The following is a 57,671-nucleotide window of genomic DNA, read 5'->3' as shown; positions in this document are numbered from 1 at the left end:
GAACAGGCGGCGGTACTCGCCCAGTGCCTGCTCGATTTCCTGATCCTGCGGCAGCGAGGCATCGTCGTGGATGCCCAGTCGCCCAGCGGCCTTCAGCCGGGCCTGATGGATCTCGTGGATGCCGCCCTCGGCCATGAGTCGGGCAGCCTCGTGCGCCAGACGGTGGCGACGTTCTCGGGTGCGGGCCCCGGCATGCTGGCGTGCGCGATGCATGCATGTTCCCCCGTGTCGATCGACGTACCGACTCTACGCCTCCCTCCTGGGCGGTCAAGCCATCGCGCCAGGGGCCGGCGCGATGGATTCAGGGGTGGGCCGGTTCGATCAGAAAATGTCGAACGCTTCCTCGGCCGGCACGTCGTCGATCTGCAGATCGACCTCGGACGCCATCCGCTCCAGGTCCTCGGCCTTCACGTACTCCACGATGCCGCCACCCTCGGCGCCCACCGGCATCAACCGTCCGCTGGGGGTCACCGAGACGCGCACCATGCCTTCGGGCGGGTCGTTGCGCGCTTCGGGCACGCCGTCCAGAGCGACCCGCATGAAGTCGATCCAGATCGGCAGCGCGGAGCGTCCGCCGTACTCGCGGTAGCCGAGCGAGCGGTTGTCGTCGCGCCCGACCCAGACCGAGGTCACCAGGTTGCCGCCGAAGCCGGAGAACCAAGCGTCGCGATGCTCGTTGGTCGAACCGGTCTTGCCACCGACGTCCTCGCGTCCGAGCGCGCGCGCGGCGGTGCCGGTGCCGCGGCGGACGACGTCGCGCATCATCGAGATCATCTGGTAGGCCACGCGCTCGTCGATCGCGCGCTCGGCCATGACCGGTGCCTGTCCGTCCGCACGCGCCTCGGGTTCGGGGGGCGCTTCCGCCGGCTCCGGCGCTTCGGTGACGCTGCGCTGCGCCGACGCAGGTCCCAGGTCGAAGCCGTCGACGACATGCGAGGGTGCGGCCGACTGGCCGGGGCGGCCGTCGTTGCCGCAGCCACGGCAGGCCCGGGCCGGGTTCTCCTTGAACACCAGCGTGCCTTCGCGGTCGCGGACTTCGTCGATGAACCACGGGTTGATCCGGAAGCCGCCGTTGGCGAACACCGCATAGCCGCGAGTGACATCGAGCGGGCTCAGCGATGGCGTGCCGAGCGCGATCGACAGGTTGGGCGGCAGCTGCGACTCGTCGAAGCCGAAGTGGCTGATGTAGCGACGGGCGTAATCCACGCCGATCATGTCGAGCAGACGCACAGCGACCAGGTTGCGCGACTGCACCAGCGCTTCGCGCAAGCGCATCGGCCCGCGGAACTGGCCATCGGAATTCTGTGGCCGCCAGTCCTGCCCTCGGCGCATCCTGAACAACACCGGCGCGTCGGGCACGATCGACGCCGGGTTGAAGCCCTTCTCGAATGCCGCAGCGAAGATGAACGGCTTGAAGCTCGACCCGGGCTGGCGGAGCGACTGTGTGGCCCGGTTGAAATTGCTGCCGGCGAAGCTGAAGCCGCCGATCAGCGCGCGGACCGCGCCGTTGTCCGGCTCCAGCGAGACCAGCGTGGCCTGGCCGCGCGGCAACTGGTCGAGTTGCCAACTCACCGTGGGCGGCGGCGTGGGGGCGTCGGGATCGGCATTGGCGGCCACCTTGGCCGGAGTCTCGATCCGGCGCACCCGGGTGAGGTCGCCGCGCGCGAGCAGGGCGGACGGCGCGCGCCCCGTCCAGCGGCTGCTGGCCGCGTCCAGGGTGACGGTGCTGCCATCGGCCAGGACCACCTCCGCGGTGCCGTCGCCGCTGCGCAGCACCAGGGCCGGCAGCAGGCCGCCCTGCGGGGCGATGCCGCGCAGCCGGCGCGCGGCGGTCGCCGCGTCTTCATCGGCCGCCAGCTCGAAGGTCTCGCTCGGCTTGACCCAGCCGTGACGGTGGTCGTAGGTCATCAACCCGTTGCGCACCGCCAGTTCGGCGGCGGCCTGCATCGTCGGGTCGATCGTCGTGGTGACGTGGTAGCCGCGGGTGAGCACGTCGCCGCCGTAGCGGGCGACCATCTCCAGGCGCACCATTTCCGCGACATAGGGCGCGTACGCCTCGATCGGCCGCTCATGGGGGCTGGCGTGCATCTCGACCGCACGCGCGGCCGCCGACTCGGCCGGCGTGATGTAGCCCAGCTCCTGCATGCGCGCCAGCACATAGACGTCGCGACGCTCGCGCGCGCGCTCAGGATTGCTGATCGGGTTGCCGCTGGACGGGAATTTGGGGATCGCCGCCAGCGAGGCCATCTCGTCGAGGTCGAGCTCAGCGAGCGGCTTGCCGTAGTAGAACTCGGCCGCCGCGGCCACGCCGTAGGCGCGGTTGCCGAAGAAACTCTTGTTCAGGTACAGCTCGAAGATCTCGTCCTTGGTGAGGTTCTGCTCCATCTTGCGCGCCAGCAGCATCTCGGCGAACTTGCGGGTGAAGCTGTACTCCGAGCTCAGGAAGAACTGCCGGGCGACCTGCTGGGTGATCGTCGAGCCGCCGGGGACGCGGCGGTCGTCGGTGGTCGCCAGCAGCCACAGCGCGCGGGCCACGCCGCGGTAGTCGATGCCGCCGTGCTGGTAGAAGCGCGCGTCCTCGGTGGCCAGGAACGCCTGCTTCAGGCGCTCGGGCACCTGGTCGATCTTGACCGGGTAGCGCCGCGTCTCGCCGAACAGCGCGATCAGCTTGCCGTCCCGGGCATAGACGTACATCGGCTCCTGCATCTCGATGTCGCGCAAGGTCTCCACGTCCGGCAGCTTGGAGGCCACGGCCGTGTACAGGATGCCCGCGGCCACGGTGGCCAGGACGGCCAGCACCAGGCCCAGGATCAGGACCCAGCGCAGCAAACGGCGGAAACGGGAGGCGCGGGGGCGGGGGGGCGACGCGGAATCGGGTCTCATCCGCGCAGTATAGGGCGCCATCGCCGGCCGGTCGCTGAGCGGCTGCGAGGGCCTCCGACGCCCCCTGTGCAGCGTGCCCGACCTTGCCATTGCGGGGAAAGTCCGTTATCTAATGCGCCGGGACACGCGGCGTGCGGATGCGTCCGTGGCGAAGGGGAGCAATCTGTGGGGCTCATCGCAAAAAGCCACGTGCCGCTGGTCGGCATCGACATCAGTTCGACCGCGGTCAAGTTGCTCCAGCTGTCCAGGCAGGGCAACCGGTATCGCGTCGAACACTATGCGGTCGAGCCGTTGCCACCCAACGCCGTGGTCGAAAAAGCGATCGTGGAGGCCGAGGCGGTCGGTGACGCGATCCGGCGGGCCGTCGCCCGCTCGGGTACCCGTGCCAAGCACGCGGCCGCGGCCGTCGCCGGCTCGGCGGTGATCACCAAGACCATCCCGATGCCCGCCGATCTCGACGAGGACGAGCTCGAGTCGCAGATCGAGCTCGAGGCGGTCAACTACATTCCCTATCCGATCGAGGAAGTGAACCTCGATTTCGCGGTGCTCGGTCCCTCGCCCGGCAATCCCGATACCGTGCAGGTGCTGCTGGCGGCCTCCCGCTCGGAGAACGTCGAACTGCGCGCCTCGGCGCTGGAGCTGGGCGGGCTCATCGCCCGGGTCATCGATGTCGAGGCCTTCGCGATCGAAAGCGCGTTCGCACTGGTTGCCGATACGCTCGACATCGCCGCCGATGGTGTCGTGGCGTTGGTCGATGTCGGTGCGACGATGACCACCCTCAACGTGCTGCGCAACGGTCGCAGCCTGTATTCGCGCGAGCAGGTGTTCGGCGGCAAGCAGCTCACCGACGAGGTCATGCGCCGCTACGGGCTGAGCTACGAGGAGGCCGGCCTGGCCAAGCGCCAGGGCGGGCTGCCGGAAAGCTACGAGGTCGAGGTGCTCGAACCCTTCAAGGAGGCGATGGTCCAGCAGATCAGCCGCCTGCTGCAGTTCTTCTACGCCGGCAGCGACTTCAATCGGGTCGACCGGATCGTGCTGGCCGGCGGCTGCGCGTCGATCCCGGGCGCGGCGGCGATGGTGGAAGAACAACTCGGCGTGCCGAGCGTGCTGGCCAACCCGCTGGCGCAGATGACGCTCGGCCCGCGTGTCCAGGCGCAGGCGCTGGCCCAGGACGCACCGGCGCTGATGATCGCCTGCGGTCTTGCACTGCGGAGCTTCGACTGATGGCGCGGATCAACCTGCTGCCCTGGCGCGCCGAACGGCGCCGGCAGCGACAGAAGGAATTCGGGATCATGGCCGCGTTGGCGGCCGTGGCCGGTATCGTGCTGTGGCTGCTGGTGAACATGTACTACAACGCGCAGCTCGACGGGCAGCGCGCGCGCAATGCGTTTTTGCAGCAGCAGATCGCTGAGCTCGATCGTGAGATCGTCGAGATCGACAGCCTCGATCGTCAGCGCGCACGCCTGCTGGCACGCAAGGCGGTGATCGAGGAGCTGCAGGGCAATCGTTCGCAGATGGTGCACCTGTTCGACCAACTGGTGCGGACCATCCCCGACGGTGTGCTGCTGACCTCGCTCAAGCAGGAAGGGCAGATGCTGACGCTCGAAGGACGCTCGCAGTCGAACGCGCGCGTGAGCACGTACATGCGTGCACTCGAAGGCTCGGGCTGGATGACCAACCCGCAACTGGCGGTCATCGAGGCCCGCGACGGCGTGCCGGGGCTGCCGTACGCGTTCACGCTCAACGTCCAGCTCTCGACGCCGGCCGCCAAGGAGGCCGGCACAGCGACGCCTGCGCCCGCCGCACCCGCCCAGGAGGTCGCCCCGTGAGCCGCAAGAAGGTGTCGCTGCGCGAGCTCGACCTCAACAACGTCGGTGCCTGGCCGCGCGAGTACCGCATCGGGACCTGCGTGGTCGTGGGTCTGCTGATCTTCGCGCTGCTGTGGTGGGGTATCACCCGCGACAAGGGCAACGAACTGCGCACGCTGGAAGACCAGGAAGCCACGCTGCGCAGCGACTTCGAGACCAAGCAAGGCAAGGCCGCCAACCTCGAACCGCTCAAGCAGCAGCTCGCGCAGATGGAGCAGCAGTTGCAGCAGATGCTGCGCCAGTTGCCGAGCAAGACCGAGATGCCGGACCTGATCACCGACATCTCGCAGACCGCGATCGCCACCGGCATCCAGAACGACCTGTTCCGGCCCGGCACCGAGGTGCCGCGCGAGTTCTACGCCGAGCAGCCGATCGCGCTGCGCATGGTCGGCACCTACCACCAGTTCGGCGCGTTCGTCAGCGGAGTCGCTTCGCTGCCGCGCGTGGTCATCATGACGATGCACGACATCTCGCTCAAACCCCGCGGCGAGGACAGCGGCGGGCTGGCTGCGATCGGCCCCAACTCGGTGCTCGAACTCTCGGGCACGGTGAAGACCTACCGCTACCTCGACGAAGAGGAGACCGCGGCGCAGGAGCAGGCGGCCGCCGCCGCGACCGGGGAGACGCCCTGATGGCCGCGATCGCCACATCGATGGCCCGATGCGCGCTGGCGACCGCGCTGGCCGTGCTCGCGGTCGGCTGCGGGCGCGATATCACCAGCGAGCCGGGCGGCGCGCCCAATCTCGAGGTCTGGGTCGACGAGGTCAAGCAGCGGCCGGCGCCGCCGCTCGAGCCGCTGCCCGTCATGCAGCAGTTCGAGACCTTCGAATACTCCGCCCAGGGCATCCGCGACCCCTTCAGCAACGCGTTCACCGACGTCGACAACGGAAGCGGGCTGCGGCCCGATTCGAACCGTCGCAAAGAGATCACTGAGCAGTTCCCCCTCGACAGCATGGCGATGGTCGGCACCATGAACACCGGTGCCCGGATGCTCGGGCTGGTGCTGGCGCCCGACAAGGTGACCTACCGCATCGCGCCGGGGAACTACCTGGGGCAGAACGATGGCCGTGTCACATCGGTCACCGAGAATCGTATCGAGCTCGTCGAGCTGGTGCCCGACGGTGCCGGTGGCTGGCTGGAACGCCCGGCTTCGCTCGCGCTGAACGAAAAATGATGAGGAAAGCAAGATGACCGTGAGCAAAGCGGGAAGCCCGCGGGCCGCAAGGACGTCGGCACTTCACGCCGGCGCGTTCGGCCTCGCCCTTGGCATGTTGGCGGCGTTCGGCGGCGTGCAGGCCGCGCAGCCGGCCACACCGGCGTCGCTGCTGCCTGCGCTGCAGGCATCGGCGGGGGCGGCGCACACCGGCGTGTCGGTAACCGATCTCGATTTCAAGCGTGGAGACGGCGGCTCGGGCAAGCTGATCCTGCGCTTTGACGGCGAGGGCGCCGCGCCCGACCTGCGCACGCAGGACGGCAATGTCGTCATCAACCTGGGAGGTGCGACACTGCCGGCGCAATTGCAGCGCCCGCTCAACGTCGTCGACTTCGCCACCCCGGTGCAGCGCATCGACGCGCGCCAGGGCGGCAACGGCGCGCAGGTCGTGCTCAGCGCGCGCGGCGAGTTCGAGCCGATGGCCTACCAGAGCGGTCGCGACTACATCGTCGAGATCGTGCCACGCGCCGCCTCGAGCGATCGTGCGGTCGGGGCCTCCACCGCCGCCGCCGCGATGGGACAAGCGGCGACCACCGTGTCCGATGCGCGGGCCTACAGCGGCCGGCCGGTGACGTTCAACTTCCAGGACGTGCCGGTGCGTACGGTGCTGCAGCTGATCGCCGACGAATCCGACCTCAACATCGTCGCCAGCGACAGCGTGGCCGGCAACGTCACCCTGCGTCTGCAGAACGTGCCGTGGGACCAGGCGCTGGACATCGTGCTGCAGGCCAAGTCGCTCGACAAGCGCCGCAGCGGCAATGTGGTCTGGGTCGCCCCCCAGGCCGAGATCGCCGCGTTCGAGCAGGCCAAGGAAGATGCACGCCTGGCGATCGAAGAGCGCGCGGAGATGACCACCGAGTACATCCCGATCAGCTACGGCAATGCCGAGGACATCGCCAAGCTGCTGACCGAGGAAAGCAAGAACGGCACGGGCGCCAACGTCAACAACACCGGGGCCGGCACGTCGCAGCAACGCGGCTTCCTGTCGATGCGCGGCAGCCTGAGCTTCGACCGCCGCACCAACACGCTGCTGGTGATCGACATCCCCTCGCGCGTCAACGAGATCCGGCGCCTGGTGAATCTGCTCGACAAGCCGGTCGACCAGGTCGTGATCGAGGCGCGCATCGTGATCGCCAACGAGTCGTTCGCACGCGATCTCGGGGCGCGCTTTGGCGTATCCACGGCCAGGCGCGTCGACGATCGCGTCGATGTTGGCGGCAAGTTACCTATTGGCCAAGATGGCTCTGTCGGTGTCCCTGGCGGCCTGAATGTGAACCTGCCGGTGACCGGCAACGCCCCGTCGCTGGCCTTCACGATCCTGGGCAACACCATCAACTGGGCCGTCGAGTTGCAGGCGTTGCAGACCGAGCAGCGTGGCGAGGTGATCTCCAATCCCCGCGTCGTCACCAGCAACCAGCGCGAAGCCACGATCAGCCAGGGACAGGAGGTCGGCTACATCACCGTGACCGGCGGCCAGAGCAACAATGTCCCGACGGTGCAGTTCAAGGACGTGCTGCTGGAACTGAAGGTCACCCCCACCATCACCAACGACGGCCGCGTGTTCCTGGCGATGGACATCAAGAAGGATGAAATCATCGATTATGTCGAGTACCCGAACGTCGGCAAGGTGCCGCTGATCAGCAAGCGCAACGTGACCACCGCGGTACTGATCGACGACGGCCAGACGGTCGCGATCGGCGGCGTCTACGAATTCACCGATCGCGCGTCCTTGTCGAAGGTGCCGTTCCTTGGCGACCTGCCGATCCTGGGCAACCTGTTCAAGAGCCGCGGCCGCACCAAGGACAAGGCCGAACTGCTGATCTTCGTCACCCCGAAGGTCATGCGCGTCGCGCAGCGCCCGATCGGCTGATCGCCGCCGCCGCGCATGTCGCCACGGGGCCCGAAAGGGCCCCGTTTTCATGTCCGGCGGCTGACGCTCGTGGGTACACGGGTTGAACCCGGCCCCCCGGTTCGGGTCACACTGTCTGGCGGCGCAACCGGCGCCGGATACAGGGAACCCGATGGAGCATGCGGTCGAACAACCGGGGCAACTGCAGGCGCGGTTCGTCGCGCTGCGCGAGGCCCTGAGCGAGGAGATCGTCGGTCAGCCCGCGCTGGTCGACCGGTTGCTGGTGGCCTTGCTGGCCGATGGGCACCTGTTGGTGGAGGGCGCGCCGGGCCTGGCCAAGACCAGTGCGATCCGGGCGCTCGCGGCGCGGCTCGATGCTGATTTCGCGCGATTGCAGTTCACGCCCGACCTGCTGCCCGCCGACCTGACCGGGACCGAGATCTGGCGTCCACAGGAGGGCCGGTTCGAGTTCCAGGCCGGCCCGATCTTCCATCCGCTGCTGCTGGCCGACGAGATCAACCGCGCGCCGGCGAAAGTCCAGTCCGCGCTGCTCGAGGCCATGGGCGAGCGCCAGGTGACGGTCGGTGGCCGGACTTACCCGCTGCCCGATCCCTTCCTGGTCATGGCCACGCAGAATCCGATCGAGCAGGAGGGCACGTTCCCATTGCCTGAGGCGCAACTCGACCGGTTCCTGATGCATGTGCGCGTGGGCTATCCCGATGCTGGGGCCGAGGCGCGCATCCTGCAGTTGGCGCGCGACCGGGCGCTGGCCCGGCTCGATGCACGGCCCGAGGCGGTCGATCGGATGCCGCTCGCGGCGCTGTTTGCGGCGCGCCGGGCGGTGCTCGCGCTGCATGTGGCGCCGCCGGTGGAGCGGTATCTGGTCGAGCTGGTCCTGGCTTCGCGCGATGCCGCGCCCTATGACGCCGCCCTTGCCGCGCGCATTGCCTGGGGCGCCAGCCCCCGCGGCTCGATCGCACTCGAACGCTGCGCGCGGGCCGTGGCCTGGCTCGCCGGCCGCGACTTCGTCACGCCCGATGATGTCCGCGCCGTGGCCCCGGACGTGCTGCGGCATCGCATCCTGCCCAGCTACGAGGCGACCGCCGAGGGCTGGGACGGCGAGCGCCTGGTCCAGGCCTTGCTCGACCGCGTCCCGTTGCCCTGACGGCCGGGATCGGAAGGTCGTGATCGGGCATTCGGCAATGCGGGACGCGGACGGGGCCGTGGACACGGCGGCCGGCGTGCGCCCGGCGCTGGCCGAGCTCATTGCCCTGCGCGCGAGTGCCACGCGGCAGGGGGCGGCCCTGCGCGCGCATACGGGCCTGCGCCAGCAGGCGCCATCGCCGCTGCGTGGCCAGGGCATGGAATACGCCGAGTCGCGCGAGTACGTAGCCGGCGACGATGCGCGCCACATCGATTGGCGCGTGACCGCGCGCACCGGCCGGCCGCATACCAAGGCCTTCCAGACCGAGCGCGAACGGCTGACCTTGCTCGTGGCCGATACCGCGCCGACGCTATACGTGGGCAGCCGGGTGCGGTTCAAGTCGGTCCAGGCCGCGCGCGCGGCGGCGGTCGCCGCCTGGGCGGCCGTGGCCGACGGCGATCGCATCGCCGCCCTGCGCGGCACGCATGACGAGGCGCCGGTGCCGCCGGCATCGGGCAGTCGCGGTGCGCTGCGTGTGCTGCATGCGCTCGCGCGCTGGTATGCCGCGCCGCCTGCGGGCGATGCCGGGCTGGCGGTCGCGCTCGATCATGCCGGGCGGCTGCTGCGGCCTGGCGCGCGCCTGCTGGTGCTGGCCGATGCCGCCAGTATCGCGACCGTACCGGCGCAGCGCTGGCCGGCGCTGGCCGCGCACAACCAGGTGCTGGTGCTGCTGTTGACCGATCCACTGGAACAGGCGCCGCCGCGGGCACGGCTGCGCCTTGCCACCGCGTCGGGGCGAGTGGAACTCGATCTGCGCGACGGGGCGCAGCACGCGCGCTGGCAGGCGGCGTTCGCCGAGCCGATCGCCCGGGCCCAGGCCACGCTGCGTGCGGCGCGCGTGCGCTGCGTGCTGCTGTCGAGCGAGATGCCCAGCGATGTGTGGTTGCCGGCGTTCGGCCGGCCGAAGGCGGCCTGACATGGCGGTGCCCGATCTGGTTTTGCGCGACATCCACGTGACCGCCGCCCCGGGCTGGTGGCCGCCGGCGCCCGGCTGGTGGTGGCTCGCCGCGGCGGTCGTGGCGGTACTCGCCGTGGTGGCCGGCCTGCGTTGGCGGCGCGCGCGCCGGCGCCGCGCCTGGGCGCGGCTGTTCGATGCCCAGGTCGAGGCGGCGATCGACGCGCCTGCGAAGATCGCCGCGATGTCGGCGCTGCTGCGCCGGGCGGCGAGGCGCGTGCGTCCCGATGCCGACCGGTTGCAGGGCGATGCCTGGCTGGCGTTCCTGGACGAGGGCGAAGGCCCGCCGGTGTTCGTTGAAGGCGCGGGGCGCTTGCTGCACGACGGCGGTTTCCGGCGGGCGGTCGATGGCGACGTGCTCGATGCACTGCACGCCGCGGCCCGCCTGCGCTTCCTGGCGTTGATGGCGGCGGGACGATGAGCCTGCCTGCGGCTGCGGATGGACTGCTGTCGGCGTTCGCCTGGCCGTGGATGCTGCTGGCCTTGCCGTTGCCCTGGGCGCTGCGGCGCTGGTGGCCGCCGGTCCGCAGCGAAGGCGATGCGCTGCGGGTGCCGTATGTCGGGCTCGACGCGATCGCCGCACCGACCGCCGGCCGGGGTGGCGCGCGGGCGTCGTGGCTGTTGTGGGCGGCCTGGGCCTTGCTGTGCATTGCGGCGGCGCGTCCACAGGGCGTCGGCCCGCCTGAGCACCCGCCGCGGACGGCGCGCGACCTGATGTTGGCGGTCGACCTGTCGGGCAGCATGAGCGAAGAGGACATGGTGATCGGACGGCGCGCAGTCGACCGGCTCACGGCGGCCAAGGCGGTGATCGCCGACTTCCTCGAGCGCCGGGCAGGCGACCGGATCGGGCTGATCGTGTTCGGGCAGCGTGCCTACGCGGTGACGCCGATGACGTTCGATCGCGACAGCGTGCGCCAGCAGTTGGACCGGACCGTGGTCGGGCTGGCCGGGCGCGAGACCGCGATCGGCGATGCGATCGCGCTGGCGGTGCGACGACTGCAGGACGGCGAGGGCGACCGCGTGTTGGTACTGCTGACCGACGGCGTCAGCAACGCCGGTGCGCTGAGCCCGCAGAAGGCGGCCGAACTGGCGCGCGACGCTGGCTTGCGCGTGCACACCATTGCCTTCGGCAGCGACGAGGACGGCTTGCAGATGCTCGGCTTCCGTCTGCCCGGCGGCGGCGAGCCGGCGATCGACGAAGCGGCGCTGCAGGCGATCGCCGAGACGACCGGTGGCCGTGCGTTCCGGGCCCGCGACACCGAATCGCTGGCCGGCATCTATGCCGAGATCGACCGGCTCGAACCGGTCGAGACGCCCGGTCCGGCACTGCGTGCGCGGGTGGAACGCTATCCGTGGCCGCTTGCGGCCGGTTGCGTGCTCCTGCTGCTGGCGCTGGTGCCGCGCGCCTGGCGGTTGCCGATGCGGGGCGCGCGATGAGCGGCGGTTGGCCCGACGTGGTCTTTGCCCGGCCGGCCTGGCTGTGGGCCTTGCTGGTGCTGCCGCTGCTGGCCGGTGTCTGGTGGGCGCGTCGGCGCGGCGAGGATACCTGGCGGCAGACAGTCGATCCGCATCTGCTGCCGCATCTGCTCGAGCGCCGCCCCGGCCGGCGCGGGCTGCTGGCGCTGGCTGCCTGGCTGTGCGCGGGCCTGCTCGCGGTGCTGGCGCTGGCGGGCCCCGGCTGGCGCCAGGTCGACGTGCCGTTGGCGTCCGTCGCCGCGACGCCGCTCGTCGTCGCGCTGGACCTGTCGTCGGCGACGACGGCGACCGACCTGCCACCGTCGCGCCTGTTGCAGGCACGCGCCAAGCTCGCGCGGCTGCTCGCCCTGCGCCAGGGGCCGGTGGCGCTGCTGGTCTATGCGGACGATGCCTACATGGTGGCGCCGCTGACCGACGATGCCGCGAATGTCGCGCTGTATCTCGATGCGCTCGCGCCCGACATCATGCCGGTGGACGGCCAGCGCGCGGATCGCGCGATCGAGCAGGCGACGCGATTGTTGCGCCAGGGCGATGCGCAGCGCGGCGATATCGTGCTGCTGACCGACAGCGCCGACCGGGCCGCGGTGCGCGAGGCTGCGGCCGCGGTGCGAATGGGGTACCGGGTCTCGGTGCTGGGCCTGGGCAGCGCGGACGGCGCGGCCTATCGCGATCGCGATGGTGCGCTGGTCCATGCCCGTTTGGATGCCGACGCATTGCAGGCGTTGGCGACCGCCGGCGGTGGGCGCTGGCATCGCGTGACCGCCGACGACGGCGATCTCGACGCGCTCGGCCTGCGCGAGGCCCGCGCAGACGGGGCCGGCGCCGCAGCCGACGACGACACGCAGACCCGGCGCATCGCCGACCAGGGCTACTGGCTGTTGCTGCCGTTGCTGGCGCTGGTATTGCTGGCGTTCCGGCGCGGCGCCGCAGTCGCGGTGCTGGCGGTGACGCTGGTCTGGCCGATCCTGCCGGCGCATGCCGCGCAGACGGCGCAGGCGCCGGTCGGTACGCCCTGGCGGCGCGCCGACCAGATCGCCCACGCGCAGCTCGCGCAGGGCGCGGCGGCTTATCGCGACGGGCGGCACGAGGACGCACTGCGCGCCTGGGCCGGGCTGCCCGGCCCAGGCGCCGCCTACAACCGCGGCAATGCACTGGCGCGCCTGGGGCGGCTCGACGAAGCCATCGCCGCCTATGACGAGGCGCTGCGGTTGCAGCCGGACATGGCCGATGCGCAGGCCAATCGCGCCGCGGTCGAGGCGGCGCGTCGCCGTCAGCCGCCGCCCGGCGCGCGCGACGATCCGCGGTCGCCGCCACGCGACCAGCAGCGCCAGTCGGGGCGCCCGGATCCGGGCGACGGCCGGGCAGGCGATCGCGGCGCACCGCAGCCCGCACCGTCATCCGACGGCGCGCCACGCCCCGATACGCCGCCCTCGCCCCCCGACGCGACACCGCCTCCTGACGAGGCCGCGCAGCAGCGCACCGACCAGGCCATGCGAGAGCGCATGCAGCAGGCACTCGAAGACGCGGGCGAGGGTCGCCGGTCACCCGGCGACGCCATGCCTGCCGACCGGCAGGACGATGAAGCACAGCGTGAGCGCGAGCAGGCCAACCAGGCCTGGCTGCGGCGCGTGCCCGACGACCCGGGCGGGCTGTTGCGGGCGCAGTTCCGGATCGAACACGAGCGGCGCCACGGCGCGGAGGCACTGCGATGAGGACCGGAATGCGGACATGGCGTCAGGCCGCGGCGTTGGCGGTGCTGCTCGCTTGCATGGCCGGGAGCCTGCAGGCACAGACGCGTGCCTGGCTGGACCGCGACCGGATCGCGCTGGGCGAGACCACCACGCTCAATGTCGAGACCGACGAAGCCGTCGTCGTGCCCGATTGGAGCGGGCTGGCGCGCGACTTCGAGCTCAACGGGCACACCAGCCGACGCCAGGTCGAGATCCGCAACGGACGCCAGATCGAGCGTGCGCTGTTCGGCGTGGCGCTGCGCCCGCGGCGCGAAGGCCGATTGACGGTCCCGCCGCTGCAGGTCGGGGGGGCGCGCACCGATGCCTTGTCGCTGACGGTCGGTCCGGCGCCGGTGCGCTCGGCCCGCGACGGGGCGGCCGCGTTCGTCGAGGCCGAACTCGAGACCGACACGCCCTACGTGCAGCAGGCGGTCGGCTACACCCTGCGCCTGCACTATGCGGTGCCGCTGGTCTCGGGCCAGCTCGAACAGCCCGAGCCCGAGGGCGCGTCGCTGCAGCGGATCGGCAACGACATCACCTACAGCCGCGAGTTCGAGGGCCGCCGCTACAACGTGGTCGAACGGCGCTTTCTGCTCGTGCCCGAGCGCAGCGGGCCGCTGACGATTCCGGGCGCGCGTTTCGAAGGGCGCGGCGCGGGCGGCGGCTTCTTCGACGATCTGTTCGATCGCGGGCCGCGCCAACTGTCGGCCAATGGCCCGGCGAGCGCGCTGTCGGTGCGCGCGATGCCCGGTACGGCGTCGCAGCCGTGGCTGCCGCTGCGGAACCTGGAACTGCGCTGGCTTGAGCAGCCCGAGCGCGGCCGGGCCGGGGCTGCGACCACGTTGACGCTGGAGGCGACCTTCGATGGCGCGGTCGGCACGCAGTTGCCCGACATCACCTTGCCGGCGCCCGACGGCGCGCAGGTGTTCGCCGAACCCCCGCAGTACGACGAGCGTTTCGACGAGGGACGTCCGCGGGTGCGCATGACCCGCCGCTTTTCGATCGTGCCGCGGGCGGCCGGCCCCTTGCGCGTGGCCGGGCCCCGCGTGGGGTGGTGGGATGTCCGCGCAGGCGCCGCCCGGACCAGCGCGGCCCCGGATCTGCGCCTGGAGGTGGACCCCGGCGATGGCGACACCGCCGACGCGCAGGCGGTGCCGCCCGCGCCGGGTCTGCCGGCCGTCTCTGGGGCGGACGCGGACGGCAGTCGACTCTGGCCGTGGCTGGCCGGCCTGTTCGCGTTGCTGTGGTTGGCGACCAGTGTCGTGGCCTGGCACGGGCTGCGCCGCGCGCGTGTCGGCGCGTGGGGGCTGGTCGCCGCGGTACCCGGCGCGGCTGCGGTGCCGAGGTCGCGGATCGTTGGGCCGTCGTTGGCGACCGTGTTGCAGACCGGGGATCCGGCCGAGGTCGAAGCGGCACTGCGCGCGCTGATCGATCCGCCGGCGGCGGATCTCGACGCGTTGCGGCGTGCGCTCGGTGATGCCGGCCAGCGCGATGCGCTCGCGCAGTGGCAGCGGGCGCGTTGGGGCGATGGCGACCTGGTGGCGGCGCGCGCCGCGCTGCGCCAGGCCTTCCGCACCGGCGCGGTCGCGGCCGGCCCGGTGGCACCCGATGATGAGGCCGGCCTGCCGCCGCTGTATCCGCGGCGTTGAGGCCCGCTTCCTGCTAGCCTCCGCTGCTTTCCTGCAGCGATCACGCCATGTCCCGTCCGCGCGCATCCGCCCGTCCCCGTCTGCCGCTGCACTGGAAGATCGCGATCGGGTTTGCCGCCGGATTGCTGCTTGGCCTGATCGCCCACTACACCGGCCTGTCGGCCTGGGCGCCGGCCGATCCGGCCTCGGCCGCCTGCACGGTCGCCGAGCCGGGCTGGCAGTGCCGTCCGCTGGTGGCGACGTTCGTGGCCTGGGTCACCGAGCCGCTCGGCACCTTGTTCCTGAGCCTGATCTTCATGCTGATCGTGCCGCTGCTGTTCTCGGCGCTGGTGGTCGGCGTGTCGGAAATGGGCGATGTCGCCTCGCTGGGACGGATCGGCTGGCGCACGCTGGCCTGGACGATCGTGCTGTCGGGCCTGGCGGTGCTGCTGGGCCTGGTGATGGTCAACCTGTTCCGCCCGGGCGCAGGCGTCGACCCGGCGCTGGCGCAGCAACTGCTGGCCGAGAGCGCGCAGCGCACCGAGGCGATCGTCAGCGACAGCCGCAGTGGGGCCAAGGGCATGGAGATGCTGCTGTCGATCGTGCCGCAGAACGTGGTCGGCGCCGCGTCGGACAACGCCAACATCCTGGCGCTGATGTTCTTCGCGCTGATGTTCGGCATCGGCCTGGTGCTGACGAAGTCCGAGGCCGCGGCCGCGCTCAAGCGCGGCATCGAGGGGTTGTTCGAGGTCTCGATGACGCTGATCGGACTGGTGATCCGCTTGGCGCCGATCGCGGTGTTCTGCTTCATGTTCAACCTGGCGGTGCTGTTCGGCTGGGACCTGCTGGTCCGCCTGGGCGCCTATGTTGCTGTGGTGGCCGGCGCGCTGGCGCTGCACATGCTGGTGACCTATTCGCTGGCGTTGCGCTTGTTCGGCGGTTGGTCGCCGCTGGCGTTTTTCCGGGGGGCGCAGGAAGCGATGCTGATGTCGTTCTCGACCGCATCGAGCAACGCCACGCTGCCCACGGCGCTGCGCGTGGCCGACGAGAATCTCAAGCTGCCGCGCAAGGTGTCGCGCTTCGTGCTGACGATCGGCGCGACCGCCAACCAGAACGGCACGGCGCTGTTCGAGGGCGTGACGGTGATCTTCCTGGCCCAGTTCTTCGGGGTCGAGCTGTCGATCGGGCAGCAGGTGCTGGTGATGCTGGTCTGCATCCTGGGCGGGATCGGCACCGCCGGCGTGCCGTCGGGCTCGTTGCCGGTGGTGGCGCTGATCTGCACGATGGTCGGCGTGCCGGCCGAGGGCATCGGCCTGGTGCTGGGCGTCAACCACTTCCTGGACATGTGCCGTACGACGGTCAACGTGACCGGCGATCTGGGCATCGCGGCGCTGGTGTCGCGCGGTGAAGTCGATGGCCCGGAGCCGCCCGATCGCGTTTGAGGTGGGACCCAACGCCTTGCTCGTTTGATCGAGCGCGAGTCGGCCTTCGGCGATTACTCTGGCTCCGGAAGCAGCGTAGTGCCGTCCGGGGGTTACTCCTCGGCTCGGTCAGTCCGCGCCGCGGTCCGGCCCGGCGAAGCACGCCGGGCGTTTGTGCGGGCTGCGCGGCATGCCGCGCGAGCAGCCCACCCGCACCATGACTGACTCGCCGCCGCGGACCATTGATGGTCCGCTCTGCCGCAACCCCCGGTCGACACTACGCGCTGAGGGTGAAAGATCACGTGTTCTTTCGAACGGAAGATACTCGTTCTCAACGAAGGCGCAGTCTGAAACGTCGCTGCAGCGGACGGGCGGCCGGTGGCCGCGTCGAGCGCGCCATGGACGGCGCCCGCCCGAGTCAAGGCAGGGTGAGCATGGATGGCCTGCGCGGCACTGTCGCCATGCGAACGCCACGCGTGCTTCGCGTGGCCGGACGCGCAGCGGCCTTGACCGAGGGGGAAGCGGCTTTTCGGCCGGCAGGCCGATGCCCTTCGGACGCTGCGCTCTCGTCTCAATCGCACAAAAACGCCCGGCGCTGCCGGGCGTTTTCGCGGGACCCTGAGCGAGAAGCGCGCTTACTGGAGCAGCGAGCGCAGCATCCAGGCGTTCTTCTCGTGGGTCTGCAGGCGCTGGGTCAGCAGGTCCTCGGTCGGATCGTCGTCGGCATCGTCGGCGACTTCGAGGGCCTTGCGCGCGCTCCGGCAGACCGCTTCGTTGCCCAGGACCAGCTGGCGCACCATCTCGCGCCAATCGGGCGACTTCTCCAGACCCGGCTCTTCCTTGATCGAGCTGAGCTCGATGAATTCGGCATAGGAGCCCGGCGCGTTGTAGCCCAGCGCGCGGATGCGCTCGGCGATCTCGTCCAGCGCGTTCCACTGCTCGGTGTACTGGCCCTCGAACATCACGTGCAGCGCGTTGAACATCGGGCCGGTGACGTTCCAATGGAAGTTGTGGGTCTTCAGGTACAGCGTGTAGGCGTCGGCCAGGAACACCGACAGGTGCTGGGCGACCTGCTTGCGATCCGCGTCGCTGATCCCGATATCGATGGCCGGCGCGGTCGAGCGCGCATCGGGCGAGGCGACGGCGGGCGCCACCGACGAACGCTTCTGGCTGGACTTGGAGGCAGGTTGGGATTTGGCCTTGGCCATGGTCGACGACTCCTGTGGGATGGGATTGCGGCCACAATACGCGGCCTTCGCGATTGAATATGAGACCTGGGGGCAGATTCGCAAGCGTGATGGAGTATTCCAGCGACAACGAGGTGAATGCGGCGTTGAGCCGGGCGCGCGCATCGGTCGATGCCGCCTGTTCGCGCGATCGCGGTCCGCTGCTGGGGCTGTGGTCGCGCTGGCGGCGCACGCCTGGCGACCCGGCCGCGCGCGATGCGTTCGCCAGCCGGCTGCAGGCCTCGGTCGCGCGGCGCGAGGCGCGCGGGCGCAAGCTGCCGCGGGCGACGGTCGATCCGGTCCTGCCGATCGCCGGCAAGGCCGAGGAGATCGTCGCGCTGATCCGGGCGCACCAGGTCGTCGTGGTCGCCGGCGAGACCGGCTCGGGCAAGACCACCCAGTTGCCCAAGCTGTGCCTGGCGGCCGGGCGCGGCGCGGCGGGCATGATCGGCTGTACCCAGCCCCGGCGCATCGCCGCGCGCACGGTCGCCAGGCGCGTGGCCGAGGAGCTGCAGGTGCCGATCGGTGGCGCGGTGGGCTACCAGGTCCGGTTCAATGACAACGTCGGCCCCGACACCGCGATCAAGTTCATGACCGACGGCATCCTGCTGGCGGAGATCGCGTCCGACCGCTGGTTGTCGGCCTACGACACCCTGATCGTCGACGAGGCGCACGAACGCAGCCTCAACATCGATTTTTTGCTCGGCTACCTCCAGCAACTGCTGGCCCGGCGACCGGACCTGAAGCTGATCGTCACCTCGGCGACCATCGACACCGCGCGCTTTTCCGCCCATTTCGATGACGCCCCGGTCGTGGACGTCGAAGGCCGAGGCTACCCGGTCGAAGTCCGCTACCGCCCCCTCGGCGAAGAACCGGGGGCAGCGTCGAATCTCGCAGTCGGTGCGAACGGGGCGCCGCGCGGGCAGGAGAAAATCGACGCTGACCCCGGTGTTTCGGTGCTCGACGGCATTCTTGCCGCCTGTGACGAGATCATGGGCGAGCGGGGAACCGGCGACACGCTGATCTTTTTGCCCGGCGAGCGCGAGATCCGAGATACGCACCAGGCGCTCGAACGCCGCAAGTATCGCCACACCGAGATCCTGCCGCTGTATGCGCGCTTGTCGGCGCGCGACCAGGACCGGGTGTTCAATCCCGGTCCGCTGCGCCGCATCGTGCTGGCGACCAACGTGGCCGAGACCTCGCTGACGGTGCCGCGGATCCATTATGTGGTCGATCCGGGGCTGGCGCGCGTCAAGCGCTACAGTCCGCGGCAGAAGCTCGACCGCCTGCACATCGAGCCGATCAGCCAGGCCAGCGCCGATCAGCGCAAGGGCCGCTGCGGACGCATTGCGCCGGGCGTGTGTTACCGCCTGTTTTCGGAGGCGGATTTTGCGTCGCGGCCGCGCTTCACCGATCCAGAAATCCGGCGCGCGGCGCTCGCTGGCGTGATCCTGCGCATGTTGTCGCTGGGCCTGGGGGGGGACGGCGAGCCGCGTGCCCGGCGCGGCCGGCGCAGTGGCGAAGCGCCGCGCCCGGCCGCCGATCCGATCGCCGATTTCCCGTTCGTCGAGCCACCCGATCCGCGCGCGGTCGCCGACGGCTGGCAGCAGCTGACCGAGCTGGGGGCGATCGACGACGGTCGCCGCTTGACTGCGCACGGCCGCACGATGGCGCGGCTGCCGGTCGACGCCAAGCTGGCGCGCATGCTGGTCGCCGCGCACCAGCATGGTTGCCTGCACGAGATGCTCGCGATCGCGTCCTTCCTGGGCATCCAGGACCCACGCGAGCGACCGGCCGATCAGCGGGCAGCGGCCGACGCCGCGCATGCGATCTTCGCCGACGCGCGCTCGGAGTTCGTCGGCATCGTCCGGCTGTGGGACGCTTACCGGCAGGCGCATGAAGACCTGACCCAGTCGCAGCTGCGCAAATGGTGCGAACGGCATTTCCTGGGTTTCTTGCGCATGCGCGAGTGGCGCGAACTGCATCGGCAGCTCAAGTTGCAGTGCCAAGACCTGGGTTGGTCGGTGGATGCTTCGGGTGTCTCGCACGTGACGGCCGAGGACGAGACCGAGAACGCGCGGGCACGTGGGCAGGCTGCCACGCGTGCGCACGTCGCCTTGCATCGCGCGCTGCTCGCCGGGCTGCCCACCCAGATCGGCCATCGCGCCGACCCGGCCGGTGGCGGGCGCCATTCGGGGCAGTACGAGGGGCCGCGCGGACGCCGGTTCCAGTTGTTTCCCGGCTCGCCGCTGGCGAAGAAGCCGCCGCCGTGGGTGCTGTCGGCGACGCTGCTCGACACCGAGAAGGTCTGGGCACTGACCAATGCCGGGATCGAACCGGACTGGGTGATCGCCGAGCTCGATCACCTGCTCTCGCGACGTCATCACGACCCGCGCTGGTCGCGCGCGCAAGGCCGGGTGATCGGCAGCGAGCAGATTGCCTTGTTCGGCCTGGTGCTCGCGCCCAAGAAGCCGGTGGATTACGGACGGCTGTATCCCGATCAGGCGCGCGCGCTGTTCCTGCGCGATGGCCTGGCGACCGGCGAGATCGACCTGCGCGCGGGATTTCTCGAACGCAACCTGCGCACGCTGGCGCAGGCGCGCGAGGAGGAAGCCAAACTGCGGCGCAGCGGGCTGGTCGTCGATGAGGACTGGATGGCGCAGTGGTACGCGCAGCGCATTCCCTCCGACCTGCTTTCGGCCCAGGCGCTGGACGCCTGGTATCGAAAGGCGTCGGAGGCGGCCAAACGTGCGCTCGAATGGAACCGCGACGACCTGTTGGTCGCAGACGGCGTCGATGCCGACCTGTTTCCGGCATTCATCGCACTGGGCGATGCGCGGCTCGCGGTGGCGTACCGGTTCGAACCGGGCGCGCCCGACGATGGCATGACGGTGTCGGTGCCGCTGCACCTGCTCAATGCGATCGACCCGGCGCGGCTGTCGTGGCTGGCGCCGGGCTTCGTCGAGGACAAGGCGGCGGCGCTGATCCGCAGCCTGCCCAAGGCGCTGCGCCGCAATTTCGTGCCGGCGCCCGATTTCGCGCGCGCGTTCGCCCAGGCCTGGCGCGACGGCGATGCGGATAGCTTCGCCGGCACGCTGGCGCGTTTTCTGCGCAAGCTCGGCGGCGTGGAGATCGCGGCCACGGACTTCGATGAGACCGCGCTCGAGCCGCATCTGCGGGCGAATCTGCGCCTGGTCGATGTCGGCCGCGATCGCAAGGCGCGCACCGTGCTGGCCGAATCGCGCGACCTCGACGCGCTGCGCGCGCGTTTCGGCGAACGGGCCGCGCGTGCATTCGCCGCCCATGCCGCCGGTGGGCTGCAGCAGCGCGGCTTGACGGCATTCCCGGACACGCCGGTGCCGGTGTCGATCGCAGGCGCCGGCGGGCTGCCGGCGTATCCGGCGCTGCAGGACGAGGGCGAGAGCGTGTCGCTGGCCGTCCATGCCGACCCCGCGCAGGCGCGGCGCCTGCACCCACAGGGCGTGCGCCGCCTGTTGCGGATCGCACTCGTCGAGCGCGTGCGCCAGGCACGCAAGCAATTGCCGGTGGCCCCGAAGACCGCGCTGTTGTACGCGGCCATCGAGTCGTTGGCGCCGCGTGCGGCCGACCGGCCAGGCGACCGGCTGCGCGAGGATCTGGTCGAGGGCGCGCTCGCCGCGTTGCTCGACGACGGTCTGGAGACGATCCGCGACGCCGACGCGTTCGTCGCGCATCGCGACACGGTCGGCAAGGCCCTGTTCGGCGAGGCGATGGCACGGCTGCAGCGCGCCGAGACGATCCTCGACCTGGTCGCCGAGATCCGCGGGCGACTGGATTCGAAACTGATGGGATGGGCGCGGGCGAACCTCGACGACATGCAGGCGCAACTCGCGGCGCTGGTGCCGCCGGGCTTCCTGCGCGACGTGCCTGCGGCCGCGCTGGCCGAGTATCCGCGCTGGCTGCGCGCGCTGTCGCTGCGCGCCGAACGCGCGTTGCGCGACCCGCAGCGCGATCAGCAGCGCATGCTCGACGTCAAGCCGTTCGTCGACGCGCTGCTCGACGCCGGCGCTCGTGGCCGCGGCGGCGACGCGCAATGGCAGGCGCTGCGCTGGGACATCGAAGAGTTGCGTGTCTCGCTGTTCGCGCAGGAGCTGGGTGCCAAGGGTGGGGTCTCGGCAAAGAAGTTGGCGAGCCGGGTGGCGGCTTTGCGCGCGGCCTGACGCCGCGCAGCGCTCGCATCCTGTCTCCACTGCTTTCCGGAGGGCTGGGCTGGCCGTCGGCGGCGCCGGTGGCGGTCGCGTCACGCCTGCGGCGACAGGCCCGGCCATCTGCAACCCGCTCACGTATCGGGTACAGCCCATGGCTGCCGGGCCCACCTGTATGCGTCATCGCTCAGCTGCTCAGCCCGGCTTGTCCGAACTGGGCGCCCGACGATCCGGTGCACCTGGTCGGTCAGATTCTCGTCCGGGCGCAGCCGTCGATCCGTGTAGCCGGCCTGCCAGATCGAACCGGCGCCGCGGGCGCGCCCGCGGATCGCACGGGCGGTCTGCGACTTGAACGTCTGCACGACCTGCCCGAGCATCGGCACGCGCAGTTCGAACAGCCAATGCACCTGGTCGGGCATCAGGACCCAGGCTTCGGAGCGCAGCCAGCCCTGTCGTTCGCAGGCCTCGATCTCATGGCGCGCGATTCGTGCGTAGAGCGGATCGCGCAGCCAGGGGACGCGGCCGTAGGTGACCGCGGTGATCATGTAGTGCGCGCCTTGCGCGGAACGTGGGAGGGGCTGAGGGCGTGGACTGGCCATGCCAACAGCGTGCATCGCACGCCGCGGCATGCGCATCGGGACTTGCCGCGCAGCGCCCTCCGAAGATGCCGCAGGGCGCGGACGGAAATGTTCCCGACAATTGCATCCGGGCACGGACATGCGGCTCTTGACCGCGCCGCGCTCGAGGCCGCGCTGCTAGGCAGGACGACGTCGTACAGTCGGACTCGGTCAGGCGCCGCGCGCTGAGCTCGGCGCTGCCGAGCGGTGTGTGCTCAGCGCACGCGCTCGACCTTGGCCTGGGTGTTGTAGCCGTCGACCTTCAGCCACCAGGCGCCGAGCATGCCGGGGCGGATGCGCACGCCGACATCGGTGCCACGGGCCCCCGAGAGCGTCGCGCCGTCGATCTGGCGCCAGACCTGGCCATTGGCGAGGGTGTACTGCCGGCCGCTGCCGAAGCCCTGGAAGGCGCCGACGATCGTGCTCTCGATCGGCTCGCGTGCCGGCGCTGATGCGGGCAGCCCGGTGGCGGCGGAGGCGGCCTCGCGGCGGCCTTCCTCGCGGGCCTGCGCGATCCGCGCTTCGACGTCGGCACCCGCCCCCACGGTCGTGGATGCGGCCGGTGCACCGGCCTGGCGGGCCAGCCACGCATTGAGCCGATCGAGCTCGGCGTCGTCGAGCTTGCCCAGCCCGGCGGCGCGGAATTCTGCGGCGCTCATCCGGTCCTCGATCCGGGGCTGCTGCGCGAACGCGGGCAGGGCGGTCGCCAGCGCGGTGGCGATCAGGACGCAGTGAAATGCACGCATGCTCTGTTCCTCGGGCGGGGTCGCGGGCTAGTGTAGACGGTCCTGCGACCGTCCCGAACACGCCATGTCCGAGCCCGCCGGCCTCCTGCCGGATCGTCTGCTGGCGCTGCCTTCCACGGCTGCGCTCGGGCCGGCCCTGCGCGCGGCCTTGCAGGAGGCGGCCGCCGCGGCCGACGGCGTGGCCGAGCTCGATGAGACGGTGCTGCAGGACACGCTGGCGTCGCTGGCGCTGCTGGGCGCCGATGGCGACGTGGTCGCCGCGGCGATCGCCGATGCGGTGCCGGTCTGGCGCGAGCCGCTGCGCGCGCGCGTGCCCGCGCTGGTGCCGCTGCTCGACGGTCTGCGCGCCGCGCACCAGGTCTGGTCGCTGCATGCCGAACACGTCGGTAGCGGCAACCCCGAGGGTCTGCGCCGGCTGTTGCTGGCGCTGGTGCGCGATCTGCGCGTGGTGCTGGTGTTGCTGGCCAGGCAACTGGCCCAGATGCGCGCGGCGGTGCGCGCCGACGAGCCGACCCGGCGTGCGCTGGCGCTGCTCACCCGCGATATCCACGCCCCGCTCGCCAACCGGCTGGGCATCTGGCAACTGAAGTGGGAGCTCGAGGATCTGGCGTTCCGCTATCTGCAGCCCGAGACCTATCGCCGGATCGCCGGCTTGCTCGACGACAAGCGCGCGGGGCGTGAACGTTACATCGAGCAGGTGCGCACGCAATTGGGCGACGCGCTCGCCGCGCAGGACGTGCGCGCCGACGTTGCCGGGCGGCCCAAACATATCTACAGCATCTGGCGGAAGATGCAGAAAAAGCAGGTGCCGATCGGCGAGCTCTACGACCTGCGCGCGGTGCGCGTGCTGGTCGACGACGTGCCGGCCTGCTATGCGGCGCTGGGCGTGGTGCACGCGCTGTGGACGCCGATTCCCAGCGAGTTCGACGACTACATCGCCCGGCCCAAGAACAACGATTACCGCTCGCTGCACACCGCGGTCGTCGGGCCTGAAGGCAAGACGCTCGAGGTGCAGATCCGCACGCGCGAAATGCACGAGGCGTCCGAATTGGGCGTGGCCGCGCACTGGCGCTACAAGGAGACCGGCGGCTCGCAGCGCGCGCCGGCCGGCAGCGCCGCGCTCGAGCGGCGGATCGAATGGATGCGGCGGTTGCTCGAATCGCATACCGACGCCGGGCGGGCCGAAGGCCTGGCCGATGCGTTCGATACCGAACTGGTCGAGGACCGGGTCTTCGTGTTGACGCCAAAGGGCGAGATCATCGATCTGCCGCAGGGGGCGACGCCGCTCGATTTCGCCTATCACGTGCACACGATGGTCGGGCACCGCTGCCGCGGCGCGAAGGTCGACGGCCGCATCGTGCCGCTCGACACCGTGCTGCGGACCGGCGAGCGGGTCGAGATCCTCACCGCCAAACTGCCGTCGCCGCGGCGCGACTGGCTGGTCGCGGCCAATGGCTTCCTCGCCAGTCCGCGCTCGCGCGAGAAAGTGCGCAACTGGTTCCACAAGCTCGATCGCGAACGCAACGTGCAGGCCGGCCGCGAGCTGCTGGAGCGCGATCTGCGCCGGTTGGGCCTGCTGCAGGCCGACCTGGCGCCGGTGCTGTCGCGTTTCAACGCGAGCAGCGTCGACGACCTCCACGTGCTGGTCGCGCTCGGTGATGTGGGGCCGAACCAGATCGGCCGCGCGCTGCTGGAGATCGAGCGCGAACGTCACGCGCCGGCGCAGGACGAGGCGCCGACGCTGCCGATGCGCCGGCCGCGTCGCGCGCCCAAGGCGGCCGATTCGAGCTTCCGTGTCGTCGGCGTGGACAACCTGCTGGTCCAGGTCGCGCGCTGTTGCCGCCCGGTCCCGGGTGAACCGATCGCCGGCTATCTCACCCGGGCGCGCGGCGTGAGCGTGCATCGTCGCGACTGCCCGTCGTTTCTGCGGTTGTCGTCGGGTCAGCCGCAGCGGGTGCTGCCGGTCGAGTGGGGCGAACAGAGTGGCGGTCACGAGTCGGATGTCGTCGTCGAGGCCGTCGATCGCCGGCATCTGCTCAAGGATCTGAGCAACCTGATCGCGCAGGAGGACGTGCACGTGCTGGCGATCCAGAGCGAGCACCACCGGCTGTCGCGTGTGCAGTTGCGGTTGCGCCTGCGGGTCTCGGATTACGGCCAACTGGCGCGACTGCTCGGCAAGCTCGACAGCGTGCCCGGCGTGGAGTTGGCGCGGCGGGCGTGAACGATCGCGACATCGCTGTTCAGCGCGATCTCGCATACTGCGCGGCGTGAACGGCGACGATCTCTCCAACGGACCTGCGCCCGCCCGGCGCCTGGCTGCACGCCCGTGGCGGTCGCTGGCGGCCGACGCGCCCTGGTGGCGCCGCTGGCCAGGGTTCTCGCTGGCGGCGTGCATCGGCCTGGCGCTGCTGGTGTTGGGCGTCCGTGTGCTCGTCGTCGACCGACTGTGGCCCGAGACACGGGTGCAGGCCTTGCTCGACGATGCCGCGCAGGCGGTCGCGGAGGGGCGCCTGGACGCCGGCGACGGTAGCGGCGCGCGGCAACTGTTCGAGGCCGCGCAGGCGCTCGACCCTGACGATGTGCGTCCGCGCGCCGGGCTGTCGCAGGTCGCCGATGCGGCACTCGTCCAGGCTCGAACCGCGGTCGAGGCCCGGCGCTTCGACGCCGCCCGGGCTGCGCTCAAGCTGGCCCGGGAGTTGTCCGCACCGCGCGATGCGATCGCGGCGGTGGACGCGCGGCTGCGCGCGCTCGAGGCCGGTGGGACAGCGCCGGAGGTGCTGTTGCGCCAGGCGCAGGCGGCGCAGGCCCTGGGCCGGCTCGATGCCGGTCCCGATGCGGCGCTGCCGCTGTATGGGCGGGTGCTCGCGATCGAGCCGAGCAATGGCGATGCGCTGCGCGGGCGCGACGAGTCACTGGCCGCCCTGCTCGAGCGGGCACGTGCGCGACTGCGCGACGGCGATCTGCGCGGAGCGGCCGCGCTGGTCGCCACTGCGCGCGATTACGATCCCGGCCACGTCGACCTGCCCGACACCCAGGCCCGCCTGACCGAGGAACTCGATGCACTGCGGCGGCGCGCGGCGGCGCATCTCGCCGACGGGCGCATCGAGCGCGCCGTCGCCCAGTGGCAGAGCCTGCTGGCCTTCGATGCCGAGGACGCCGCCGCGCAGCGTGGGCTGCTCGATGCGGGGGCCGCGTATGCACAGCGCGCCGAGCGCTATGCCCGCGACTTCAACTTCGCCGCTGCCGATGCGCAGCTGCGCGAGGCGCGCGCGCTGGCGCCCGACAGCGAGGCAGTACGTGCGGCCGAATCGCGGATCGCGCGGTCGCGCGCGGTGCATGCCGACCGCGGTGCGCAGTTGCCGCCCCAGGAACGCCGACGCCGGGTGGCGACTCTACTGCAGCAGGCGGCTGCCGCGCAGGCGCGCGGCGATCTGATGGCCCCTCCGGGCGACAGCGCCTATGACCATGTCCGCGCCGCCCGGTTGCTGACGCCCGACGATCCGGCGGTCGCCCGTGCCTCGGCCAGGTTGTTGCCCGGTGCCCGGCAATGCTTCGACGCCGGCCTGCGCGCCAACAATCTCGCGCGCGCGCATGCCTGCCTCGACGCCCGGGTGGCACTGGGCGAAGGCGAGCCGGCGGCCCGCGACGCGCGGCGGCGCTTGGCCCAGCGTTGGCTGGCGATCGGCGACGAGCGTCTGGGGGCGGGCAATCTCGCCGGTGCGCAGGCCGCGCTGTCGGCGGCGCGCAGGATCGACCCAGGGGTGCCGGGGCACGCCGAGTTCGCCCAGCGGCTGCGCACTGCATCGCTCAACGGCGATTGATCAGGGCTGCGGGCGGCCCTCGACACCGTCCACGAACACGCTATGGACGGTCCGGCGCGCGGCGTCGAGGGAGAAGTGGCGCCGGACATTGTCCAGGCCGTTTTCCGCGAGCCGGCACCACAGGGCGTCGTCGTCGTACAGGCGCACGACCGCGTCGGCGAACGCGTCGGCCTGGTCGGCCAGCAGCACGTCATGGCCGTCGTGCAGTTGCATGCCCTCGGCTGCGCAGGTTGTCGCGACCACCGGCTGGCCATGGGCCATGCTCAGGTTGACCTTGCCCTTGACGCCGGCACCGAAGCGCAGCGGCGCGACCGCGATGCGGCAGCCGTCCATGTAGGGCGTGATGTCCGGCACGTGGCCATGGATGACGACCCCGTCGACCCGGGCCAGGGCGGCGATGGCCTCGTCGACATGGCCGCCGATGCAGTGGAAGCGGACCTGCGGCAGGCGCGCGCGGATCGCCGGAAAGATCGTGCCGACGAACCACTTCACCGCATCGACGTTCGGCGGATGGCGAAAGCCGCCGACAAAGACCAGGTCCTGCCGCTGCGCGAACGGCCGCCCAGGACCGGCGACCTCGTGCAGGTTCGACAGCAGCGCCACTCGGGCCTGGGGGGCGTCGCGGGCCAGCAGGGCGACCTCGCTCGGGCTCACGACCAGGGTCGTGTCGCTGCGCCCCACGACGTCGAGTTCCTGGTCGCGGGTGCGCTCGGCAGCGCGGCGCAGCGCAGGATCGCCCGACACTTCCGCACCACGCAGTTCGCGCAGGTAGTGCAGGTCGATGGTGTCGAAGATCACCTGCGCCTGCGGTGCATGTCGGCGCACCAGTGGCAGAAACTCGTGCGCGATGTAGTGGCGGCACAGCATGACCCGCGCGAACCGTCCGCCGTGCGTGCGCATCCAGTGCGCCGCGCTCTTGGCGTAGGGCGCATACCAGACCTCGACACCGATCGCCTGCAGCGCCTGCGTGGCCGCGCCCAGGTGACGGCGGTCGGCCGGCAGGAACACCACGTGCATGCCCGCCTCGCGCAACAGCCGCATCAGGTTGACCAGCCGCAGCGAGGCCGAGTCGCGATCGGGCATCGGGGTCACGCTGTCGATGATCAGCACCTGGGGCACGCCAGCGCGCGGCAGTTGGCCGGCCGCCACCGGATCGGCGGGTCGCTGCGCCAGCACGTGTGCCCAGCGTGCGGCGAATACTGGCTGGTTGCGCGCCTGTGCTGCCTTCATGCCCTGCGACAGATCGGTGCCCGCGCTCGCACCCTCCAGGTGCACGACGCAGGCCTCGGGCTGCATCGCCACGCGCAGCCCGGCTTCGCGCACCCGCAGCGCGAGATCCGCATCCTCGTAGTAGGCCGGTGCATAGCGGCTGTCGAAGCCGCCCAGACGTTCGAACAGCGCGCGCGGCAGCATCAGCGCCGCCCCCGACACGTAATCGACGTCGGCGCAGTAGCGCAGCTGCGGATGCAGTGGGTCGGCGAACCGGCCGCGGTTCTCGCCGCGGCCGTCGCGCACGAGCATCGTGCCCGCTTCCTGCAGGCGGCCGTCGGGATAGAGCAACTGCGCGCCGACGATGCCTGCATCGGGCTCGCGGTCGAAGGTCGCGAGCATCGCGTCGAGCCAGCCGGGCTGGGGAACCGTGTCGTTGTTGAGGAACAGCAGATGGCCCCCGCGCGCCAGCGCCGCGCCCGCATTGCAGGCACCGATGAACCCCGCGTTCGCCGGCATCGCGTGCAGGCGCAGGCCGCCGATGTGGGCCAGGGTCGCCGCGCTGTCGTCGGGGCTGGCATCGTCGACGACGATGACCTCGATCGCAGCGCGCGGCGGGTGCGCGGCGATCGCGCGCAGGCAGGCCAGGGTCTGTGGCAGATGGCCGTAGACCGGTACCACGATCGACACCGCGGGTGCGGCGTGGAACGGGACGTCGAACGGTGCGAACGCGCCCATGTCGGCTGCGAGCAGCGCCTGCCGCGCGCGCGGTGCGAACACGCCGAACTGCGCGCCCACCCGCTGCCACGTCGCGCGCAGCCCGCGCATGCGCAGGCTCGCGAGTCCGCGGCGGAACAGGCCGAGCGCCCGGACGACCCGGAAGCGCGCATCGGCCAGGGAAAACGACATGCGTCGGAACTCCAGCTGACTGGTCGGGGAGGCCGCCCGATCCCGCCCGGAGGCGCTGGGATAGACTGCCCGGCGCTATTGTGTCACCCACATCGACCCGCTGCCGCGGGTGCAGGACAGCCATGGCCCGGATCGATTACGAAGACGACGACGATCTCGACGATGACGGCGCAGCGCCGTCGACCTGGCACCGCCGCCTCCTGAGCTGGATGCTGGCGCTGATCGGCCTGGGACTCGGTTTTCTGATTCCCTACACGCTGTATCTCAATCACCAGGTCGGCGAGCGCTTCGGCGCCCTGCGTTGGCAGATGCCCACCCGCGTCTACGCCCGCCCGCTGCATCTGGCCCAGGGGGTGGCGATGAACGCCGCCACGCTCAAGACCGAACTGGCCGCGGCCGGCTATCGCGAAGGCGACGGCGTCAAGCCCGGTACCTACGCCACCGAGGGCGCGCGCTGGACGATCTCCAGCCGTGGCTATCGCGATGTCGACGGCGTCGTCGCGCCTGCGCGCGTGCAGGTGTCGCTGTCGGGCGGCCGTATCTCGCGGCTGCGCGATGGCGCGGGCGGTGCGATCGAAGCTGCGCGGCTGGACCCGGCGCGCATCGCCACCCTGTACGGACAGCAGCAGGAAGAGCGACGCTTGGTCCGCGTGCAGGAGGTGCCGCAGCTGCTGACCGACACGCTACAGGCGGTCGAGGACAAGGACTTCGCGCACCACCACGGCATCGATCTGAGCGGCATGGCGCGTGCGGCGCTGGTGAACCTGCGCGCCGGCGAGGCGCGGCAGGGGGCGAGTACGTTGACCCAGCAGCTTGCGCGCAGCGGTCTTTTGGGCATCGGTCGCGAGCAGACCTACACCCGCAAGTTCAACGAGGTCCTCTACGCGCTGCTGATCGAGGCGCGCTACGACAAGGGCGCGATCCTGGAGGCCTATCTCAACCAGGTGTACCTCGGCCAGCGTGGCGCGCAAGCGATCCACGGCGTCGCCGCCGGTGCCGAGTTCTGGTTCGGCCGCCGGATCGACGACCTGGAGCCTGAGCAGGTCGCGCTGCTGGTCGGCATCATCCGCGGGCCGTCCTACTACGACCCGCGGCGCCAGCCCGAGCGCGCGCAGGCCCGGCGCGATTTCGTGCTGGGCAAGATGCGCGAAAGCGGGCTCATCGACCAGGCCGCCTACGATCGCGCGCTAACACGCCCGCTGGGCGTGACCGATACGCCCGGCAATATCGCCGCCAATCGCTTTCCCGCCTACGTCGACCTGATCCGGCGCCAACTCGCCAACGATTATCCGGCCGGCGCGTTGCAGGGCGCCGGACTGTCGGTCATGAGCGCGATGGTGCCGTCGGCCCAGGCCTATGCCGAAGGCGCGACCGTGCGCACGCTCAAGGATCTGGGGACGCGCGGGCGCCCGGAACTGCAGGCCGGCCTGGTGGTCACCGACGTGCATACCGGCGAGGTCATCGCCGCGGTCGGCAGTCGCGTGCCGAGCGAGCATGGCTTCAATCGCGCGTTCGAGGCCCACCGGCCGGTCGGATCGCTGCTCAAGCCCTTCGTCTACCTGATTGCGCTCAGCAACCCCACCCGCTATTCGCTGGCCAGTTGGGTCGACGACTCGCCGGTCACGGTCACGCTCGAGAACGGCAAGCGCTGGTCGCCCGGCAACGCCGATGGCCGCAGCCACGGCACGGTGCGGCTGATCGATGCGCTGGCCAGCTCGTACAACCAGTCCACGGTGCGCGTGGGCATGGATGTCGGACCGCGCGCGCTGGCCGACGTGGTGCACATGCTGACCGGCATCCGCGCCGAGGCCAATCCGGCGCTGATCCTCGGCGCGATGGACCAGAGCCCCTATGCAATGGCCCAGCTCTACCAGTTCCTGGCATCGGGCGGCGAAGTGCAGACGCTGCGCACCGTGCGCGGCGTCATCGACGAGCAGGGGCGCGTGGTCAACCGCTACGACACCCAGCCCAGTCCCGCGCAGCAGAGCGATGCGCTGTCGGCGCGGGTGGTCACGATCGCGCTGCAGCACGCGGTGACCTCGGGCACCGCGCGCCGGCTGGTCAACGACGGCCTGGGCCGGCTCAACGCCGCCGGCAAGACCGGCACCAGCAACGACGGGCGCGACAGTTGGTTTGCAGGCTGGACCGGCGACCACTTGGGCGTGGTGTGGGTTGGCAACGACCAGAACGCGCAGACCGGGCTGGTCGGCGCGACCGGTGCGATGCGGGTGTGGTCCGGGCTGTTCTCGCGGCTGCCCAGTGCACCGCTCGACGTGGGCAGCGAGGGCCTGGAATGGCAGTGGGTGGCGCAGTCCACCGCGACCGATGCCGACTGCCCGGGCGCACGTCGGTTCGCATTCGTCGCCGGGTACGCGCCGCCGTACCAGTCGTGCCGCGGCTACGACCAGGACGGCCAGCCCACGTACATCGACCAGAACGGCAACCCGGTCGACGCCAATGGCGCGCCGATCGAGACCGAGCGGCGCGGCTGGCGCGAGTGGTTCGGCTTCGGCCGCCGCGATCGCGACGAATCACCGCCCGCGCCGCCGCAACCGCCATCGCCGCCGCAGCCCGCGGCCCAGCCGCCTGCCGAGGAATCACCCCAATGACCGCCTTCCTGTTGCGCGGCGCCTGCTGCGCCGCCGTGCTCGCGCTGGCTGCGTGCACCACACCGCCCACATCCACCCCGGCGGCCGCCCCGGCGAGCACCCTTGCGCCGCAGGCGATGGTCGCGGCGATCCGCGCTGCCAGCGGCGACGGCGACGGTGAGCTGGCGGTGCAGCCCCTGCGCGATCCGATGGTCGAGGATCTGCGCGAACGCGCAGTCGTACTCGAAGGCCAGGGCGACGTGGCCGGCGCGGCGGCCGCGCTCGATCAGGCGCTGGAGATCGTGCACGACGACCCTGCGCTGCTGCAGGAGCGCGCCGAACTGGCGATCCTGCAGCGCGAGTTCTCGCGCGCGGCGGAGATGGCCGAGCGTGCGCATGCGATCGGCAGCCAAGTCGGCCCACTGTGTCGCCGGCACTGGATCACGCTCGAACAGGTCCGGCTTGCCGCGGGCGATACCGCCGGCGCGACCGCCGCACGGACACAGGCCGACGGCTGCCGCGTCGCCGGCCCGCAGCGCTACTGAGTCCGGACTGCGACGTCGGAGTGCCGGCACCTGACGCCAACGGCCTGGCTGCACGCAGCCGCGAGGCGCTGGTCGAAGGCGGCCTACTGGCGGCGCACATTCCGGCCTTCCGTCCGCGTCCGGCGCAGCAGGCGCTGGCGATGGCGGTCGGCGACGCGATCGAGCAGCGCACCACGCTGCTGGCCGAAGCCGGCACCGGCACCGGCAAGACCTTCGCCTACCTGGTGCCGGCCCTGCTGTCGGGCTTGAAGACCATCGTTTCGACCGGAACGCGGGCGCTGCAGGACCAGCTCTACCACCGCGACCTGCCGCGGGTGCGCGACGCGCTCGGCAGCGGTCTGCGCAGCGCGTTGCTCAAGGGGCGCGCGAACTATCTGTGTCTGTATCGGCTGGAGCAGGCGCGCGGCGCGCCGCGGCTGGCGACGCGCGATCAGATCCACCAGTTCCAGCGCATCGTCGCCTGGGCCGGGCGGACCCGGCTGGGCGATGTCGCCGAACTCGACGGCTTGCCCGAGGACACGCCGCTGTTGCCGATGGTCACCTCCACCGTCGACAACTGCCTGGGCAACGACTGCCCGTTCTGGAGCGAATGCTTCGTGGTCCAGGCGCGCCAGCGGGCGCAGGCCGCGGACGTGGTCGTCGTCAACCACCACCTGCTCCTCGCCGACCTGGCGCTCAAGCAGGAGGGGTTCGGCGAAATTCTCCCCGGCGCCCAGGCCTTCATCGTCGACGAGGCGCACCAGTTGCCGGAATTGGCCGCGCAGTTCTTCGGCGAGGGCCTGAGTGCGCGGCCGCTGGTCGAACTGGCGCGCGACGCCGTTGCCGAGTGCCGCGACGTGCCAGGCGCGCTGCCGGTGCTGCAACTGCCGGCGCAGACGCTCGACGACGCGGCGCGAGGCCTGCGGATGGCGATGGACGGCCTGCCGGCCCGCGGCACCCGCTATCGGGCGCTGTACCAGCCGGCGGTCGAGGAGGCGCTGCATGCGCTCGATGAAGCCCTGGTGCATCTGCGCGACGTCCTGACGCCCTTGCGCGAGGCCTCGCCCGGGCTCGATGCCTGCCACGCCCGCGCGCTGCTGTGCCTGACCCGACTGCGGCGCTGGAACGACGGCGCTGCGTCCGCTGCCATGTTCGATGATGCGCACGTCGAGGACGCCGACGAAGCCACGCTGGCCGAACGCCCCGGCGATGACAGCGTGCTGTGGTACGAGCTGACGCCGCGGGGCTTCCGCCTGCAGCGCACGCCGTTGGACGTGTCGGCTCCGCTGCGCGCGCATCGCGAGGTCTCTCAGGCGGCCTGGGTGTTCACGTCGGCGACGCTGGCGGTGGACGGCAGCTTCGCGCATATCGCCAAGCGGCTGGGGCTCGACGCCCCACAGACGCTGCTCGCGCCGAGCCCGTTCGATTGGGCGCGCCAGGCGTTGTGCTATCTGCCCCCCCGACTGCCCACGCCGGCCGCGCCCGCCTACACGGCCGCCGTGGTCGACGCCCTGCTGCCGGTGCTGCACGCATCGGGCGGGCGCGCGTTCGTGCTGTTCGCCTCGCATCGCGCGCTGCGCGAGACCGCAGTGCTGTTGCGTGCGTCGTCGCGCTGCCCCTGGCCGTTGTTCGTGCAGGGCGAGGCGCCGCGACACGTGCTGCTGCAGCGCTTTCGCGAGTCCGGCAACGGCGTGCTGTTGGGCGCGGCGAGTTTCCGTGAGGGCGTGGATGTCGCCGGCGACGCGCTGAGCGTGGTCGTCATCGACAAGCTGCCGTTCGCCGCCCCGGACGACCCGGTGTTCGAGGCGCGGCTCGATGCGATCCGCCGCGCCGGCGGCAATCCGTTCCGCGACGAGCAACTGCCGCAGGCGGTCATCGCCCTCAAGCAGGGCGTCGGCCGGCTGATCCGTACCGAGGCCGATCGCGGCGTGCTGGTGCTGTGCGATCCGCGTTTGCTCGGACGCGGTTACGGTGCGCTGTTCCTGGACTCGCTGCCGCCGCTGCCGCGCACGCGCGAGATCGCGGATGTCGAGGCGTTCTTCGCCGCGCCACCTGCGACAATCCCTGCCGGCGCGACCGACGCCGCCCTCCCGCTTCCCGAATCCCGGCCTTCATGAAACTGCTCGCGTTCGAAACCGCCACCGAAGCCTGCTCCGTCGCCATCTGGGACGACGGTCGCGTGCTCCATCGCAGCGAAGTCGCGCCCCGGCGCCATGCCGAGCTCGCGTTGCCGTGGGCCGATGCACTGCTGGATGAGGCCGGAATTGCACGCAGGCAGCTCGATGCGGTCGCGGTCAGCCGGGGCCCGGGCGCCTTTACCGGCGTGCGCCTGGGCATCGCGCTGGTGCAGGGCGTGGCGCTGGCGCTCGATCGCCCGGTCGTCGCCGTCTCGACGCTGGCCGTGCTCGCATTGCGCGCCGGTGCAGGGGAGGGCGCGCACGTGCTCGCGGCGATCGATGCGCGCATGGGCGAGGTCTATCGCGCCGCATTCGCGATGCGTGCAGCCGGACCGGAGGCGCTGTCCGACGAGCGGGTCGGTGCGCCCGACACGATCGCATTGCCGGGCGCGGGTGAGGCCTGGTATGGCGTGGGCACCGGCTTCGGCGTCGCCGATGGCGTATTGGCGACGCGCCTGGGCGCGTCCAAGGCGCGGATCGACGCGACTGCGTTGCCGCAGGCGGCCGATCTGGCCGCCCTGGCGGCCGCGGCGTTCGCCCGGGGCGAGGCGGTCGCGCCGGAGCGGGTCGAGCCGGTCTATCTGCGCAACGATGTCGCGCTGACGCTGGCCCAGCAGCAGGCGCGCCGCGCTGAGCGTTGAGCGGACCCTCAGAGCGTCTGCGACTGTCCTATCCTGGGTCCACCCTCATGCGGAAGCCGACCATGTCCTCGCCGTCGCCTGCAGATGCGCGCCCATCGTCCACCGTGCCCCCCGGCCGGCGTCTGCGCGGCTGGCTGCGCCGTGAGGGGCTGCCGCTGGTCGTCCTGCTCGGCCTGTTGCTGATCGCACGCTCGTCGCTGGCCAACCACTATCACGTGCCCAGTGGCTCGATGACGCCGACGCTGCAGCCGGGCGACCGCGTGGTCGTCGACATGCGCGCCTACGGCCTGCGGGTGCCGTTCACCGAGTGGATCCTATGGCCGGGCGACCGACCGGCGCGGGGGGACGTGGTCGTGTTCCGCTCGCCGGCCGATGGCATCCGGCTCATCAAACGGGTCGTCGCCACCGGCGGCGACCGGGTCGACCTTGTCGATGGCCATCTATCGATCAACGGGGTCGCGCTCGCGCCGCTGGCCGGCGCGCCCGAGGATTTCGGCGCCCGCCAGGCGGTGCTCGACCTGGCGGACGGCGGGGGGCCGGACATCCATGGGCTGCGGGTGCCGGCAGGGCATGTGCTGGTGCTCGGCGACCATCGCGGCGCGAGTCTCGACGGCCGCTGGTTCGGCGTGGTGCCCAGCAGCGCGATCTACGGGCAGGCCCGCGGCGTGTTCTGGCGACGGGGCGAGGGCGCGGGCTGGACGCCGCTGTGACCGCGGCCGATGCGCAGATCCGCTTCGACGATGGCGCACGCTACGAACGCTACATGGGCATCTGGAGTCGGCTCGTCGGCGACCGGTTCCTCGACTGGCTCGCGCCGGCGCCGGGGTTGGACTGGCTCGACGTGGGCTGCGGCAACGGGGCGTTCACCCAGACGCTGATCGCGCGCTGCGCGCCGGCGCAGGTGTACGGGCTCGACCCGTCCGTGCCGCAGGTGGCGCATGCGCGGGCGCGACTGGCCGGCGATGCGGCGCATCTGCTGGCCGGCGATGCGATGGCGTTGCCGTTTCCGCCGGCCAGTGTCGATGCGCTGGTCATGCCGCTGGTGATCTTCTTCGTACCCGACCCGGAACGCGGCGTGGCCGAAATGGTGCGGGTCGGGCGTCCCGGCGCGCTGGTCTCGGCTTATGCCTGGGATCTGCCCGGCGGCGGTTTTCCTTATCACGCGCTGCAGGCGCGGCTTCGCGCCCGTGGGGTCGTGCTGCCTGCGCCGCCGTCGCCGGATGCCTCGCGCGTGGAGGTGCTGCAGGCATTGTGGGCCGGTGTCGGCCTGTGCGAGGTGCGGACGCATTCAATCGAGGTGCGGCGCACCTTCGCCGCCTTCGACGATTACTGGCAGACCGTGCTGGAGGCCCCCAGCATCGGCCCGCAATTGGCCCGGTGGCAGCCGGCGCAGGTCGCGCAGTTCGCCGCCGAGGTTCGCGCCGAACTTCCAGTCGACGGCGCGAACGGCGCGATCACGGTCGGCGCGCGGGCCCATGCCGTTGCCGGCCGCGTGCCGGGTGGGCGATAACCGGCGCCGTAGGCGTCTGCGCACAGCCGCGTCATCCAGCGTCGGGCGGGGGCGCCATGCGTGGCGGCGGGCCTACTCGGCACGCCATGCTCTGGGCGAGCGCGGTCAGTCGTCCACCAGGGCGCCATCGGGCAGGAAGTTCCAACTGCGGGTGACGTGCAGGATGTCGATCTGCTCGTCGGTCGGCGGCAGCGGTGGGTAGGGTTCGGCGAGCCGGGCGATCCGCAGCGCGGCATCGTCGAGCAGGGGCACGCCGCTGCTGCGGATGACATCGGCACGCTCCACCGAACCGTCGCGTCGGATCGCCACGCTGATGACCAGGCGCCCGGCCAGGCCGCGCCGGCGGGCCTCGTCGGGGTAGTTCAGGTTGCCCACGCGCTCCACCCGGTCCACCCACTGTCGCAGGTACGTGGCGTAGACGTACTCCTGGGTGCTGGCGGACACGAACTTGCGCTTGGGCCTGCGCGCGTAGCGCTCCGAGCGCAGGTGGATCTCCGCGGCCAGCCGCGCCATCTCCAGGTCGCGTTCGACCCGTTCGGGGCCGGGCGGCAGCGTGCGGCGCTCGGCCTGGGGCGTGGGATCGGGACTCGCCACGCGGGGCTGACCGCGTGCGCTGGCGACCACGCGCTCGCGCGGCGGCGGCTGGGTGTCGGGCGATTGCGCACGCAGCGGGCGCGGCGCGACGCCGGCCTCGGGGTGCGGCTGCAAGCCCGGTCGCGGCTCGCGCGGCCGCAGGCTGCGCGTGTCCTCGCCGCCGCCCTGATGGCTGGCCTGGGCGAGGAAATCGGCCTGGGCCTGGGTCAGCGGACGCGTGGTCTCGGTCAGGATCACATCCAGCGTCGGCACCACTGGTGCGGCGTCTTCGGTCGAAAAGCCGATGCCCAGCACCAGCAGTCCATGTACCAGCAGCGACAACGCCAGCGTCGCGCCCAGGCGCGCGTCGTCGCCGATCCGCGGCGGCGACGCGGCGGTCATGGCCTGCGGTCGTCGGCGCTAGCGACGCGCATCCGGGGCGATCCGGGACCGGGCCTGTGTCATCCGCGCTCGATCGCGTCGAACAACTGCCCGGCGATGTTCAGCCCGAACTGCGCATCGAGCTCGCGCACGCAGGTCGGGCTGGTGACGTTGACCTCGGTCAGCCAATCGCCGATCACGTCCAGGCCGACGAAGCGCATGCCGCGTGCGGCGAGCGTCGGGCCGACCTGGGCGGCGATCCAGCGGTCGCGCTCGCTCAGCGGCCGACCCTCGCCGCGACCACCCGCGGCCAGGTTGCCGCGGAACTCGTCGCCCTGCGGGATCCGCGCCAGGCAGTAGTCCACCGGCACGCCGTCGATCAGCAGGATGCGCTTGTCGCCGTCGACGATCTCCGGCAGGTAGCGTTGCGCCATCGCCAGCCGCCGGCCGCCGTCGGTCAGGGTCTCGAGGATCACGTTGAGGTTCGGGTCGCCGGCTGCGGCGCGGAAGATCGAGCGTCCGCCCATGCCGTCGAGCGGCTTGAGGACCGCCTGGCCGTGCTCGGCGACGAAGGCCTTGAGTGCGGCCGCGTCGCGGGCCACCCGCGTCGGTGGGCAACACTGCGGGAACGCGAGCGCGCCGAGCTTCTCGTTCATGTCGCGCAGACCCTGAGGATCGTTGACGATCCGCGCGCCCTGACGCTGGGCGACGCTGAGAATCTGGGTGTCGTTGATGAACTCCGGGTCGACCGGCGGATCCTTGCGCATCAACACCACGTCGCCCTCGCCGAAGCGATGCAGCGCCGGGGCGCCGAGGCTGAACCAGTCGGCGGGATCGTCGCGCACGGTCAGCGGCGCCAGGGTCGCCACCGCGTCGCCGCCGGCCATGCCCAGTGCGCCGGGCAGCACGTACTGCAGGCGGTGCCCACGCCGCTGCGCCTCGAGCAGCATCGCGAACGTCGTGTCCTTGGCGATCCGGATCGAGCCGATCGGATCCATCACCACGACGACGTTCAGCGACATACCGGCATCCACGCAGAGGGAAAGCCGGCATGTTAGCAGGGCCTTTGCGGCGCACCTGGCGCCAGTGCGTGTACGCTTGACAGCCCAGCCGCCCGCTGGGATATAACTTCGCGATGCTGCGGCGCCGAATCGGCGCGTCGGGCAGGGGACAGCGACCGCATGAGCAGTGACGACAGACCATCCACCGGATGCCTCGACGGCCTGCGGGTGATGGTGATCGACGATTCGAAGACCATTCGACGGACCGCCGAGACGCTGCTCCGCCGCGAAGGGGCCGAGGTGGTGACCGCGGTCGACGGCTTCGAGGCCCTGGCCAAGATCGTCGAGCACGCACCGCAGGTCATCTTCGTCGATGTGATGATGCCCAGGCTCGACGGCTACCAGACCTGCGCGCTGATCAAGAACAACCGCCGCTTCGGCACGACCCCGGTCATCATGCTCTCGTCCAAGGACGGGTTGTTCGACAAGGCGCGTGGCCGGATCGTCGGTGCCGACGAATACGTCACCAAGCCGTTCACGCGCGAGGAATTGCTCGATGCGATCCGTCACCACGTCGACGCCTGAGGGGAAAGGCATGGCCCGCATCCTGTTGATCGAGGACTCGCCCACCGACACCGCGGTGTTGACCCAGTGGCTGGAGCGGCATGGCTACGAAGTGCTCGCGGCGGCCAATGCCGAGGACGGCATCGCGTTGTGTCGCAGCGAGCGGCCCGACTTGGTGCTGATGGACGTCGTGCTGCCGGGCATGAGCGGCTTCCAGGCCACCCGTGCGCTGGTGCGCGATCCGCAGACCGCGGCCATCCCGGTGGTCATCGTCAGCACCAAGGGCATGGAGACCGACCGCATGTGGGGCCTGCGCCAGGGGGCGAAGGGCTATCTGGTCAAGCCGCCGACCGAAGCGGCGTTGATCGCGCAGATCCGCCAGGTCCTGGGCGGGTGAACGCCTCGGCGCCCGATCTCGCGGCACCGGCGCCGGGGCCGTTCGCACTGCTGGCCGACTATGAGCGGCGCAGCCTGGCGCACGTCGTCGGGCTGCCCGAACAACTGGACGCGCCTGGCCTGTGGCGCGGTGTGGGCTATCGGGTCGGTCGCCGGCTGTTGGCCTCGGCCTTCGACGAAGTCGTCGAGATCCTGGCAATGCCGCCGGTCACGCCCGTTCCCGGCGCCCAGCCCTGGATGCTCGGGGTGGGCAACGTACGCGGCGCACTGCTGCCGATCGTCGATCTGCGGCAGTTTTTGGAAGGCGAGCCCAGTGCGCGGCAGGACGGTCAGCGGATGCTGCTGGTCCGCCAGCCCGGGGGCGACGTCGCGGTGACGATCGACGCCCTGTTGGGCCAGCGCAGCTTCCTGGAACAGGACCAGGTGCCGCCCGACCGTATCGCCAGCGGGCGCTATGCGCACTTCGTCGAGCGCGCCTACGCGCAAGCCGGTACGGTCTGGGGCGTCTTCAGCCTCGATCGCCTGGCCCGCACGCCCGAGTTCAGACATGCCGCGGCCTGACGCCGCGGCGCGCACTACGATCAGGAAACGCAACGCATGAGCACAGTGGTCGATCCCAGCGCAGGCAAACGGCGCATTCTCGGCACGAACTTCTGGGTCGTGATGATGATCGTCGCCGGCACGGTCCTGGTCCTCAACACCGGCTACGGCACCTGGCGCGCCGCGCAGCTCGGCAGTGCCAGCCTCTCGGCCTCGAACCTGCGCGTGGACAGCCAGCGGCTGGCCAACCAGGGGTCGGAAGCGGCGCGCGGCAATGCGGTCGCGTTCGCGGCGTTCAACGCCACCCGGGCGCAGATCGAGCGCGACATCCGCCAGCTCGAGGAGCGCTACGGCAGCACTGCGGGCGTGTCCGGCCCGATCCGCAAGGTCGCCGCAACCTGGGATCCGCTGGGCGAGAGTGCGGCGCGGCTGGCCGAAGGCGAAGCGGCGGTCACTGCGTTTGCCGGCCACGCCGAGCGTTTCAGCCAGCGCGTGCCGCAGTTGCAGGCGCTGCTCGACGAACTGGTGCGGGCGATGTCGAGCAGCGGCTCGCCGTCGTCGCAGGTGTACATGGCGCTGCGCCAGGTGGTGATCGCCGGCGACATGGCGCGCCGGGTGACCGAGGTGCAGGCCGGCGGCAGTGTCGCCGCGGTGGCCGGCCAGGGCTTGCGCCGGAACGTCGAGGACTTCCAGCAGGTCATGACCGGCCTGCGCGAAGGTGACCCGACACGCGAGTTGCAGGCGCTGACCAACGGCAACGCGCTTGCGGCGCTGGCACGCGCCGACGAGGCCTGGACGCAGATGCGCACCGACCTGGAGGCGATCCTGGCCAGCAGCGAGCCGCTGTTCCAGGCGCAGGCCGCGGCCGGTGAGCTGGTGGCCGGCTCCGACCGGCTGCTGGGCGACAGTGAGGCGCTGTTCAACGCCTTCACCGCCTTCGGCTCGCTGCAGGACCGCAGCCTGCTCGGCAACGTGTGGGTCAGCATCGTCGCCGGCCTGTTGGCGCTGGCCGCGATCGCCGGCCTGGTGACCGAGCTCAATCGCGCCCAGCGGCGGCGCTACGAGACCTCGCTGGAGCTCAACAACCGCAACCAGGAAGCGATCATGCGCCTGCTCGACGAGATGGGCGCGCTCGCCGAGGGCGACCTGACCGTCAAGGCCTCGGTCACCGAAGACATCACCGGCGCGATCGCCGATTCGATCAACAACGCGATCGAGCAGTTGCGCAGCCTGGTGCAGACCATCAACGACACCTCGGTGCAAGTCGCCTCGAGCGCGCAGGAAACACGCGCCACCGCGATGCACTTGGCCGACGCCGCCGAGCATCAGGCCCACGAGATCAATTCGGCCTCCGATCGCATCAACGAGATCGCCGTCAGCATCGACCAGGTCTCGCGCAATTCGTCCGAATCGGCCGACGTCGCCCAGCGCTCGGTGCGCATTGCGACCAAGGGAGCCGGCGTGGTGCGCGAGACGATCGCGGGCATGGATTCGATCCGCGACCAGATCCAGGAGACCTCCAAGCGCATCAAGCGCCTGGGCGAGAGCTCGCAGGAGATCGGCTCGATCGTCGAGCTGATCAGCGACATTTCCGAGCAGACCAACATCCTGGCGCTCAATGCTGCGATCCAGGCCGCCTCGGCCGGCGAGGCGGGACGCGGCTTTGCGGTGGTCGCCGACGAAGTGCAGCGACTGGCCGAACGCGCCACCGGCGCCACGCGGCGTATCGAAACGCTGGTGCAGACGATCCAGTCCGACACCAACGAGGCGGTCACCTCGATGGAGCAGACGACCTCCGAGGTCGTCGCCGGTGCGCGGCTGGCCGAGGACGCCGGCACCGCGCTGGGCGAGATCGAAAGCGTGTCGACGAGCCTGGCCGACCTCATCGAGGGCATCTCCTCGGCGGCGCAGCAGCAGTCTTCGGCCGCGACCAACATCACCGAGGCCATGCACACGATCCAGTCGATCACCGCGCAGACCTCGCGCGGCGCCAGCCAGACCGCCGATTCGATCGGCAACCTCGCCCAGCTCGCCGCCGACCTGCGCCGTTCGGTCGCCGACTTCAAGCTGCCGACCTGAGCCGGACACGGACCGACGCATGAGCGGGCTGCGCGAGGCCATCGACCACACGATGCTGGGCTGGATCAAGCCCGAGCTCGATGAGGTGCTGCGCCAGGCACGGATGGAACTGGAGCGCTTCGTCGAAGCGCCCGACGACGGCACGCGTTTGCACCACTGCGCCGCCGGGCTGCGCCAGGCGACCGGCACGCTGCGGATGGTCGAATTGCAGGCGCCTGCGCTCGTGGTCGAGGAAATGGAGCGGCTGGTCGAGGCCTTGCGCCGGGGCGAGGTCGGGGATCGCGACGCGGCGGCCTCGGCCTTGCTGCGCGGCCTGTTGTTGCTGCCTGACTATCTCGAACGGCTGCAGGGGGGGCATCGCGACATCCCGATCGTATTGCTGCCGCTGCTCAACGATCTGCGCGCCGCGCGTGGCATCTCCGCGCTGCACGAGCGCCTGTTCTTCGATGTCGGGGCGGTGGACGCGCCCGATGCCGAGGGCGAGGACGAGGCCCCGGTCTCGGCCGACACGCTCGCTGCGCTGCGCGAGGCATTCGGCCCGGGCGACGCGCGTCCCAGCGACGCCGAACTCGACCATGCCCGCAGCAGCCTGGCCGGACGCAACCGCGCCTTGCTCGGTACCGTGACCGAAGCGGTCAAGGACGAATTGCTGCAGGTCAAGGATGCGCTCGACCTGCATCTGCGCACCGGCGTGCGCGATCCCGCCGCGTTGCGGCCGCAGTCGGCTCTGCTGGCCACGGTGGCCGACACGCTGGGCATGGTCGGGCTCGACGACGCCTGCGCGGTGGTCGTGCAGCAGCGCGAGGCGCTGGATGCGATCGTCGACGGCGCGATGCCGGCCGACGAAGCCGCGCTGCTCGACATCGCCGGGGCGCTGCTCTACGTCGATGCCACGCTCGACATGCAGGTCGCGCAACTGGGCGATGCGGTGGCGACCGACGCCGCGCTCGCCGCCGAGGCGCAGCGTGCCCGGACAGTGGCGATCGGCGAGGCGATCGCGGCGTTCGGCGAAGCGCGCGAAGCACTGGTCGTCTTCGTCGACCGGCAATGGGATCGCACGGCGCTGTTGGCGGTGCCGGATCTGCTGGTCGAGGTGGCCGGTGCGCTGGCGATGCTGGACCAGCCGCAGGCGGCCGCCTGCCTGGAGGGCGTGCGCCTGTACGTCGACCGCGAACTGCTGGCGGGGGCGCAGGCACCTGCGCCGGGGCCACTGGACGCCTTCGCCGATGCGGTGGCGAGCCTGGAGTCCTTCCTGCAGGGGGTGGACGCGCAACGTCCCGATCGCGACCGGTTCCTCGAGGTCGCCCGCAGCCGCCTGCAGACGCTGGGATACTGGCCGCTGCCCGGCACCGCGCCTGGGGCGGGGGAGGCGGACGAGGACCAGGGCCTTGCCGCCCATGGCGACGGCAGCCATCCCTCGACCGATGACACCCAGACCGGCGACGGTGCGTGGGTGCCGGCAGGTGTGGCGCAGACGCCGCCGCGGGGTGGCTTCGCGGCCGTCGGCAACGACATCGACGATGAGATCCGGGAGATCTTCCTGGAAGAACTCGCCGACGAGATCGCCCATCTCGAGGCATTGTTGCCCCAGTGGCGGCGGCACCCCGGCGATCCGGAGCGGCTGCGGCAGGTGCGACGCGTTTTCCACACGCTCAAGGGCAACGGCCGGTTGGTCGGCGCGGTCGAGCTGGGCGAGTTCGCCTGGCGCGTCGAATCGCTGCTCAATCGCGTGATCGACGGCCTGCATCCGGGGGGGCAGGCCGTCGTGGCAGCGGTCGACGTGGCCGCGCAGGCTCTGCCGGCACTGGACGCGGCGCTGCGCGACCAGGCCCCGTTGCTGCTCGACGTGGATGCGGTCGCCGCCCGAGTCGCCGAGATCGCGGCGGGGGACGCGGGCATCTCGCCGCCAGCGCCGATGGCCGCGGCCGATGCCGTGCGCACCGTTGAGGCACCGCCCGCTGTGGAGGCCGTCGCCACCGTGCCGGCACGCATTGACGCGCTGCTGCTCGAGATTCTCGATGCCGAGGCCAACGAGCACCTGCTGACCGTCGATGCCTGGATCGACGCGGCCCGTGCCGGAGACGCCTTCGACGTCGAGCGGCTGCTGCGCGCGCTGCATACGATGCACGGCGCGTTCGCGATGGCCGAGGTCCCGGCGGTCGGCGCGTTGTTGGCGCCGGCCGAGGACTATGCCCGGCGGCTGGTCGCCACGCCGTCGGTGCCCGATCCCGAAGCGGTCGACGCGATCGACGCGTTGCGCGGGGCGCTGCGCGAGACGCTGACGCGCCTGCACGACGACGATCCTCGGATCGCTGTGTTGCCGGCCCTGGCGGCACGCCTGGGCGTCGTCCGCGACCGCCTTGATGCGTCGCCGGTCGCCGGCTACGACATCGCCGACTTCGATGCGCCGATCGTGGACGCGCCCATGTTGGACGAGGGGGACGACGCGGCGGCCACACTGCTCGATGGCGCGCGTTTCGAGCAGGCCGATGTCGAGCAGGCTCAGCGCGACGATGGCGAGGGCGAAGACGCGCCTCAGGCATCGGCGCCCTCGGATGCCGCGCCGCTGAGCGTCGATGACGTCGCTGCCGAAGGGCAGGCGCGCGCGCACTCCGATCTCGATCTCTATACGGACATCGCGGCCGATGCCGATGTCGAGCAGGCGGACGCGCCCCCCCCGGCGATCGAGCATCTCGACAGCGCGCGACGCCAGCCCGAACGGGCGTCGGCGCTGCAGCGCCAAGCTGCGATCGATGCCGAGGTTCTTGCCGATGAGCGCCATCGCTACGCTGCAAGGGCGCTGCGACAGGCGGCTGTCGCAACGAGCCAGATCGGCATCGCGCCTCCGCAGGCCGACGTCGGCGTCGCGACGTCGGATGCACGCGATCGCAACGACCTCGCCCCGCCACCCGAGGCGCCGCCTGTTGCAGATGCGCACGCGTGCTCGCCTGTGGTGCCCGCAGGCGATGCCCCGGACACGGCGACATCGCGGACGCAGACTGCTGCCGACGCCGACGCCGACGCCGACGCCGACGCCGACGCCGACGCCGACGCCGACGCCGACGCCCATGTCGATGTCGATGTCGGTGCTGAGCGGAAAGATGAGGGCGAGGGCGCTTCGGATCACGATCCCGAAGGCCCGCTGGACCTGATCGGCCTGGATCCCGAGCTGATCGACACCTTCGTCGAGGAAGGCATCGACCTGCTCGACGATGCCGATGGCCTGCTGGCGCTGCTGCGCGACGATCCGGGCGCCTTGCCCGCGATCGCGGGCCTGCAACGCGACCTGCACACGCTCAAGGGCGGCGCCCGCATGGCCGGGCTCATGCCCATCGGCGACCTCGGGCATGCGATGGAGACGCTGCTCGAGACCCTTGCCGAGCAACACCGGCCGATGCATCGGGACGATCTCGCGCTGCTCGAGCAAGGCTTCGACCGGTTGCACGCGATGCTTGTGCGCGCCGGCGAACGCCGCGCCATCGGACCTTCGCCGGCCCTGGTCGACGCGTTCACGGTGACCGCCCGCAGCGCCGCGGATGCGTCCGGACCGCTCGATGGGATGCACAGCGACGCTGCGCTGATGCCGTTGTCAGCGCCGCTGCCTGCGCTGGCGCTCTCGGTCGACGGCGACGACGACGCCACACGCGGCTCGCAGGAGCAGGTGCGCATCCGGGCCGGGCTGCTCGACCGCCTGGTCACCTACGCCGGCGAGGTCGCGATCTACCGCGCGCGCCTCGAGCAGCAGTTGGGAACCTTCCGCGGCGCGATGCTCGAACTTGGGCAGACCAACGACCGCCTGCGCGACCAGTTGCGACGGCTCGACATCGAGACCGAGGCCCAGATCGTCGCCCGCTATCGGCGCGAAGGCGACAGCGGCGACATCGCGTTCGATCCTCTCGAGCTCGACCGCTTCTCGACCCTGCAGCAGCTTTCGCGCGCACTCGGCGAAACGGCCGCCGATCTCGACAGCCTGCAGCACACCCTCGACGAGCAGACCCGACATTACGAATCGCTGCTGCAGCAGCAGTCGCGCGTGAGCTCGGATCTGCAGGAAGGCCTGATGCGGACGCGCATGGTGCCCTTCGACGGCATCGTGCCGCGCCTGCGGCGCGTCGTCAGGCAGGCCGCCCAGGACACCGGCAAGCAAGTGGATCTGCACCTGGCCGGCGCCCACGGCGAGATCGATCGCAATGTGCTCGAGCGCATGGGCCCGCCGCTCGAGCACCTGTTGCGCAACGCCGTCGCGCATGGACTGGAAACGCCGCAGGCACGCCAACAGGCGGGCAAGCCCGAGGTGGGCGCGATCCGCATCGCACTGCGCCGCGAGGGCGCGGAGATCGTGCTGGAGGTGGCCGACGACGGCACTGGGCTGGACCGCGCGGCGATCCGCCGCCGCGCGCACGAGCGCGGCCTGCTGACGCCGGATGCGCAGATCGCCGAGCGCGACCTGGACGCGCTGATCCTGCAGCCCGGCTTCACGACCGCCAGCGCGCTCAGTCACGTGGCCGGGCGCGGCGTCGGCCTGGACGTGGTCGCCAGCGAGGTCCGCCAGCTCGGCGGCAGCGTCGACATCCAATCGCGGGACGGCGTGGGCAGCACGTTCGTGTTGCGGTTGCCGCAGACGCTGGCCGTGACCCAGGCCGCGTTCGTGCGTATCGGGGAGACCACCTTCGCGGTGCCGATCGCCTCGGTGCGCGGCGTCGGCCGCATCGCGCGCGACGCGCTGCGCGCGGGCCGTGACTACCGGTACGGCGACGAGGACTACGCGCTCCACGACCTGGGCCGGCTGGTCGGACAGGCGCCTGCGCGTGCCGAAGGCCACCTGCAGATGCCCTTGCTGCTGATCCGCGCCGGCGAGCTGCGCGCGGCGGTCGCGGTGGACGAGATCCTGGGCAACCGCGAAATCGTGGTGAAGCCGGTCGGGCCCCAGCTCACGTCAATCCCGGGCATCTTCGGCGCGACGATCATGGGCGACGGTCGCGTGGTGGTGATTCTGGATATCGCGCCACTGGTGCGTCGGCAGGCGGCGCAGCCCGAAGCGGCCATCGCTGCGGCGCCGTCGCCCGTGCAGGCCCGTCGTGTCCCGCTGGTGCTGGTCGTCGACGATTCGATCACGATGCGCAAGGTCACCTGCCGCGCGCTGGAGCGGCAGGGCCTGGCGGTGGCGACCGCGAAGGATGGCATCGACGCGCTCGAGCGCATGGATGAACGGATTCCCGATCTGGTGCTGTTGGATATCGAGATGCCGCGCATGGATGGCTACGAACTGGCGATGCGGATGAAGGCCGACCCTCGGCTGCGCGCGTTGCCGATCATGATGATCACCTCCCGCAGCGGCGACAAACACCGCGAGCGTGCGCTGGAGATTGGCGTCGATCGCTACCTCGGCAAGCCGTATCAGGAGACGGAGCTCCTGCGGCATGTCCAGGCCTTGCTGGGACTGGAGCCCGACGATGCGTGACCCTGCCTTGCGTGTGGTGGTGCTGGCCCGGCCCGGCCCGGTCTGCGACCGGCTTGCGGCGGCTGTGGTGGAGGCCGGCGCGGACGCGGCCGTACAGATCGACCCGCTGAGGGCGGACGCCGAGCAAGTGGACGCGCTCGCCCCGGCCGCGATCGTGGTCGCGCTGGAGCCGGTGATCGCCGACGCGATCGAGGCCCTGGCGCCGGTGTTGGCACGGCCCGGACGCATGGTCGTGTTCGAGGACGCCGACCGGGTACTCGAGCGCAGTGGCGACGCCGCCGCGCATTGGGTGCGGCAGCTGGGCGCCAAGCTGCGGCTGCGCGAGGACCGAGGGTCCGATGCCGATGCCGCGCAGATGGGCGATGCGGCGAATGCGTCGTCCGGCAATGCGGCCTACGCCTTCGATCCGGTCGCAGCCGAGTACGACGACCCGCCGCATGCGCCCTTCGAGCTCGATTTCGATTTCGACGGCAGTGACGATCGTGCCGACGCAGCGCCGATGCCCCCTGCCACTGCGGACAGCGCCCCGGCGGCCGCAGCCGCCGACGCGGCCGAGCGCGACCAGGACCACGACGTTCTGGGCGTGCCATCGGCGGACATCGACCTGCTGCCGTCGTTCCGTGGGCTTGCCGACAAGTCCGGACCGCCACCGCCGATACCGCCTGCGCACGATCTGGCCGATCTCGAGCAACGGATCGCCGGCCTGGCGCTGGCCGACGCCGACAGCTATGGCCATGGTCCGGAGCGTGGGCTGGTCCTGATGGACGGCGGGCTCGGCAGTCCGGATGCGGTGCGGCAACTGTTGGGTGCGCTGCCCGAAGACTTCCCGCGGCCGATCCTGGTGCGGCTGCACCTGGAGAGCGGACGCTACGACCAACTGGTTCGGCAGATGGTGCGCGTGGCCGCGATGCCGGTGCACCTGGCCGAACCCGGCATGGCGATCGCGCCGGGCACGGTGTACGTGCTGCCGCCGGATCTGCTGCCGCAGCGCATAGGTGGGCACATGCGCTTCGCCGCCGGCGGCGATCCCGCGGCGATCACGCAAGCCATGCCGGCCGCCGACAGCGCGTGGCTGCTGCTCAGCGGGGCCGATCCCGCGCTCGTGCCGCTGGCCACGGCGCCCGCCTGGCAGGGCGCGCTGGTCGTCGGGCAGGACGGCGCGGGGTGCTACGACCCCACCGCTGCCCAGGCGTTGAATGCGCGCGGCCATCAGACCGGGACCCCGCCGACGCTCGCCGCCTGGGTGATCGAACGCTGGATGCCCGGCGCCGGCGCGCCCCAGCACGAGGGCTGGTCGCTGTGAGCACGACGGCCGAGATCCGGTGCGTGCTGATCCGGACCGGGGCGACGCAACTGCTGCTGCCCAACGCGACGATCTCCGAGGTGCTGTCGTACTCGGTGCCCGATCCCATCCCCGGCGCGCCGGCGTGGCTGCCTGGGCGGCTGCGCTGGCGCGGCTGGCGGTTGCCGCTGGTCGCCTTCGCGACGCTGTCGGGCCAGGGCGACGACACGGCCGGGCTTGGCAACAAGGTGGTCGTGCTCAAGGCGCTCGGCGGCGATCCGCACCTGCCGTATCTCGCACTCTCGACCCAAGGCTTCCCGCGCCTGGTCACGGTCTCGGCCGCGCAATTGCGCCAACCCGATGGCGCGCACGACACCGCGCCGTTGCCGTTCGCGATTCGTGCCCATGTGCGCCTGGGCGAGGAGGTCGCGCAGATCCCGGACCTGGATGCGCTCGAGCGCGCAGTGCGCGAGGTCGTGGGCTAGGGCAGGCCGGTCCCGGGCCGGCAGCCCCGGCCTGGGGTCATCCCAGGTCGCCGAACCGCGCCTGCAGCGCGGCGATCGCGGCCATGCCGGCGGTCTCGGTGCGCAGGATCCGGGGGCCCAGGCGCAGCCCACCGAAACCGGCGGCGACGAGCGCGGCGCGGTCGTTGGCCGACCAGCCGCCCTCCGGGCCGATCGCGAGCACCAGCTCGCCCGTCGGCGCGGGCATCGTCGCAAGGCCCGCGGTCGCTTCGGGATCGAGCAGCCAGCGGCCGGTGCCGGGCGACAGCGCGGCCAGTGCCGCGGCCAGCGATTGCGGCGCGGCGACCTCGGGCACGTGCGCGCGCCAGCTCTGCTCGCAGGCCGAGACCACGACGCTGCGCCAGTGCGCGTGCCGCTTGCCGGCGCGCTCGGCGTCGAGCCGGACCTCGCTGCGTTCGCTCGAGACCGGCACGATCGCGGCCACGCCCAGTTCGGTGGCCTTCTGCAGGATCCAGTCCATTTTCTCGCCGCGGGCGATGCCCTGCAGCATCACGATACGCAGCGGCGACTCGAGCGCGACGGGGCGGCCGGCGCCGATCCGCGCGGCCGCGCCGCGCTTGTCGGCTCGGGTCAGTTCTGCCTCGTGGTCGCACCCGTCGCCGTTGAACAACACGCAGCGCTCGCCCTCGCGCAGGCGCAGCACGCGGACCAGGTGCGCGGCGGCGTCCTCGGGCAGTGCGATCGTCTCGCCCTCGCGCAACGGCAGGTCGACGAAGGCCCGAATCACGCGCACGACGTCGCCACCTCGATCGCCTCGGCGGTGACCTGCGCGAGCAGTTGCAACTGGTCTTCGTCGATGCAGTAGGGCGGCATCCAGTACAGGATGTCACCCAGCGGGCGCAGCAGCACGCCGCGCTTGACCGCATGGCGGTAGGCGCGCAGGCCGACGCGCAGCGCCGGGTCGAACGGCGTCGCGCGGTCGCCGTCGCGCGTGAGTTCGAACGCGACGACCATGCCGGTCTGGCGGGTGTCGGCGACATGCCGGTGTGCGCCGACCTGCGCGGCCAGCGCGGCCATGCGCGTGGCGGTGTGTCGGTTGCGCGCCAGCGTGTCGTCGGCAGTGAAGATGTCGAGCGAGGCCAGGGCCGCGGCGCAGGCCAGCGGATTGCCGGTGTAGCTGTGCGAGTGCAGGAACGCGCGCTCGCGCGAGGCGTCGAGGAAACCGTCGTACAGCGCCTGGGTCGTGAGCACCGTCGACAGCGGCAGAAAACCGCCGGTCAGCCCCTTCGACAGGCATAGCAGGTCGGGCTGGATGCCGGCGGGCGTGCCGGCGTTGCCCGGCGCCTGCTCGCAGGCGAACAAGGTGCCGGTGCGCCCGAAGCCGACCGCGATCTCGTCGGCGATCAGGAAGATGCCGTGCACGTCGCACAGCTCGCGCACGCGCCGCAGATACACCGGGTCGTGCATGCGCATGCCACCGGCGCATTGGATCAGCGGCTCCAGAATCAGCGCGCAGATCTCACCGGCGTGCGCATCGAGCAGGCGCGCCAGCGCATCGGCCGCGTCCTCGGCGTGCGCGGCGGCGCTCTGGCCCGCGCGCGCCTCGAAGGCGTCGGGCGAGGGCGCGAACAGCGACTCGCACAGCAGCGGGGCATAGACCCGGCGATACAAGGGAATGTCGCCGACCGCGAGCGCGCCGAGGGTCTCGCCGTGGTAGCCGTTGCGCAGCGCGACGAACTTGGTCCGTCGCGGCGCGTCGCCGCGGTTGGCGAACCACTGGAACGCCATCTTCAGCGCGACCTCGACGCCGGCCGAGCCGTTGTCGGCGTAGAACACCTTCGACAACGGCGCCCGTCCCGGCTCGCGCGGGGCCAGCGCCAGCAGCCGTTCGGCCAGTTCGATCGCCGACGGATGGGTGCAGCCGGCCAGGATCACCTGCTCGAGCGTGCGTGCCTGGCGCGCGATCGCCTCGGCGATGCGCGGCTCGGCATGTCCGTGCAGATTGGTCCACCAACTGCTGCCCGAGTCGAGGATGCGGCGGCCGCCGGCCTCGACCAGCCAGGCGCCTTCGCCGCGCACGATCGGCAGCAGCGGTTGCGTATCGGGGTGCTCGCGCATCTGCGTGCACGGGTGCCAGACCGCGGCGAGGTCGCGGGTCCGCCAGTCGTTGCCGTCGGCTAGAATGGCCGGATCGTGGATCTGTTCTGTCATCCCTCCATTATCGCCCCGCAGCGCCGGCGCCGTGCAGGCCGGAGCGTGCGCGCGTGAGCCGACGGTTGCCGACGATCCATGGGATCACCGAACACGACGCCGGCCCGTACCGGATGGAGCAGCTCGATCTGGAGTTCTCCAACGGCGAGCGCCGACGCTATGAGCGCCTGCACGGGCGTGGCCATGGCGCGGTGATCGTCGTCCCGTTGATCGATGCGGAGACGGTGCTGCTGGTGCGCGAGTACGCCGCTGGCATGCATCGCTACGAGCTGGGTCTGGTCAAAGGCCGGATCGACGCCGGCGAGACCCCGATCCAGGCCGCCGACCGCGAGCTCAAGGAAGAGGCCGGCTACGGCGCCCGTCGTCTCGACGCGTTGCGCAGCCTGAGCCTGGCGCCGACCTACATGAGCCACCAGGCGACCCTGGTGCTCGCGCGCGATCTGTATCCCGAACGCTTGCCTGGCGACGAGCCCGAGGAACTGGACGTGGTGCCGTGGAAGCTCGATGCGCTGCACGAGCTGATCCTGCGCGAGGACTTCTCGGAAGGGCGCTCGATCGCCGCGCTGTTCATCGTCCGCGACTGGTTGCGCCATTACGGTGGCTGACGGCCGCGCGCCGGTCGAGCCTACGGTCGTCGAAGGCGCGATCGCGATCGCGCATCGCGCGGCCGAGGCGATCCTCGCGGTCTATGCGCACGCATTCGAAGTGGTCGCCAAGGCCGACGACAGCCCGGTGACCGCGGCCGACCTTGCCGCGCATCATGTCATCGTCGACGGCCTGCACCGGCTCACGCCCGACATCCCGGTGTTGTCGGAAGAAGCGGCCGATGCGGTGCCGGTGACCGAGCGCCGCGTTTGGCGGCGGATGTGGCTGGTCGACCCGCTCGACGGCACCCGGGATTTCGTCAAGCGCAATGGCGAGTTCAGCGTCAACCTGGCGCTGATCGACGACGGCGTCGCGATCCTGGGGGTGATCCAGGCCCCGGTCACCGGCGCGCTGTGGTACGGCATGCCGGGGGGCGGGGCGTTCCGCCGCGATGGCGGCGGCGAGACCGCGATCCATACGCGCCGGGCGGCGGGCGCGGCCGGTCCGCTGCGGGTCGCCGCCAGCCGCTCGCACCGCGATCCGCGCACCGCCGCAGTGCTGGCACGGATCGGCGACATCGAGCCGCGCCCGCTCGGCTCGTCGCTGAAGTTCTGCCGGCTCGCCGAAGGCGCCCTCGACGTCTACCCACGCTTCGGGCCGACCAGCGAGTGGGACACTGCCGCCGGTCAAGCGATCCTGGAGGCCGCCGGCGGCGTCGTGCTCGACCCCCGCGGCCGACCCTTCCGCTACAACCAGCGCCAGACCCTGCTCAACGGCGATTTCATCGCCATCGGCGATCCCGGCCTCCCCTGGCGCACATGGCTCTGACACTCAAACCGGGGTCAGAGTCGATTTTTCAGGTGCGATGGCCGTCAGCATCCTCAGCAAACCGACGCTGACCCTGTTTGGGAAAATCGACTCTGACCCCGGTCTTGCTTGTGAGGGAGGTGTGTGATGGCCGAAAACGACGACGGGATGGCGCGGTTGCTGGCGGTGATGGCGCGGTTGCGCGATCCGCAGGCCGGGTGTCCTTGGGATCTGCAGCAGGATTTCTCCACGATTGCGCCGTACACGATCGAGGAGGCCTACGAGGTCGCCGATGCGATCGACCGCGGCGACTTGCCGGGCCTGTGCGACGAGTTGGGAGACCTGTTGCTGCAGGTGGTCTTCCATGCGCGCCTGGCACAGGAGCAGGGGACATTCTCGTTCGACGACGTGGTCGCGGCGATCGTCGGCAAGCTGGTCCGGCGGCACCCGCACGTGTTCGCGGACATGCATGCCCCCGACGCTGGTGCGGTCGCGAGCAACTGGGAGGCGATCAAGCGCGCCGAACGGGCCGAGGCCGGCGAGACGGATGGGTCGGCGCTGGCGGGCATCGCCCGTGGCCTGCCGGAATGGCAGCGCGCGACCAAACTGCAGAACCGCGCGGCGCGGGTGGGGTTCGATTGGCCCGGACCGCAGCCTGTGCTCGCCAAGCTGCAGGAGGAACTCGGCGAAGTGCGCGCCGAGTTCGATGCGCTCGCCGCCGATCCCGATGATGCGGCCGCGCGCGACCGGCTGGAGGACGAACTGGGCGATCTGCTGTTCGTCGCCGCCAACCTGGCGCGTCACGCGAAGGTCGATGTCGGCAGCGCGCTGCGCCGGGCCAACCACAAGTTCGAACGCCGATTTCGTGCGATGGAGACGCTGGCCGAGGCCGACGGCACCGTGTTCGCCGAGTTGCCGCTCGCCGCGCAGGAGGCCTACTGGATGCGGGTCAAGCGCAGCGAGGGCCGGTCGGACACCGAAGACCTCGGCTGACGCCTCGCGCCCAGGCAGGCGCCCGACGCCTGTCGCGCTGCGGCAAAGATCCGCCGCCGTCACTTCACGTTGTTCCCGCCCCCCACTCCTCTCGGCCTATGAAGACCTTGCTGCTGTTCCTGCTCACCGCCGTGGCCGAGATCGTGGGCTGCTATCTGCCCTACCTATGGCTGCGCAAGGGCGGCAGCGCCTGGCTGCTGTTGCCTGCCGCACTGTCGCTGGCTCTGTTCGTCTGGCTGCTCAGTGTGCATCCGACCGCATCGGGACGTGTCTATGCGGCCTACGGCGGGGTCTATGTCGCGGTGGCCCTGGTCTGGCTGTGGCGGGTGGATGCGGTCGTGCCGACGCGCTGGGACCTGATCGGTGCGGCGCTATGCCTGGCAGGCATGGCGGTGATCATGCTCTCGCCGCGGCCAGCCTGAGCGGCGCGCGGCTGGGAACACCTAAGGCGCCAGCGGCACTGCGTTTTGGCTTACTCCAGGAAGATCAGCCACGCCGCAACGACGATCATCGCGAAGCCTGCCCCGCCCTCGATTGCGTTCCGCCTGGTCAGGGCAATGAGGCCGCGCGCGCGGCTGGGAACACTTGAGGCGCCAGCAGCACTGCGTTTGGGTCACTCCAGGAAGATCAGCCATGCTGCAACGACAATCATCGCGAAGCCCGCCCCGCCCTCGATTGCGTTCCGCCTGGTCAGGGCAATGAGGCCGCGCGCGCGGCTGGGATTACTGAGGCGCCAGCAGCACTGCGTTTGGGTCACTCCAGGAAGATCAGCCACGCTGCAACGACAATCATCGCGAAGCCCGCCCCGCCCTCGATTGCGTTCCGCCTGGTCAGGGCAATGAGGCCGCGCGCGCGGCTCGGAACACTTGAGGCGCCAGCGGCACTGCGTTTTGGCTTACTCCAGGAAGATCAGCCACGCCGCAACGACGATCATCGCGAAGCCTGCCCAATGGTTCCACTTCAACGGCTGCCCCAGGTACCAGGTCGAGAACCCCGCGAACACCAGCAGCGTGATGACCTCCTGCATGCCCTTGAGCTGCGGCGCCGAGTAGACCGCCGCGCCGATCCGGTTGGCCGGCACCATCAGCGTGTACTCGAAGAACGCGATGCCCCAGCTGACCACGATCACCATCAGCAGCGGCGCACTGCGGTACTTGAGATGGCCATACCAGGCGAAGGTCATGAAGATGTTGGACCCCAGCAGCAGGAGCACGGGGAGGAAGCGTTCGAAGCCGGGCATGTCGATGGCTCGGGCGAGGGAGCGCGAAGCGTAGCGCAGAGCCTGCCGGTCCGCTGGCACGTCACAATCTTCACGAACTGTGCACCCGGCGCGTGAGATTTTCACAAAGATTAATCACCGCACCAGCCACGGGAGCCAAGCAATGCGTGCAGGTCAGGAACCAGGGGGACTCGTTCTCATTGTCGAGGACAATCGCAACATTTCAGAGATGGTCGGCGAATATCTGGAAGGGCGCGGTTTCGAGGTCGACTACGCGGCCGACGGCCTGGACGGGTACCGACTGGCGACGGAGAACAGTTACGACGTGATCGTGCTCGACCTGATGTTGCCCCGGCTGGACGGCATCGAGGTCTGCAAGCGCCTGCGCGAGGATGCGCGCAAGTCGACCCCCGTGCTGATGCTCACCGCGCGCGACACGCTGGACGAGAAGCTGACCGGCTTGAGCTCGGGCGCCGACGACTACCTGACCAAGCCCTTCGCGATCCAGGAGCTCGAGGCCCGGCTGCGTGCGCTGATCCGCCGCGAGCGTCGCCAGGTGGGCTCGGAAGTGCTGAAGGTGGCCGACCTGGTACTCGATCCGGCCAGCATGCGCGCCACCCGCGGCGGCACCGAACTCCAGCTCTCGCCGATCGGCATGAAGCTGTTGACGATCCTGATGCGCGAATCGCCGCGCGTGGTCAACCGCCAGGAGATCGAGCGCGAGATCTGGGGCAACAGCCTGCCCGACTCCGACACCCTGCGCAGTCACCTGTACAACCTGCGCAAGATCATCGACAAGCCCTACGACAAGCAGCTGCTGCACACCGTGCAGAGCGCCGGCTACCGGATCGCCGACATCGAACAATCGCCGGCCTGAGCCGGTACGCCAGGCGCTCGATCCGATGCCCCAGGGGCTCCCCAACCGTATCCGCGATGCGTTCACGTTCCAGGCGGTCATCGCCGGCATGACGCTGGTGGTCTGCATCCTGGCCGCGGCGCTGGTCGGCCGCGAGGTCGCAGCGCGGCATTGGCTGCGCGCCGAGGCCGACGCCTACTGGCGCGCGCGCACGACCGACGCGGCCCATCCACCGCCGTTCGGCGCCAACATGCAGGGCTACTTCGTCCCCCGCGGCGGCGGCGCCTGGGACAGCATCGTCAGCGGCGACCGCGCGGTTGCCAGCCTGCTCTGGTTCAAGGATGCGCCCGAGGGTTTCTCGCAGCGCCGCGACACCAGCGGGGTACTCTTGGTGGATCGGCGCGAGGCCGGGACGCTGTACCTGGCGGTATCGATGGGTCTGTTCGACCGCATGCTGGCCTTGGCTGCAGGCGGTCTGATCGTGTTGACGGTCGGCACGATCTTCATCGTGTCATGGCTGACCTACCGCACGTCCAAACGGATGGTGCTGCCGATCCACCAACTCGCCGTCGAGGTCGGCCGCTGGAATCCCGCCGGCGACGAGGACGGGATGCCACCGCCGCTGGAGTCGCGCGAACGTGGCGGCCGCGAGGCGCAGGCCCTGTCGAACGCGCTACACGGGCTGGGCGAGCGCATCGCCTCGTTCGTACGCCGCGAGCGCGAGTTCACCCGCGATGCCAGCCACGAGTTGCGCACCCCGCTGACGGTGATCCGTGTCGCCAGCGACATGATTGCCGCCGATCCGTCGACGCCGCCGCACCAGCAGCGCCCGCTGCTGCGCATCCGTCGCGCCAGCCAGGACATGGAGGCCGTCATTGACGCCTTGCTGGTGCTCGCGCGCGAGCGTGGGGTGATGCCGCAAAGCGAAGTGTTCGAGGTCGCCGCGGTGGTCGAGGAAGAGGTCGAGAAGGTCCGCCCGATGTTCGACGCCAAGCACCTGGGCTTGCGGGTCGATCTGCAGGCCAGCCCGCGACTCGATGCGCCGCCGCGCGTGCTCGGCGTGATGCTCGGCCATCTGCTGCGCAATGCCTGGGCATTCACCGAGAAAGGCGAGGTGGTGGTGGTGGTGGCCGAGGATCGCATCGTCGTGCGCGATACCGGCATCGGCATGACGCACGAAGTGCTGCAGCGGGTCTACGAGCCGTTCTATCGTGCCGATCCGTTCGGCCAGGCCGGCAAGGGAATCGGTCTGTCCATCGTACGCAGGCTGGGCACCCGCTTCGGCTGGCCGGTGAGCCTGGACAGCACGCCCGGCGAGGGCACCACGGTGACGATCAGGCTGACGCGCCCGGCCGGCTGAGCCCGTGCCCACCGGGTCTGCACGCGGCATGATGATCGGTGCGCACACCGGTCAACTGCGGCCGGCCTGGTGCGTTACCCCGTCATATCGCCCATCGAAGATGCCTGCATGTCGAGCCGTGCCAAGCCCAAGACCGTTTCCCGTCGCCGTGGTCCGGCGCGCATCGTGCCCCTCGTGGTGGGGATCGCGGTCGTCGCCGCGGGGTTGTGGTGGTGGACCGGCCGCAGCAGCGAGGGCGCGGACGCGGCCTACCGCACCACGCTGGTCGAGCGCGGCGACATCCGCGTCGCGATCTCGGCGACCGGCACCCTCAGCGCGACTTCGACGGTGACCGTCGGCAGCCAGATCTCGGGGCAGATCACCGACGTGCTGGTCGATTTCAACGACAAGGTCGTCAAGGACCAGATCATCGCGCGCATCGATCCGAGCAGCTACCAGGCGCAGATCGAGCAGGGCAGTGCGCAAATCGCCTCGGCACGGGCGTCGCTGGCGCAGGCGCAGGCGACGCTGCAGAACGCCG

The 57,671-nt window shown here is 70.9% G+C and carries 46 protein-coding genes (2 of these 46 running past the window's edge); 35 read left to right on the top strand and 11 right to left on the bottom strand.

Annotated elements, in window-relative coordinates:
* A protein-coding gene (locus tag ABE505_RS09495) for a hypothetical protein (RefSeq protein ID WP_346443080.1) crosses the window boundary here: on the bottom strand, positions 1–213 show its start. It extends 432 nt beyond the left edge of the window; the window shows 213 of its 645 coding nt (coding positions 1–213); it begins with the start codon at positions 211–213; the stop codon falls past the left edge of the window.
* A gap of 108 nt (positions 214–321) precedes the next feature.
* Positions 322–2,883 carry a penicillin-binding protein 1A gene (locus ABE505_RS09490; protein ID WP_346443078.1) on the bottom strand — a complete coding sequence of 854 codons (2,562 nt, stop codon included), beginning with the start codon at positions 2,881–2,883 and terminating at the stop codon, positions 322–324.
* A gap of 165 nt (positions 2,884–3,048) precedes the next feature.
* Between ABE505_RS09490 and ABE505_RS09485 the strand changes: the two genes are divergently transcribed.
* The 12 genes from ABE505_RS09485 to ABE505_RS09430 all read left to right on the top strand — a co-directional run bounded on the left by ABE505_RS09485 (position 3,049) and on the right by ABE505_RS09430 (position 16,248).
* Positions 3,049–4,107, top strand: a complete 1,059-nt coding sequence (locus tag ABE505_RS09485; RefSeq protein WP_346443076.1) for a pilus assembly protein PilM — start codon at positions 3,049–3,051, stop codon at positions 4,105–4,107.
* Positions 4,107–4,712 carry a PilN domain-containing protein gene (locus ABE505_RS09480; RefSeq protein ID WP_346443074.1) on the top strand — a complete coding sequence of 202 codons (606 nt, stop codon included), beginning with the start codon at positions 4,107–4,109 and terminating at the stop codon, positions 4,710–4,712. Before ABE505_RS09485 ends, ABE505_RS09480 begins: the two co-directional genes overlap by 1 nt.
* Entirely contained in the window at positions 4,709–5,383 is a 675-nt protein-coding gene (gene pilO, locus ABE505_RS09475; RefSeq protein WP_346443072.1) for a type 4a pilus biogenesis protein PilO, read from the top strand. Before ABE505_RS09480 ends, pilO begins: the two co-directional genes overlap by 4 nt.
* Before the next feature lie 20 nt (positions 5,384–5,403).
* Positions 5,404–5,925, top strand: coding sequence for a pilus assembly protein PilP (locus tag ABE505_RS09470; protein WP_346443095.1), 522 nt, complete (start codon positions 5,404–5,406; stop codon positions 5,923–5,925).
* A 94-nt stretch (positions 5,926–6,019) separates the two neighbouring features.
* Positions 6,020–7,834: a type IV pilus secretin PilQ gene (gene pilQ, locus ABE505_RS09465; RefSeq protein WP_346443070.1), complete on the top strand. Its 1,815-nt coding sequence runs from the start codon at positions 6,020–6,022 to the stop codon at positions 7,832–7,834.
* Between the two features lie 151 nt (positions 7,835–7,985).
* Positions 7,986–8,978, top strand: coding sequence for a MoxR family ATPase (locus ABE505_RS09460; protein WP_346443068.1), 993 nt, complete (start codon positions 7,986–7,988; stop codon positions 8,976–8,978).
* 37 nt (positions 8,979–9,015) lie between these two features.
* On the top strand, positions 9,016–9,933 hold the full coding sequence (locus tag ABE505_RS09455) for a DUF58 domain-containing protein (protein WP_346443066.1): 918 nt from the start codon (positions 9,016–9,018) through the stop codon (positions 9,931–9,933).
* 1 nt (position 9,934) lies between these two features.
* Positions 9,935–10,393 carry a DUF4381 family protein gene (locus ABE505_RS09450; protein ID WP_346443064.1) on the top strand — a complete coding sequence of 153 codons (459 nt, stop codon included), beginning with the start codon at positions 9,935–9,937 and terminating at the stop codon, positions 10,391–10,393.
* Positions 10,390–11,409 carry a VWA domain-containing protein gene (locus ABE505_RS09445; protein ID WP_346443062.1) on the top strand — a complete coding sequence of 340 codons (1,020 nt, stop codon included), beginning with the start codon at positions 10,390–10,392 and terminating at the stop codon, positions 11,407–11,409. Before ABE505_RS09450 ends, ABE505_RS09445 begins: the two co-directional genes overlap by 4 nt.
* On the top strand, positions 11,406–13,160 hold the full coding sequence (locus ABE505_RS09440; RefSeq protein ID WP_346443060.1) for a VWA domain-containing protein: 1,755 nt from the start codon (positions 11,406–11,408) through the stop codon (positions 13,158–13,160). The genes ABE505_RS09445 and ABE505_RS09440 overlap by 4 nt, the downstream gene beginning before the upstream one ends.
* An 8-nt stretch (positions 13,161–13,168) precedes the next feature.
* Complete coding sequence (locus ABE505_RS09435; protein WP_346443058.1) at positions 13,169–14,827, top strand: BatD family protein; 1,659 nt, start codon at positions 13,169–13,171, stop codon at positions 14,825–14,827.
* Positions 14,828–14,874: 47 nt separating this feature from the next.
* The gene (locus ABE505_RS09430) at positions 14,875–16,248 is read left to right on the top strand and encodes a dicarboxylate/amino acid:cation symporter (protein WP_346443056.1); all 1,374 of its coding nucleotides are present in this window, start codon (positions 14,875–14,877) and stop codon (positions 16,246–16,248) included.
* A gap of 614 nt (positions 16,249–16,862) precedes the next feature.
* Here the strand turns inward: ABE505_RS09430 and ABE505_RS09425 are convergent.
* Entirely contained in the window at positions 16,863–17,435 is a 573-nt protein-coding gene (locus ABE505_RS09425) for a Dps family protein (RefSeq protein WP_346443054.1), read from the bottom strand.
* Between the two features lie 89 nt (positions 17,436–17,524).
* Between ABE505_RS09425 and hrpA the strand changes: the two genes are divergently transcribed.
* The gene (hrpA, locus tag ABE505_RS09420; RefSeq protein ID WP_346443052.1) at positions 17,525–21,652 is read left to right on the top strand and encodes an ATP-dependent RNA helicase HrpA; all 4,128 of its coding nucleotides are present in this window, start codon (positions 17,525–17,527) and stop codon (positions 21,650–21,652) included.
* Between the two features lie 119 nt (positions 21,653–21,771).
* On the opposite strand, the gene ABE505_RS09415 is transcribed toward hrpA, so the two are convergent.
* Positions 21,772–22,182 (bottom strand): transposase, encoded by a 411-nt coding sequence (locus ABE505_RS09415; RefSeq protein WP_346443050.1) that lies wholly within the window; start codon positions 22,180–22,182, stop codon positions 21,772–21,774.
* A 287-nt stretch (positions 22,183–22,469) separates the two neighbouring features.
* Positions 22,470–23,000 carry a hypothetical protein gene (locus ABE505_RS09410; protein WP_346443048.1) on the bottom strand — a complete coding sequence of 177 codons (531 nt, stop codon included), beginning with the start codon at positions 22,998–23,000 and terminating at the stop codon, positions 22,470–22,472.
* 64 nt (positions 23,001–23,064) lie between these two features.
* Here ABE505_RS09410 and ABE505_RS09405 point away from each other — a divergent pair, with 64 nt between their 5' ends.
* Positions 23,065–25,221: a bifunctional (p)ppGpp synthetase/guanosine-3',5'-bis(diphosphate) 3'-pyrophosphohydrolase gene (locus ABE505_RS09405; protein ID WP_346443046.1), complete on the top strand. Its 2,157-nt coding sequence runs from the start codon at positions 23,065–23,067 to the stop codon at positions 25,219–25,221.
* A 46-nt stretch (positions 25,222–25,267) separates the two neighbouring features.
* On the top strand, positions 25,268–26,821 hold the full coding sequence (locus ABE505_RS09400) for a hypothetical protein (protein ID WP_346443044.1): 1,554 nt from the start codon (positions 25,268–25,270) through the stop codon (positions 26,819–26,821).
* Here the strand turns inward: ABE505_RS09400 and ABE505_RS09395 are convergent, their stop codons facing one another.
* Positions 26,822–28,939 carry a glycosyltransferase gene (locus tag ABE505_RS09395; protein ID WP_346443042.1) on the bottom strand — a complete coding sequence of 706 codons (2,118 nt, stop codon included), beginning with the start codon at positions 28,937–28,939 and terminating at the stop codon, positions 26,822–26,824. It abuts the gene before it with no gap.
* A 122-nt stretch (positions 28,940–29,061) separates the two neighbouring features.
* On the opposite strand from ABE505_RS09395, the gene mrcB reads away from it, so the two are divergent.
* From mrcB to ABE505_RS09365, 6 genes are all read left to right on the top strand, one after another.
* The gene (gene mrcB / locus ABE505_RS09390; RefSeq protein WP_346443040.1) at positions 29,062–31,548 is read left to right on the top strand and encodes a penicillin-binding protein 1B; all 2,487 of its coding nucleotides are present in this window, start codon (positions 29,062–29,064) and stop codon (positions 31,546–31,548) included.
* Positions 31,545–32,072 (top strand): hypothetical protein, encoded by a 528-nt coding sequence (locus ABE505_RS09385; RefSeq protein WP_346443039.1) that lies wholly within the window; start codon positions 31,545–31,547, stop codon positions 32,070–32,072. Before mrcB ends, ABE505_RS09385 begins: the two co-directional genes overlap by 4 nt.
* 20 nt (positions 32,073–32,092) lie before the next feature.
* Complete coding sequence (locus ABE505_RS09380; RefSeq protein ID WP_346443037.1) at positions 32,093–34,168, top strand: ATP-dependent DNA helicase; 2,076 nt, start codon at positions 32,093–32,095, stop codon at positions 34,166–34,168.
* Positions 34,165–34,869, top strand: a complete 705-nt coding sequence (tsaB, locus tag ABE505_RS09375) for a tRNA (adenosine(37)-N6)-threonylcarbamoyltransferase complex dimerization subunit type 1 TsaB (protein ID WP_346443035.1) — start codon at positions 34,165–34,167, stop codon at positions 34,867–34,869. The genes ABE505_RS09380 and tsaB overlap by 4 nt, the downstream gene beginning before the upstream one ends.
* A 62-nt stretch (positions 34,870–34,931) precedes the next feature.
* Positions 34,932–35,579 (top strand): signal peptidase I, encoded by a 648-nt coding sequence (gene lepB / locus ABE505_RS09370; protein ID WP_346443033.1) that lies wholly within the window; start codon positions 34,932–34,934, stop codon positions 35,577–35,579.
* Complete coding sequence (locus ABE505_RS09365) at positions 35,576–36,379, top strand: class I SAM-dependent methyltransferase (protein ID WP_346443032.1); 804 nt, start codon at positions 35,576–35,578, stop codon at positions 36,377–36,379. The genes lepB and ABE505_RS09365 overlap by 4 nt, the downstream gene beginning before the upstream one ends.
* Before the next feature lie 105 nt (positions 36,380–36,484).
* On the opposite strand, the gene ABE505_RS09360 is transcribed toward ABE505_RS09365, so the two are convergent.
* A complete protein-coding gene (locus ABE505_RS09360) occupies positions 36,485–37,354 on the bottom strand; it encodes an energy transducer TonB (RefSeq protein WP_346443031.1) in 870 nt (289 codons plus the stop codon).
* Between the two features lie 59 nt (positions 37,355–37,413).
* Complete coding sequence (gene gshB / locus ABE505_RS09355; RefSeq protein ID WP_346443030.1) at positions 37,414–38,355, bottom strand: glutathione synthase; 942 nt, start codon at positions 38,353–38,355, stop codon at positions 37,414–37,416.
* Between the two features lie 159 nt (positions 38,356–38,514).
* Here gshB and ABE505_RS09350 point away from each other — a divergent pair, with 159 nt between their 5' ends.
* The 7 genes from ABE505_RS09350 to ABE505_RS09320 are packed head-to-tail and all read left to right on the top strand — an operon-like array spanning position 38,515 to position 49,141.
* The gene (locus ABE505_RS09350; protein WP_346443028.1) at positions 38,515–38,919 is read left to right on the top strand and encodes a response regulator; all 405 of its coding nucleotides are present in this window, start codon (positions 38,515–38,517) and stop codon (positions 38,917–38,919) included.
* Positions 38,920–38,929: 10 nt separating this feature from the next.
* Positions 38,930–39,295, top strand: a complete 366-nt coding sequence (locus ABE505_RS09345; RefSeq protein WP_346443027.1) for a response regulator — start codon at positions 38,930–38,932, stop codon at positions 39,293–39,295.
* Positions 39,292–39,855: a chemotaxis protein CheW gene (locus ABE505_RS09340; RefSeq protein WP_346443025.1), complete on the top strand. Its 564-nt coding sequence runs from the start codon at positions 39,292–39,294 to the stop codon at positions 39,853–39,855. The genes ABE505_RS09345 and ABE505_RS09340 overlap by 4 nt, the downstream gene beginning before the upstream one ends.
* A 36-nt stretch (positions 39,856–39,891) precedes the next feature.
* Positions 39,892–41,913, top strand: a complete 2,022-nt coding sequence (locus ABE505_RS09335; RefSeq protein ID WP_346443024.1) for a methyl-accepting chemotaxis protein — start codon at positions 39,892–39,894, stop codon at positions 41,911–41,913.
* 19 nt (positions 41,914–41,932) lie between these two features.
* Positions 41,933–47,374 (top strand): Hpt domain-containing protein, encoded by a 5,442-nt coding sequence (locus ABE505_RS09330; protein WP_346446204.1) that lies wholly within the window; start codon positions 41,933–41,935, stop codon positions 47,372–47,374.
* Positions 47,367–48,677, top strand: coding sequence for a chemotaxis protein CheB (locus ABE505_RS09325; RefSeq protein ID WP_346443021.1), 1,311 nt, complete (start codon positions 47,367–47,369; stop codon positions 48,675–48,677). Before ABE505_RS09330 ends, ABE505_RS09325 begins: the two co-directional genes overlap by 8 nt.
* The gene (locus tag ABE505_RS09320; RefSeq protein ID WP_346443019.1) at positions 48,674–49,141 is read left to right on the top strand and encodes a chemotaxis protein CheW; all 468 of its coding nucleotides are present in this window, start codon (positions 48,674–48,676) and stop codon (positions 49,139–49,141) included. The genes ABE505_RS09325 and ABE505_RS09320 overlap by 4 nt, the downstream gene beginning before the upstream one ends.
* 37 nt (positions 49,142–49,178) lie before the next feature.
* On the opposite strand, the gene ABE505_RS09315 is transcribed toward ABE505_RS09320, so the two are convergent.
* Positions 49,179–49,913 (bottom strand): 16S rRNA (uracil(1498)-N(3))-methyltransferase, encoded by a 735-nt coding sequence (locus ABE505_RS09315; protein WP_346443017.1) that lies wholly within the window; start codon positions 49,911–49,913, stop codon positions 49,179–49,181.
* Positions 49,904–51,331, bottom strand: a complete 1,428-nt coding sequence (gene bioA / locus ABE505_RS09310) for an adenosylmethionine--8-amino-7-oxononanoate transaminase (RefSeq protein ID WP_346443015.1) — start codon at positions 51,329–51,331, stop codon at positions 49,904–49,906. The genes ABE505_RS09315 and bioA overlap by 10 nt, the downstream gene beginning before the upstream one ends.
* Before the next feature lie 53 nt (positions 51,332–51,384).
* On the opposite strand from bioA, the gene nudE reads away from it, so the two are divergent.
* The 4 genes from nudE (at position 51,385) to ABE505_RS09290 (ending at position 54,138) form a co-directional block, all read left to right on the top strand.
* The gene (gene nudE, locus ABE505_RS09305) at positions 51,385–51,936 is read left to right on the top strand and encodes an ADP compounds hydrolase NudE (protein WP_183427527.1); all 552 of its coding nucleotides are present in this window, start codon (positions 51,385–51,387) and stop codon (positions 51,934–51,936) included.
* Positions 51,929–52,744 carry a 3'(2'),5'-bisphosphate nucleotidase CysQ gene (gene cysQ / locus ABE505_RS09300; protein WP_346443013.1) on the top strand — a complete coding sequence of 272 codons (816 nt, stop codon included), beginning with the start codon at positions 51,929–51,931 and terminating at the stop codon, positions 52,742–52,744. The genes nudE and cysQ overlap by 8 nt, the downstream gene beginning before the upstream one ends.
* A gap of 126 nt (positions 52,745–52,870) precedes the next feature.
* Entirely contained in the window at positions 52,871–53,716 is an 846-nt protein-coding gene (gene mazG / locus ABE505_RS09295) for a nucleoside triphosphate pyrophosphohydrolase (protein WP_346443011.1), read from the top strand.
* Positions 53,717–53,814: 98 nt separating this feature from the next.
* Positions 53,815–54,138: a YnfA family protein gene (locus ABE505_RS09290; protein WP_346443009.1), complete on the top strand. Its 324-nt coding sequence runs from the start codon at positions 53,815–53,817 to the stop codon at positions 54,136–54,138.
* Between the two features lie 473 nt (positions 54,139–54,611).
* On the opposite strand, the gene ABE505_RS09285 is transcribed toward ABE505_RS09290, so the two are convergent.
* Positions 54,612–54,956, bottom strand: coding sequence for a DMT family protein (locus tag ABE505_RS09285; protein WP_346443007.1), 345 nt, complete (start codon positions 54,954–54,956; stop codon positions 54,612–54,614).
* Positions 54,957–55,098: 142 nt separating this feature from the next.
* Here ABE505_RS09285 and ABE505_RS09280 point away from each other — a divergent pair, with 142 nt between their 5' ends.
* The 3 genes from ABE505_RS09280 to ABE505_RS09270 all read left to right on the top strand — a co-directional run.
* Positions 55,099–55,812, top strand: coding sequence for a response regulator transcription factor (locus ABE505_RS09280; protein ID WP_047137337.1), 714 nt, complete (start codon positions 55,099–55,101; stop codon positions 55,810–55,812).
* A 25-nt stretch (positions 55,813–55,837) separates the two neighbouring features.
* Complete coding sequence (locus ABE505_RS09275; RefSeq protein ID WP_346443005.1) at positions 55,838–57,151, top strand: HAMP domain-containing sensor histidine kinase; 1,314 nt, start codon at positions 55,838–55,840, stop codon at positions 57,149–57,151.
* Positions 57,152–57,259: 108 nt separating this feature from the next.
* Positions 57,260–57,671, top strand: partial view of an efflux RND transporter periplasmic adaptor subunit gene (locus ABE505_RS09270; RefSeq protein ID WP_346443004.1) — the beginning only. 1,118 nt of this gene lie beyond the right edge of the window; only the first 412 of its 1,530 coding nucleotides appear in the window; its start codon is at positions 57,260–57,262; its stop codon lies beyond the right edge, outside the window.

The organism is Luteimonas sp. TWI382, assembly GCF_039674545.1.
Taxonomy (GTDB): Bacteria; Pseudomonadota; Gammaproteobacteria; order Xanthomonadales; family Xanthomonadaceae; genus Luteimonas.
The sequence above is the reverse complement of the archived record's forward strand: the minus strand, read 5'-3'. Positions and strand labels throughout refer to the sequence as shown.

Coding starts and splice junctions, on each gene's coding strand:
- ABE505_RS09490 (WP_346443078.1), bottom strand. CDS start 2,883: ATGAGACCCGATTCCGCGTCGCCCCCCCGCCCCCGCGCCTCCCGTTTC.
- ABE505_RS09480 (WP_346443074.1), top strand. CDS start 4,107: ATGGCGCGGATCAACCTGCTGCCCTGGCGCGCCGAACGGCGCCGGCAG.
- ABE505_RS09470 (WP_346443095.1), top strand. CDS start 5,404: ATGGCCCGATGCGCGCTGGCGACCGCGCTGGCCGTGCTCGCGGTCGGC.
- pilQ (WP_346443070.1), top strand. CDS start 6,020: ATGTTGGCGGCGTTCGGCGGCGTGCAGGCCGCGCAGCCGGCCACACCG.
- ABE505_RS09460 (WP_346443068.1), top strand. CDS start 7,986: ATGGAGCATGCGGTCGAACAACCGGGGCAACTGCAGGCGCGGTTCGTC.
- ABE505_RS09455 (WP_346443066.1), top strand. CDS start 9,016: ATGCGGGACGCGGACGGGGCCGTGGACACGGCGGCCGGCGTGCGCCCG.
- ABE505_RS09450 (WP_346443064.1), top strand. CDS start 9,935: ATGGCGGTGCCCGATCTGGTTTTGCGCGACATCCACGTGACCGCCGCC.
- ABE505_RS09445 (WP_346443062.1), top strand. CDS start 10,390: ATGAGCCTGCCTGCGGCTGCGGATGGACTGCTGTCGGCGTTCGCCTGG.
- ABE505_RS09440 (WP_346443060.1), top strand. CDS start 11,406: ATGAGCGGCGGTTGGCCCGACGTGGTCTTTGCCCGGCCGGCCTGGCTG.
- ABE505_RS09435 (WP_346443058.1), top strand. CDS start 13,169: ATGCGGACATGGCGTCAGGCCGCGGCGTTGGCGGTGCTGCTCGCTTGC.
- ABE505_RS09430 (WP_346443056.1), top strand. CDS start 14,875: ATGTCCCGTCCGCGCGCATCCGCCCGTCCCCGTCTGCCGCTGCACTGG.
- ABE505_RS09425 (WP_346443054.1), bottom strand. CDS start 17,435: ATGGCCAAGGCCAAATCCCAACCTGCCTCCAAGTCCAGCCAGAAGCGT.
- hrpA (WP_346443052.1), top strand. CDS start 17,525: ATGGAGTATTCCAGCGACAACGAGGTGAATGCGGCGTTGAGCCGGGCG.
- ABE505_RS09415 (WP_346443050.1), bottom strand. CDS start 22,182: ATGATCACCGCGGTCACCTACGGCCGCGTCCCCTGGCTGCGCGATCCG.
- ABE505_RS09410 (WP_346443048.1), bottom strand. CDS start 23,000: ATGCGTGCATTTCACTGCGTCCTGATCGCCACCGCGCTGGCGACCGCC.
- ABE505_RS09405 (WP_346443046.1), top strand. CDS start 23,065: ATGTCCGAGCCCGCCGGCCTCCTGCCGGATCGTCTGCTGGCGCTGCCT.
- ABE505_RS09395 (WP_346443042.1), bottom strand. CDS start 28,939: ATGTCGTTTTCCCTGGCCGATGCGCGCTTCCGGGTCGTCCGGGCGCTC.
- mrcB (WP_346443040.1), top strand. CDS start 29,062: ATGGCCCGGATCGATTACGAAGACGACGACGATCTCGACGATGACGGC.
- ABE505_RS09385 (WP_346443039.1), top strand. CDS start 31,545: ATGACCGCCTTCCTGTTGCGCGGCGCCTGCTGCGCCGCCGTGCTCGCG.
- tsaB (WP_346443035.1), top strand. CDS start 34,165: ATGAAACTGCTCGCGTTCGAAACCGCCACCGAAGCCTGCTCCGTCGCC.
- lepB (WP_346443033.1), top strand. CDS start 34,932: ATGTCCTCGCCGTCGCCTGCAGATGCGCGCCCATCGTCCACCGTGCCC.
- ABE505_RS09360 (WP_346443031.1), bottom strand. CDS start 37,354: ATGACCGCCGCGTCGCCGCCGCGGATCGGCGACGACGCGCGCCTGGGC.
- gshB (WP_346443030.1), bottom strand. CDS start 38,355: ATGTCGCTGAACGTCGTCGTGGTGATGGATCCGATCGGCTCGATCCGG.
- ABE505_RS09350 (WP_346443028.1), top strand. CDS start 38,515: ATGAGCAGTGACGACAGACCATCCACCGGATGCCTCGACGGCCTGCGG.
- ABE505_RS09345 (WP_346443027.1), top strand. CDS start 38,930: ATGGCCCGCATCCTGTTGATCGAGGACTCGCCCACCGACACCGCGGTG.
- ABE505_RS09335 (WP_346443024.1), top strand. CDS start 39,892: ATGAGCACAGTGGTCGATCCCAGCGCAGGCAAACGGCGCATTCTCGGC.
- ABE505_RS09330 (WP_346446204.1), top strand. CDS start 41,933: ATGAGCGGGCTGCGCGAGGCCATCGACCACACGATGCTGGGCTGGATC.
- ABE505_RS09325 (WP_346443021.1), top strand. CDS start 47,367: ATGCGTGACCCTGCCTTGCGTGTGGTGGTGCTGGCCCGGCCCGGCCCG.
- bioA (WP_346443015.1), bottom strand. CDS start 51,331: ATGACAGAACAGATCCACGATCCGGCCATTCTAGCCGACGGCAACGAC.
- mazG (WP_346443011.1), top strand. CDS start 52,871: ATGGCCGAAAACGACGACGGGATGGCGCGGTTGCTGGCGGTGATGGCG.
- ABE505_RS09290 (WP_346443009.1), top strand. CDS start 53,815: ATGAAGACCTTGCTGCTGTTCCTGCTCACCGCCGTGGCCGAGATCGTG.
- ABE505_RS09285 (WP_346443007.1), bottom strand. CDS start 54,956: ATGCCCGGCTTCGAACGCTTCCTCCCCGTGCTCCTGCTGCTGGGGTCC.
- ABE505_RS09280 (WP_047137337.1), top strand. CDS start 55,099: ATGCGTGCAGGTCAGGAACCAGGGGGACTCGTTCTCATTGTCGAGGAC.
- ABE505_RS09275 (WP_346443005.1), top strand. CDS start 55,838: ATGCCCCAGGGGCTCCCCAACCGTATCCGCGATGCGTTCACGTTCCAG.